This is a genomic window from Alphaproteobacteria bacterium LSUCC0396 (assembly GCA_041228345.1).
Taxonomy (GTDB): Bacteria; Pseudomonadota; Alphaproteobacteria; order Puniceispirillales; family Puniceispirillaceae; genus UBA3439.
Map to the genome: position 1 here is coordinate 920659 of CP166131.1, position 57671 is coordinate 978329.

56 protein-coding genes (2 of these 56 only partly in view) are annotated in these 57671 nt (G+C 51.2%); 23 read left to right on the forward strand and 33 right to left on the reverse strand.

Going from position 1 to position 57671, the window contains the following annotated elements; translation table 11 throughout:
• Both AB8881_04585 and AB8881_04590 read left to right on the forward strand, forming a co-directional pair.
• Positions 1-352: the 3' portion of a DMT family transporter gene (locus AB8881_04585; GenBank protein ID XDZ64164.1), read on the forward strand. It extends 599 nt beyond the left edge of the window; only the last 352 of its 951 coding nucleotides appear in the window; its start codon lies beyond the left edge, outside the window; the stop codon is at positions 350-352.
• Between the two features lie 61 nt (positions 353-413).
• Positions 414-1580 carry a M20 family metallopeptidase gene (locus tag AB8881_04590; protein XDZ64165.1) on the forward strand — a complete coding sequence of 389 codons (1167 nt, stop codon included), beginning with the start codon at positions 414-416 and terminating at the stop codon, positions 1578-1580.
• Positions 1581-1616: 36 nt separating this feature from the next.
• Here the strand turns inward: AB8881_04590 and AB8881_04595 are convergent, their stop codons facing one another.
• The gene (locus tag AB8881_04595; GenBank protein XDZ64166.1) at positions 1617-3230 is read right to left on the reverse strand and encodes a gamma-glutamyltransferase family protein; all 1614 of its coding nucleotides are present in this window, start codon (positions 3228-3230) and stop codon (positions 1617-1619) included.
• A gap of 195 nt (positions 3231-3425) precedes the next feature.
• Here AB8881_04595 and AB8881_04600 point away from each other — a divergent pair, with 195 nt between their 5' ends.
• The 3 genes from AB8881_04600 (at position 3426) to AB8881_04610 (ending at position 6788) form a co-directional block, all read left to right on the forward strand.
• Positions 3426-4565 carry a M20/M25/M40 family metallo-hydrolase gene (locus AB8881_04600; protein ID XDZ64167.1) on the forward strand — a complete coding sequence of 380 codons (1140 nt, stop codon included), beginning with the start codon at positions 3426-3428 and terminating at the stop codon, positions 4563-4565.
• Positions 4566-4594: 29 nt separating this feature from the next.
• Entirely contained in the window at positions 4595-5362 is a 768-nt protein-coding gene (locus tag AB8881_04605; GenBank protein XDZ64168.1) for a citryl-CoA lyase, read from the forward strand.
• A gap of 94 nt (positions 5363-5456) precedes the next feature.
• Positions 5457-6788, forward strand: a complete 1332-nt coding sequence (locus AB8881_04610; protein ID XDZ64169.1) for an aspartate aminotransferase family protein — start codon at positions 5457-5459, stop codon at positions 6786-6788.
• 15 nt (positions 6789-6803) lie between these two features.
• On the opposite strand, the gene AB8881_04615 is transcribed toward AB8881_04610, so the two are convergent.
• On the reverse strand, positions 6804-8420 hold the full coding sequence (locus AB8881_04615; GenBank protein XDZ64170.1) for an FAD-binding domain-containing protein: 1617 nt from the start codon (positions 8418-8420) through the stop codon (positions 6804-6806).
• A gap of 161 nt (positions 8421-8581) precedes the next feature.
• On the opposite strand from AB8881_04615, the gene AB8881_04620 reads away from it, so the two are divergent.
• The gene (locus AB8881_04620) at positions 8582-9841 is read left to right on the forward strand and encodes an aminotransferase class V-fold PLP-dependent enzyme (GenBank protein ID XDZ64171.1); all 1260 of its coding nucleotides are present in this window, start codon (positions 8582-8584) and stop codon (positions 9839-9841) included.
• A gap of 28 nt (positions 9842-9869) precedes the next feature.
• Here the strand turns inward: AB8881_04620 and AB8881_04625 are convergent, their stop codons facing one another.
• The 4 genes from AB8881_04625 to AB8881_04640 form a co-directional block, all read right to left on the reverse strand.
• Complete coding sequence (locus AB8881_04625; protein ID XDZ64172.1) at positions 9870-10403, reverse strand: cupin domain-containing protein; 534 nt, start codon at positions 10401-10403, stop codon at positions 9870-9872.
• Between the two features lie 162 nt (positions 10404-10565).
• On the reverse strand, positions 10566-11708 hold the full coding sequence (locus AB8881_04630; GenBank protein ID XDZ64173.1) for a glycine cleavage T C-terminal barrel domain-containing protein: 1143 nt from the start codon (positions 11706-11708) through the stop codon (positions 10566-10568).
• Between the two features lie 205 nt (positions 11709-11913).
• A complete protein-coding gene (locus AB8881_04635; protein ID XDZ64174.1) occupies positions 11914-12636 on the reverse strand; it encodes a formylglycine-generating enzyme family protein in 723 nt (240 codons plus the stop codon).
• Positions 12637-12820: 184 nt separating this feature from the next.
• On the reverse strand, positions 12821-13690 hold the full coding sequence (locus AB8881_04640) for a fumarylacetoacetate hydrolase family protein (protein ID XDZ64175.1): 870 nt from the start codon (positions 13688-13690) through the stop codon (positions 12821-12823).
• A gap of 114 nt (positions 13691-13804) precedes the next feature.
• On the opposite strand from AB8881_04640, the gene AB8881_04645 reads away from it, so the two are divergent.
• The 7 genes from AB8881_04645 (at position 13805) to AB8881_04675 (ending at position 21139) form a co-directional block, all read left to right on the forward strand.
• Positions 13805-14557, forward strand: coding sequence for an FCD domain-containing protein (locus AB8881_04645; GenBank protein ID XDZ64176.1), 753 nt, complete (start codon positions 13805-13807; stop codon positions 14555-14557).
• A 24-nt stretch (positions 14558-14581) separates the two neighbouring features.
• Complete coding sequence (locus AB8881_04650) at positions 14582-15553, forward strand: aldo/keto reductase (GenBank protein ID XDZ64177.1); 972 nt, start codon at positions 14582-14584, stop codon at positions 15551-15553.
• A 207-nt stretch (positions 15554-15760) separates the two neighbouring features.
• A complete protein-coding gene (locus tag AB8881_04655; GenBank protein XDZ64178.1) occupies positions 15761-16768 on the forward strand; it encodes a Bug family tripartite tricarboxylate transporter substrate binding protein in 1008 nt (335 codons plus the stop codon).
• 95 nt (positions 16769-16863) lie between these two features.
• Entirely contained in the window at positions 16864-17376 is a 513-nt protein-coding gene (locus tag AB8881_04660) for a hypothetical protein (GenBank protein XDZ64179.1), read from the forward strand.
• A gap of 2 nt (positions 17377-17378) precedes the next feature.
• On the forward strand, positions 17379-18887 hold the full coding sequence (locus AB8881_04665; GenBank protein XDZ64180.1) for a tripartite tricarboxylate transporter permease: 1509 nt from the start codon (positions 17379-17381) through the stop codon (positions 18885-18887).
• 9 nt (positions 18888-18896) lie between these two features.
• The gene (locus AB8881_04670) at positions 18897-20177 is read left to right on the forward strand and encodes an RNA polymerase subunit sigma-70 (protein XDZ64181.1); all 1281 of its coding nucleotides are present in this window, start codon (positions 18897-18899) and stop codon (positions 20175-20177) included.
• A 41-nt stretch (positions 20178-20218) separates the two neighbouring features.
• A complete protein-coding gene (locus AB8881_04675) occupies positions 20219-21139 on the forward strand; it encodes an alpha/beta hydrolase (protein XDZ64182.1) in 921 nt (306 codons plus the stop codon).
• A 117-nt stretch (positions 21140-21256) separates the two neighbouring features.
• On the opposite strand, the gene AB8881_04680 is transcribed toward AB8881_04675, so the two are convergent.
• Complete coding sequence (locus AB8881_04680; GenBank protein ID XDZ64183.1) at positions 21257-22198, reverse strand: histone deacetylase family protein; 942 nt, start codon at positions 22196-22198, stop codon at positions 21257-21259.
• Between the two features lie 229 nt (positions 22199-22427).
• Here AB8881_04680 and htpG point away from each other — a divergent pair, with 229 nt between their 5' ends.
• Entirely contained in the window at positions 22428-24290 is a 1863-nt protein-coding gene (htpG, locus tag AB8881_04685; GenBank protein XDZ64184.1) for a molecular chaperone HtpG, read from the forward strand.
• Between the two features lie 18 nt (positions 24291-24308).
• On the opposite strand, the gene AB8881_04690 is transcribed toward htpG, so the two are convergent.
• The 4 genes from AB8881_04690 to AB8881_04705 all read right to left on the reverse strand — a co-directional run bounded on the left by AB8881_04690 (position 24309) and on the right by AB8881_04705 (position 27483).
• A complete protein-coding gene (locus AB8881_04690) occupies positions 24309-25118 on the reverse strand; it encodes a DUF3108 domain-containing protein (GenBank protein ID XDZ64185.1) in 810 nt (269 codons plus the stop codon).
• Between the two features lie 162 nt (positions 25119-25280).
• The gene (locus AB8881_04695; GenBank protein ID XDZ64186.1) at positions 25281-26546 is read right to left on the reverse strand and encodes an FCSD flavin-binding domain-containing protein; all 1266 of its coding nucleotides are present in this window, start codon (positions 26544-26546) and stop codon (positions 25281-25283) included.
• Positions 26547-26726: 180 nt separating this feature from the next.
• Entirely contained in the window at positions 26727-27074 is a 348-nt protein-coding gene (locus tag AB8881_04700) for a cytochrome c (GenBank protein XDZ64187.1), read from the reverse strand.
• 175 nt (positions 27075-27249) lie between these two features.
• A complete protein-coding gene (locus AB8881_04705; protein ID XDZ64188.1) occupies positions 27250-27483 on the reverse strand; it encodes a hypothetical protein in 234 nt (77 codons plus the stop codon).
• A gap of 239 nt (positions 27484-27722) precedes the next feature.
• On the opposite strand from AB8881_04705, the gene AB8881_04710 reads away from it, so the two are divergent.
• Positions 27723-28754 (forward strand): 5-methyltetrahydropteroyltriglutamate--homocysteine methyltransferase, encoded by a 1032-nt coding sequence (locus AB8881_04710; protein XDZ64510.1) that lies wholly within the window; start codon positions 27723-27725, stop codon positions 28752-28754.
• 45 nt (positions 28755-28799) lie between these two features.
• On the opposite strand, the gene AB8881_04715 is transcribed toward AB8881_04710, so the two are convergent.
• Both AB8881_04715 and AB8881_04720 read right to left on the reverse strand, forming a co-directional pair.
• Entirely contained in the window at positions 28800-29504 is a 705-nt protein-coding gene (locus tag AB8881_04715) for an RraA family protein (protein XDZ64189.1), read from the reverse strand.
• Positions 29505-29705: 201 nt separating this feature from the next.
• Positions 29706-29888 carry a hypothetical protein gene (locus AB8881_04720; GenBank protein XDZ64190.1) on the reverse strand — a complete coding sequence of 61 codons (183 nt, stop codon included), beginning with the start codon at positions 29886-29888 and terminating at the stop codon, positions 29706-29708.
• A gap of 352 nt (positions 29889-30240) precedes the next feature.
• Here AB8881_04720 and AB8881_04725 point away from each other — a divergent pair, with 352 nt between their 5' ends.
• Together AB8881_04725 and AB8881_04730 are read left to right on the forward strand one after the other, a co-directional pair.
• Positions 30241-30477 carry a hypothetical protein gene (locus AB8881_04725; GenBank protein XDZ64191.1) on the forward strand — a complete coding sequence of 79 codons (237 nt, stop codon included), beginning with the start codon at positions 30241-30243 and terminating at the stop codon, positions 30475-30477.
• Between the two features lie 45 nt (positions 30478-30522).
• A complete protein-coding gene (locus AB8881_04730) occupies positions 30523-31065 on the forward strand; it encodes a TIGR02444 family protein (GenBank protein XDZ64192.1) in 543 nt (180 codons plus the stop codon).
• Here AB8881_04730 and AB8881_04735 read toward each other — a convergent pair.
• Complete coding sequence (locus tag AB8881_04735) at positions 31062-31634, reverse strand: UbiX family flavin prenyltransferase (GenBank protein ID XDZ64193.1); 573 nt, start codon at positions 31632-31634, stop codon at positions 31062-31064. The genes AB8881_04730 and AB8881_04735 overlap by 4 nt on opposite strands.
• Before the next feature lie 258 nt (positions 31635-31892).
• Here AB8881_04735 and AB8881_04740 point away from each other — a divergent pair, with 258 nt between their 5' ends.
• Positions 31893-32837, forward strand: a complete 945-nt coding sequence (locus AB8881_04740) for a DMT family transporter (protein XDZ64194.1) — start codon at positions 31893-31895, stop codon at positions 32835-32837.
• Between the two features lie 64 nt (positions 32838-32901).
• On the opposite strand, the gene AB8881_04745 is transcribed toward AB8881_04740, so the two are convergent.
• The 4 genes from AB8881_04745 to AB8881_04760 form a co-directional block, all read right to left on the reverse strand.
• A complete protein-coding gene (locus tag AB8881_04745; protein ID XDZ64511.1) occupies positions 32902-33621 on the reverse strand; it encodes an amino acid ABC transporter ATP-binding protein in 720 nt (239 codons plus the stop codon).
• An 85-nt stretch (positions 33622-33706) separates the two neighbouring features.
• Positions 33707-35158, reverse strand: a complete 1452-nt coding sequence (locus AB8881_04750) for an amino acid ABC transporter permease (GenBank protein XDZ64195.1) — start codon at positions 35156-35158, stop codon at positions 33707-33709.
• A 1-nt stretch (position 35159) separates the two neighbouring features.
• Positions 35160-36362, reverse strand: coding sequence for an amino acid ABC transporter permease (locus AB8881_04755; GenBank protein XDZ64196.1), 1203 nt, complete (start codon positions 36360-36362; stop codon positions 35160-35162).
• Between the two features lie 107 nt (positions 36363-36469).
• Complete coding sequence (locus AB8881_04760; protein ID XDZ64197.1) at positions 36470-37501, reverse strand: amino acid ABC transporter substrate-binding protein; 1032 nt, start codon at positions 37499-37501, stop codon at positions 36470-36472.
• 614 nt (positions 37502-38115) lie between these two features.
• Between AB8881_04760 and AB8881_04765 the strand changes: the two genes are divergently transcribed.
• Complete coding sequence (locus AB8881_04765; protein ID XDZ64198.1) at positions 38116-39024, forward strand: DMT family transporter; 909 nt, start codon at positions 38116-38118, stop codon at positions 39022-39024.
• 35 nt (positions 39025-39059) lie between these two features.
• Here the strand turns inward: AB8881_04765 and AB8881_04770 are convergent, their stop codons facing one another.
• The 12 genes from AB8881_04770 to AB8881_04825 all read right to left on the reverse strand — a co-directional run bounded on the left by AB8881_04770 (position 39060) and on the right by AB8881_04825 (position 52338).
• The gene (locus tag AB8881_04770) at positions 39060-39551 is read right to left on the reverse strand and encodes a heme-binding protein (protein ID XDZ64199.1); all 492 of its coding nucleotides are present in this window, start codon (positions 39549-39551) and stop codon (positions 39060-39062) included.
• 69 nt (positions 39552-39620) lie between these two features.
• Positions 39621-40232: a glutathione S-transferase family protein gene (locus AB8881_04775; protein ID XDZ64200.1), complete on the reverse strand. Its 612-nt coding sequence runs from the start codon at positions 40230-40232 to the stop codon at positions 39621-39623.
• 243 nt (positions 40233-40475) lie between these two features.
• Complete coding sequence (locus AB8881_04780) at positions 40476-41435, reverse strand: 2-hydroxyacid dehydrogenase (GenBank protein XDZ64201.1); 960 nt, start codon at positions 41433-41435, stop codon at positions 40476-40478.
• A 78-nt stretch (positions 41436-41513) separates the two neighbouring features.
• Entirely contained in the window at positions 41514-41717 is a 204-nt protein-coding gene (locus tag AB8881_04785) for a hypothetical protein (protein ID XDZ64202.1), read from the reverse strand.
• The gene (locus AB8881_04790) at positions 41714-43078 is read right to left on the reverse strand and encodes an amidase (protein XDZ64203.1); all 1365 of its coding nucleotides are present in this window, start codon (positions 43076-43078) and stop codon (positions 41714-41716) included. Before AB8881_04790 ends, AB8881_04785 begins: the two co-directional genes overlap by 4 nt.
• Before the next feature lie 41 nt (positions 43079-43119).
• Entirely contained in the window at positions 43120-44487 is a 1368-nt protein-coding gene (locus AB8881_04795; GenBank protein XDZ64204.1) for a TRAP transporter large permease subunit, read from the reverse strand.
• Positions 44488-44533: 46 nt separating this feature from the next.
• Positions 44534-45100, reverse strand: coding sequence for a TRAP transporter small permease subunit (locus AB8881_04800; protein XDZ64205.1), 567 nt, complete (start codon positions 45098-45100; stop codon positions 44534-44536).
• Positions 45101-45181: 81 nt separating this feature from the next.
• Positions 45182-46282 carry a TRAP transporter substrate-binding protein gene (locus AB8881_04805; protein ID XDZ64206.1) on the reverse strand — a complete coding sequence of 367 codons (1101 nt, stop codon included), beginning with the start codon at positions 46280-46282 and terminating at the stop codon, positions 45182-45184.
• Positions 46283-46649: 367 nt separating this feature from the next.
• Positions 46650-47921, reverse strand: a complete 1272-nt coding sequence (locus AB8881_04810) for an NAD(P)/FAD-dependent oxidoreductase (GenBank protein ID XDZ64207.1) — start codon at positions 47919-47921, stop codon at positions 46650-46652.
• Between the two features lie 61 nt (positions 47922-47982).
• On the reverse strand, positions 47983-49317 hold the full coding sequence (locus AB8881_04815) for a hypothetical protein (protein XDZ64208.1): 1335 nt from the start codon (positions 49315-49317) through the stop codon (positions 47983-47985).
• A 113-nt stretch (positions 49318-49430) separates the two neighbouring features.
• Positions 49431-51341 carry an ABC-F family ATP-binding cassette domain-containing protein gene (locus AB8881_04820; GenBank protein ID XDZ64209.1) on the reverse strand — a complete coding sequence of 637 codons (1911 nt, stop codon included), beginning with the start codon at positions 51339-51341 and terminating at the stop codon, positions 49431-49433.
• Between the two features lie 67 nt (positions 51342-51408).
• Positions 51409-52338, reverse strand: coding sequence for a LysR family transcriptional regulator (locus tag AB8881_04825; GenBank protein XDZ64210.1), 930 nt, complete (start codon positions 52336-52338; stop codon positions 51409-51411).
• Positions 52339-52517: 179 nt separating this feature from the next.
• Here AB8881_04825 and AB8881_04830 point away from each other — a divergent pair, with 179 nt between their 5' ends.
• The 3 genes from AB8881_04830 (at position 52518) to AB8881_04840 (ending at position 55063) form a co-directional block, all read left to right on the forward strand.
• The gene (locus AB8881_04830; protein ID XDZ64211.1) at positions 52518-53153 is read left to right on the forward strand and encodes an FMN-dependent NADH-azoreductase; all 636 of its coding nucleotides are present in this window, start codon (positions 52518-52520) and stop codon (positions 53151-53153) included.
• Between the two features lie 205 nt (positions 53154-53358).
• Positions 53359-54033, forward strand: coding sequence for a uracil-DNA glycosylase (gene ung, locus AB8881_04835; protein ID XDZ64212.1), 675 nt, complete (start codon positions 53359-53361; stop codon positions 54031-54033).
• Positions 54034-54223: 190 nt separating this feature from the next.
• Positions 54224-55063, forward strand: a complete 840-nt coding sequence (locus tag AB8881_04840; protein XDZ64213.1) for a DMT family transporter — start codon at positions 54224-54226, stop codon at positions 55061-55063.
• A gap of 45 nt (positions 55064-55108) precedes the next feature.
• On the opposite strand, the gene AB8881_04845 is transcribed toward AB8881_04840, so the two are convergent.
• Positions 55109-55621, reverse strand: a complete 513-nt coding sequence (locus AB8881_04845; GenBank protein ID XDZ64214.1) for a hypothetical protein — start codon at positions 55619-55621, stop codon at positions 55109-55111.
• Between the two features lie 85 nt (positions 55622-55706).
• Here AB8881_04845 and AB8881_04850 point away from each other — a divergent pair, with 85 nt between their 5' ends.
• Positions 55707-56474: an SDR family NAD(P)-dependent oxidoreductase gene (locus AB8881_04850; GenBank protein XDZ64215.1), complete on the forward strand. Its 768-nt coding sequence runs from the start codon at positions 55707-55709 to the stop codon at positions 56472-56474.
• A 7-nt stretch (positions 56475-56481) separates the two neighbouring features.
• On the opposite strand, the gene AB8881_04855 is transcribed toward AB8881_04850, so the two are convergent.
• Both AB8881_04855 and AB8881_04860 read right to left on the reverse strand, forming a co-directional pair.
• On the reverse strand, positions 56482-57054 hold the full coding sequence (locus AB8881_04855; protein ID XDZ64216.1) for an inner membrane-spanning protein YciB: 573 nt from the start codon (positions 57052-57054) through the stop codon (positions 56482-56484).
• A gap of 15 nt (positions 57055-57069) precedes the next feature.
• A protein-coding gene (locus AB8881_04860) for a DUF3833 domain-containing protein (GenBank protein XDZ64217.1) crosses the window boundary here: on the reverse strand, positions 57070-57671 show its 3' portion. The gene runs 46 nt beyond the window's last position; 602 of the gene's 648 nt are visible here — the last part of the coding sequence; its start codon lies beyond the right edge, outside the window; its stop codon occupies positions 57070-57072.

A 57671-nucleotide genomic window follows, 5' to 3' on the forward strand; every position in this document is an offset into this window, starting at 1 on the left:
TCATCTAATCATGATGCCGATGGCACTCATTCCGGCGATCATTGTTTGGGAATGGCCCAATCAAGAGGTGTGGTTAATCCTGATGGCAACTGGTCCCTTTGCCGTTATCGGACATTTTGCGTTAACCAAAGCCTATTCGCTTGCCGATGCGTCCTTTGTTGCCGGCGTTGATTACGCGCGATTACCCTTTGCGGTATTATTTGGCTGGTTGCTGTTTAACGAGCTGTCCGATTTATGGACATGGATCGGTGCCAGTATTATTTTTGCGTCGTCTTTTTATGTGATCCGGCGAGAAATGCGTGACAAGAAAAATGCCTTGCAAAAACAGGCTCTGCTAATTGAAAAAGCGTGATTAATTTGACCCGATTATACCCCCCTCGGATTACCCCCACAGATTAAATAAGGAGAAAGCGATGTCAAACCAAGTGATCGACTGGCTGGAGTCGCAGCAGGATAATATGCTGGATTTACTGGGCGAGCTGGTAAATATCGATAGCAACAGTTTCGACAAAGCCGGCGTTGACCGGGTGGCAAGCCGGCTTGCTGAATTTTTTGATGCCCAATCCATCCCGCACGAGACCATTCCGATCAGCACCCATGGGGATGCGATGCGCGCGGTTGTTGCCGGTGGCAACGGTAACCGGCCAATCCTGTTATGCGGCCATCGCGATACTGTCTTTCCCACCGGCGAAGTTGAAAAACGCCCGTTTCGCATTGAAAATGGGCTGGCTTATGGTCCGGGCGTTGCTGATATGAAACCCGGACTTGTAATCAACGCGTTTATTCTGGCCGCTTTTCAAAAATTTGGGGGGCACCCAAATCCGCTCGTTGGGCTGTTTACCGGTGATGAAGAAATCGGCTCGCCAACATCTCAAAATGTGATTATTGCCGAAGCAAAAAAGGCACGCCTTGCGTTTAACAGTGAACCCGGCAGACCGAACGGAAACATTGTGACAAAGCGCAAGGGCGGCATTTTTTGTCACTGCGAGATTCGCGGCGTTGCAGCGCATTCAGGCGGGTTTTTCGAAGATGGCCGCAGCGCAATCGAAGAGATGGCACGCAAAATACAGGCATTGCACGCACTGACCGATCTTGACCGCGGCATTACAATTAACGTTGGCCTGGTCGCGGGCGGCCAGTCGGTCAACACGGTTGCCGCCGAGGCCAGCTGCGGTATTGATATCCGCTACCGCGATAGTGATGACCGCGCCGAGATTTATGAGAAAGTGCGGGAAATTTGCACCATGACAAGCGTTGATGGCACCAGTTCGGACATGGTGATAAAAGGCGAATTTCACCCGCTGAACCCATCGCCGCAATCAGTCGAGCTATTCGATCTTTATGTAAAAACTGCTGCCAAAAATGGTGTCGTTGTTGCGGGAGAACATTCAGGCGGATGCGCGGATAGCGGGTTTATCGCCAATGCCGGTACGCCGGTAATCTGCGGGGTTGGACCAATTGGTGGAAACTATCACCGGCCAGATGAATGGATGCAGATTGACAGCTTGTCAGTGCGCGCAAAATTCATTGCCGAGACAATCCTAGCGCTGGCGACAACACCAACCAAAACCGGCCTTTAATGCGGTGCTAGCGCACCCCGCCCACAAACAAGCAAATTAGCACGCCGCCGCCATACCATCACCGGCTGGATCAGCCCCGCCATCAAGCTTGCCATCTTGCAGTCTGATCGCGTGCAAGATCGGGGTGATATAGCTGGCGGCATAGCGCCGTGTCACATATCCGTCTTGATGAAGATCACGCTCGACACCGCGCAAAATCCGATTGGTCAACTCAATCACATTGGACGTTGCGCAAAAACGCGGCGCAGACACCGCATCCTGAGCACTCATTCCAAAATCGACCGCGTTAAGGATCGTTTGCAAAACCCCCATAGTGATGGTTGTGCCGCCCGGTGCGCCCAACGCCAAAAACGGCTTTCCGTCCTTTGACAAGATTGTTGGGCACATCGCCGTAAAGCGGGCTTTACCCGGTGCAAGACTGCCGACATGGCCGGGCCGTGGATCAAACACCATCATGCAATTATTATACATAAAGCCAAGCCCGTCTGTGATCACTCCCGAGCTTGATCCAAGCGAATGCGTAACATTAACAACATTGCCGTCAGCATCAGCGACAACCAGATGCGTTGTGTCCTTACTTTCTGGCGCGCCTGAATTTAGCCGCACTATATTAGCCTTTTCACCAGCGCGAATCTTTGCCGCAATGTCGGCTGCTCTGGCTTTACTTGCCAGCAGATCTTGCGGCACATCAATGAAATTTGGATCCCCCATAAACTGGTCTTTATCGATGGTGGCATATTTCATCGCTTCGGCCACCGTTGCGATATATTGCGCCGAATTATGCCCCATAGCGGACAAATCAAACTGCTCTAGAATATTCAGCATTTCCAAGATCATCAAACCGCCACCCGGCAATTGATTGGTTGCCACCTCAAACCCGCGATAGCTGCCGATCAGCGGCGCAATTCTGGTTGGCGCACAATCAGCCAGATCATCTTTTGTCAACAGCCCGCCATTTGCCTTCATATCGGCGGCGATCAGGTCAGCAACATCACCATTATAAAAGATGCCAATGCCTTCATTCGCAATTCGTTGGTAAAGCCGGCCCATATCTGGGTTTTTCAGAATATCGCCAACATTCAACAGCGAACCATCATCGCTGAGGTATATCTTGCGGGCTGCATCCAGTTTATTCACCACGGCAACCCGTTCAATACGTCCTGCCTGTGCCGGTTGAAGCCAAAATCCCAGAACCCTTGGCCGAACCGCAAACCCATTCATACAATAGTCAATCGCTGGCTGCAAAACCTGATCCAGCGACATTGTGCCATGCGTTTGCAGCGCGGTATTAAACGCCTGCAACGTCATTGGCGATGTCATCGATTGATACCCGAATTCATTAACCTGCCCCTTGAGCACAAAGCCAAAACCATCATCGCATTCGCGTTCGATCAGATGTTCCCACATATCTGATTTGGTCGCTTTTGGTGCCTTGCCGTGAAAATCAATGAAACTGTGAATATCTTTTTCTGGCATGAAGATTTGCATCGAGCCAAAACCGGCAATACCGCACATTTGCGGATCCACAACTGTCTGGACAAAGGCGGCAGCAATAGCCGCATCCATGACATTACCGCCAGCTTTAAAAATATCCAGACCAGCCTCTACCGCTTCTGGCTGTGGTGCCGAAATCATACAACGCGTCATCATAACTTCCTTCACAAATTGACTATCTAGCCGATCACAAACTTAAACAGGTTTTTGAAATTCCTGCCAGTGCAGTCTTTGTCAGAGTGTCGTGATACGCCATTGCTAGCTAATGGCTTGTTTTTGTCATGACCGACACGCTAACGTTATCGGTGCGCTGCAAGATAAAGCAGGTAAATGGCAATATGGAGGGTAATCATGGATTTGGCGCAGCTAGGGTTTAATGATGAAGATATGCTTGCCGGATTAAAGCCATGGGTTTTGTGCGAAAGCCCCAGCTATGATCCGGCAGCAGTGAACCGGATGCAGGATATCGCCGCACATGATCTTGCAGTTATGGGGGCATCGATTGAACGCATTACGCCGCATTCCTCAATTGGTGATTGTATTCGCGCGCGTTTTCCCCATTCACAATCTGACGCACCCGGCATCTTGATTATTGGTCATATGGATACGGTTCACCCGCTAGGCACGCTGGCACAATTACCGTTTAAAACTGATGGCAACCGCTGCTATGGCCCCGGTATTTGCGATATGAAAGGTGGCAATTATCTTGCAATTGAGACAATCCGCCAGCTGCAAAGGGCCGGACTTGAAACGCCGCTTCCCATCACCGTTCTCTTTACCTCGGACGAAGAAATTGGGTCGCCACACACCCGCACCCTTATCGAAGCCGAAGCCGCGCGGGCAAAGGCGGTTCTGATACCCGAGCCAGCACGAAAAGGTAATGGCGTGACATCTGGCCGTTATGCCGTCGCCCGCTATGATGTCACCACCTATGGACGGCCAAGCCATGCCGGATTGCGGCTTTCTGAAGGACGGTCAGCAATCCGAAAAATGGCCGAAAAAATTATCGATATCGAAGCCATGACAAGCAAGGATTGCAGCTTTTCAGTGGGCGTTATGCACGCCGGGCAATGGGTGAATTGCGTTTCGTCAAAGGCCAGCGCCGAGGTCTTGTCAATGTCAAAACGCCAAGAGGATCTGGATAATGGCATTGCCAGAATGCTTGCCCATAATGACCCAGATGGCGAGGTCATTACTGAGGTCACACTTGGCCTGACAAGGCCTGTCTGGACGCCGACAAAAGCCGGCCTGAAACTTGTCGAGCTGGCCAAAAATCTTGCCACGCAGCTAGGCCAGCCATTTCGCCATGAAAGTTCGGGTGGTGGCAGCGACGGTAATTTCACTGGCGCGATGGGTGTTCCGACGCTTGACGGTCTGGGCGTTGCGGGCGACAAATATCATACTCTTGAAGAACACATCGAAATTGATAGTCTTGCAATGCGCGGCAGGATGATGGCCGGTCTATTGATGGGAATTGACGCGAATTTCTAGAATTTGCAAAAAAACAGGGAGCCTTTGCCATGGCCGAGACAAAACTATCGACGCATACGCTCGAAGCCTTATATCTGCGCGACAAAAACCTTGTTGATGATGTGATGGGCAAGATGAGTTTTACCGATGCGATGTTCTATCACATCATCGGTGTCGCCCCCTCGCCCGGCCAGCGCGCAGTCCTTGATACGGTGCTGGTCACATTGATGGAACATGGCTTTACCCCCAGCGCGATTGCCGCGCGCATGACCTACCTTTCTGCCCCTGAGGCAATGCAATCAGCGGTTGCGGCCGGATTGTTGAATGTCGCTAGCCAATTTATTGGCACGATGGAAAATGCAGCAAAAATTCTGGCCGAGATCGCCGAAGATCCAGATGGCCATGACGCAGCCTGCAACCGCATCGTGCAACGGCATCGGACGAACGCTATGCACATGCCCGGCTTTGGTCATCATTTGCATCGCCCTGATGATCCACGCACCTCGAAAATGTTCGAAATTGCCATGGCATATGACGACATCGACAAACGGCCGATCGAAATATTGAAAACGTTGGGGCATCATGTCGATCAGATTTATGGAAAGCATCTGACGATCAATGCAACCGGCGCAACGGCTGCAATATTAATGGGGGCAGGCATTCCGATTGGCATCATGCGTGGCTTTGCAGTGATTTCACGTGCCGCCGGACTGGTGGCGCATATCATGGAAGAACAGCAAAGCCCAACGGGTCGGGAAATTTGGGACCTTGTCGATAAGACCATTCCTTATACCGGTAACGCCATTATCAAAACATGAGCAAAGGAACAGCCAAATTGCGCATGTGACCACGTCTCTATTTAGACCAAGGCCGGCCTTATGCGGCGACCAGCATCTGTGCAAAGGATTTACCATGAAAAGCCAGTTTATCTTCCAGCGAAACAGTCAATCCGATCTGCCCATAGCGGCGGCAGGTGACGGATGCTTTATAAGGGATGCTGATGGCAAGGCCTATCTCGATGGGTCAGGCGGTGCCGCCGTATCATGCCTCGGCCATTCCGACAGCCATGTAAAAAACGCGATCTTGGCACAGATGGAAAGCGTGTCTTATGCGCACACATCCTTTTTCACCAGCGCGCCTGCCGAACAGCTAGCCGCACGCCTGGCCAGCTATGCACCGGGTGACATTAACCGGGTTTATCTGGTTTCGGGTGGATCGGAAGCGATCGAGGCCGCGCTTAAACTGGCCCGCCAGTATTTTACCGAAATTGGTCAGCCCGAACGCAAGCACATCATTGCCAGACGCCAGAGCTATCATGGCAATACCCTTGGCGCGCTAGCGGCAGGTGGCAACCAATGGCGGCGACAGAACTTTGCGCCTTTGCTGATTGAAACCAGCCTGATTTCACCCTGCTATGCATGGCGGGACAAGCGTGATGACGAAACCGAGGATGATTATGGTCTTCGGGTTGCAAATGAGCTTGAGACAGAAATTTTACGGCTTGGCCCGGATCAGGTGATGGCGTTTCTGGCCGAGCCTGTAGTTGGCGCAACGGCGGGCGCGCTGTGTCCGGTGCCAGGATATCTGGCACGTATTCGCCAGATTTGCGATAAATATGGCGTGCTGCTGATTTTCGATGAGGTGATGTGCGGAATGGGGCGCACCGGCGCGCTGTTTGCCTGCGATATCGATGGGGTAATGCCGGACATCATCACCATTGCCAAAGGGCTTGGTGCCGGTTACCAGCCGATTGGCGCGATGCTTTGCCGTGATTATATCCATGATGCAATCGAGCAAGGGTCGGGCTTTTTTCAACATGGTCATACCTATCTTGGTCACCCGATCGCGGCAGCGGCGGCAAATGCCGTCCTCGACAGGCTGGTTGACGATGGCCTGATTAAGACCGTGGCAGAAAAAGGCGCCTATCTTAGATCACAGTTGCAATCGGTATTGGGCCAGCATCCACACATCGGCGACATCAGAGGCAGGGGGCTGTTTATCGGCATCGAGCTGGTGGCATCGCGCACCGACAAAACCCCGTTTGACCCTGCATTGAACATTGCTGGCAAAATCAAGAAAAACGCGCTTGCGGCGGGGCTTGCCTGTTATCCATCGCAAGGTACGATTGACGGCAAATCCGGTGATCATATTTTGCTGGCGCCACCATTTATCATTTCCATTGACGAAATGGATATGCTGGTCGTGCGCTTGGACAGTGCGATAAAGACAAGCCTTCCCGCCTAGGTCATTTTACCAAAGTCAGATCAGGCGCGGTTGCGCATCGGCAGGTTTGGCACGGCGTTTTTTTGGTGGCGGTTTGCGGCTTCCCAGCTTTTGATAAACGGCACGCGCCATCATCTTGAACTGATCGCCCTTGCGCACCGCATAAATACGTTCACGCGCAGCGCGCATTGCGGCCGCATTCTCGACAATCGGTAAGGGGTAATCCTGCGCTCCCTTCCAGCCAAGCGCCGCCGCCTCGACCGGCGGTATATCATGCGGCTGATGAATCCATTTCGCCGGCAAATGCGCAAGCTCAGGAACCCAGCGCCGAATAAACTGGCCATCAGGATCATGATCAAGCGATTGCTTCACAGGATTATAAATTCTGATTGTGTTAATGCCTGTAACCCCGGATTGCATCTGAAACTGACTGTAATGGATGCCAGCCTCATAATCGGTAAAAAGTCGTGCCAGATAGGGCGCGGTTACCCGCCAATCAAGCCATAGGTGATAGCTGGCAAAACTGACCAGCATCGCCCGCATCCGAAAGGTAATCCAGCCATTATGGATCAGCGAGCGCATACAGGCATCAATCATCGGATAGCCGGTCTTGCCGGTCGCCCAAGCGGCAAGATAGACGGCTTTTTGCGCCTCATCACAATTATTTTGCTCAGCATCAGGCGCGCCAATTCCTGGCGTGCTGGGAATAACCGTATCGCGGATAGACTCGTAAAGCGGGTGCATCGCAGTCGTTTCGATCGCCGGCTGATCCTCGAGTTTCTGCATAAAATGGCAACGCCAAGCAAGTCGCGACATAACCGCCCGGCAGCCCCGCCGTTTGGCCGTGCTGATCACCCGTGACGGATCAGCCAGATAACTGCGGATGCTGGTTTCGACCTCGCGCGATGAAATTGTTCCCCACGCCAGATGCGGCGACAGGCGCATTGACGTATCGGGCCCGCGCGCCGGTGACGCCAGATTTTTGATATAGAACTGGCTGCGGTCGTTGAGGAAAGATATTAACAGCGCGATCGCTGCCTTGCGTCCACCGGTTTGGGTTTGGCTTTGCCCGTAATATTCCATGCCTAGTTGCGGCACCGGCGCGCCGAATAACGGATCATCCTTGGGCGGTAGTGATTCTGTTTGCACTGCCGCAGCACCAGCCAAGCGATCGGGGCGCGGAACGCGGGCCTCCTGCATACGCTGGTTTCGAATTGCGGCCCAGTCATTACGGTTTTGCAGACGGCGGACAACCCCATTGGCTGGTGATTGGCAAAGCGATATTCCGCCCCGCCGGCAATAGGCAATCACTTTTCGGTCGCGCGCATATGTCCAGGCGTCCCCGGTTTCCTCATGCGCATAGATTCCCGCAATATCAACCTCACGCGCCAGTTCATCCAGCACATCGGTTATCTCGCCAATGCGGATGATCAAACGCTGACCAAGTGCGGCAAGGCTGGCATCAAGCTCGCCCAAGCAATCATGCACAAAACACCATTGGCGACGTGATGATGTCGGCAATCGCCAATAGTCCGGCTCGACAACAAAAAGTGGTAACACCAATGCGCCGTCACGCGCCGCAATCGCCAACGGTGCATGGTCAAATACACGCAAATCGCGCTTGAACCAGACGATATTTACTCTCTGTCGCATGGCCAGAACATTAGCACTAGGTGATGGATAGTTTCAAACCTTCTGATCTGACCTGCAGCCTAGCCATTTTTCACCTCCGTGAATGGCGCATCAAAATCACTTTACCTTCCTGTCTGGTGTGGTTAAATCTTGTGAAGAACCCCTTTCGAAAGCATCTTTCCATGACCCAAATTTCTGCCGATCTACTTGATAATATTCGTGGGCAATTTGCCCAGATTGATAGCTGTCCAGTACAGGGGCCGCGCGTCTTTTTTGAAAATGCTGGCGGCGCGCTGACCTTGGATAGGGTTGTTGATACCTCTGCACGGTTTGCCGCGATCCCCGATAATCAGGGTCGTGATAACCCCGGCTCGCATGAACTGGTCCGCGTCATAGATAAGGCCAAGCATGATTTGCGCGCCTTTATGAATGCGCCAAATGGACAGTTTTTTGTCGGGGAAAGTGGCACCGAACTGATTTTCCGCCTCGTTATGAATGCCTGTCTTGGCACCAATAAAGCCGGCATTGTTCTTGGCTCGACGATAGAACATCCAGCAACCCGCAGCGCCTGCGCGCGCTGGGCGCCGATCAGTGGCAAACAGCATGTGTTGATCGAGCATGATCATGCACGGGGACTGGTCAGTGCCGAGGCCTATGCCAGCACCGTGACCAAAGACACGTTGGTTGCCACAATTTTACATACCTCACCAGTGACCGGCATGGGCATGGATATCGCAGCCATTGCCAAGGCGATTCGCGCTGTCAGCCCGGATTGTTTCATCATTGTCGATGGTATTCAACACGCGGCGCACGGTGAGATCAATATCGGCGCTTATGATATTGATGGCTATGTTATCTCACCATACAAAATGTTTTCGCGGCATGGCTATGGCCTTGCATGGATTTCGGATCGTATGACCCAGTTGCCGCATGACAGTCTTGTTGGCGGGCCAGCCGAAAATTGGGAACTTGGCACACGCGACACCGGTGCCTATGCCACCATGTCGGATGTTGTCGAATATCTTGAATGGCTTGGCGGCGAGGTTTCTGATAGCCGCGATCAGCGTGGCCGGTTTGAAGCAGCTGGCAAGGCCATTCATGAGCATGAAAAAACCCTTACCGATGCGATGATTCACGGTACCGGTAATTTGCCCGGCCTAGCCGAAATGGCGAATGTGCATATCATTGGCGGGATTGATAATCCGGCGCGTGAGGGGCTTGTCTCACTTTATGTTGACGGCATTGCCTCGAAGGACGTGGTCGCCCGCCTGAATAGCGAGGGCGTGCGGACCCATCTTCGAAAGGCCGATCATTATTCAGGCAATGTTCTTGATCCGCTTGGGCTTGATAGCTGTGTTCGTGTTTCCATGTGCCATTATAATAGCATCGCCGAGGTTGCGCAGTTCCTGGGCGTAATGAAAAACATCACCAGCGCAAACTGAGCTGGTGGTAAAAAGGACCGGGTGCCGCCTAGTCCTTTACGGCATCAGTTAGGATAAACGCAATCTGGCAAGGCTCGGTACCGCGGTTCGACCAAGCATGGTTCGTGCCTTGCTGGATGATGACATCTCCTGCTTTTACCAGATATTCGTCTTCATCCATCATCATGTAAATCTCGCCGGTTAGAACCACCGCATAATCCAGACTGTCGGTCCGGTGCATGAAAGGGTGGCGCGCACCTTCAACAATATTGGCGCCAGCTCCCATTTCCGCAAAGGCTGATTTACCGTCAAGCTTGGCCAGCTCTTCGGGATTTTCCGGATCAAATTGAACGATGCGAAACACCGAACCATTTTTGGGTGGGTGCAGGATCAACGGGCCGTTCACCGGATCATCATGGCGTTCCATTGTGGCTGGCGTCTTTGTACTTTGCCACAGGTTTGTCAAAGTCACGCCTGGCCGGTTTGGGCGTTGCAAAATACAATCGGCCTCGCCGTCCATAATCACTGTTGCAACACCATTTTCATCGTGGCCAGTAACAACACGCCTGATTTTTCTACCCATATTCCCCCCAAAAAACAAAATGGCTGCGGCAAATCATCGGTTACGGCCCGCGCCGGCAACGACATAGAAAACCGGGATATGGCTGACGAGCCTTATGCACCCGCTGATACTCGCATTGCCAGATATCAAATGCTGCAATCACCTTAATTATAAAAGCAGCATTTAGCTTTTGGCGATATTTTTCTTCGGGTCATAAAACGGCATTTCAACCTGACGTGCTTGACGTAAACCACCAATGGCATCGACCGTGACCTCAGCACCAATTTGATCGGCACCGCGCTCAACCATCGCGAGGGCGATGTTCTGTTCAAGACGTGGTGAATAGACGGCTGATGTGACCTTGCCGACCACCTTATCATTCATGCTTACCGGCCAGAATTTAGTATTAGGAGCCGTAAGAGGCGCACCGTCGATGATCAGGCCAACCTGTCGGCGGGCTGGTCCTTTCGCGCGGATAGCCTGCAACGCAGACTTGCCAATAAAATCATGCGCAGTATCCAGCGCAACCAGCCGGTCCAGTCCCAGCTCAAACGGGTTCGTGTTGATGTCCATATCGGCGTGATATGACAGCATACCTCCCTCAATCCGGCGGATAGTTGAGGTATGGCCAGGCTTTAGCCCAAAAGGCTCTCCTGCTGCCATAATCCTGTTCCATAAGCGGCTGCCTTGCGATCCATCTTGCAGATAAATCTCATAACCAAGCTCACTTGACCAACCGGTTCGAGACACTACCAGTTCGATGCCATCGAGCGTCAGATGGCGAAGCCAGTAATATTTTAATGTGGCAATATCTTCCCCGAACAGCGCCTTCATGACATCCATTGACCGCGGTCCTTGAAGCTGAAGCGGTGATGCATCCGGCTCACAAATATCAACATCAAACCCGCCATGCACAGCAACACCCTGCGCCCAGAGCAAAACATCACTATCGGCTAGTGAGATCCAGAATTTATCCTCAGCCAACCGCAGGATGATTGGGTCATTCAAAATGCCACCCTTGGCATTGGTGATCAGCGCATATTTACATTGTCCGACAGCCATCGTGCTGAGGTCACGCGGAGTTAGATGCTGGACAAATCTTGTCGCATCTGGGCCAGTGATCTGCACCTGCCGCTCGACCGCCACGTCGCACAAGATTGCCGTATTCACCAAATTCCAAAAATTGGCAACAGGATCGCCGAAGTCACGCGGTATATACATATGATTATACACTGAAAACGCTTTCGCGCCCCATTCTACGGTCGCATCAAAATAGGGGGATTTTCGGATTTGTGTTCCAAATCCAAAATCAACTAAATCACGCATAAAAACTCCTCTGGAACAGACATGGCGCGGTTAAAAATGGCGGCAATTCCGATAATAATTATCTGGATAAGGCGCACTCTAACGCGGTTTTATCGGCTGGCTGCGCAGTTAGCGGCCAATTCTGTTCAAATCTCACAAACTGCAGTGGGTTCGCGGCGGTTTTATTAACCAAGTAAGCCGGAAAGCTCGCCGGTTGAAACGCGGCTTATTTGGCGATGCAACGAAACCCAATATAGACCACCGCCATGTCACGCGGCTTGGTGGCGCCATAATCGGCCGTCATCTGTTGCGCCCCATACCACCATGAACCTCCCATCGTGGCCTGCGCCGAACTGGTGCCAAGCACTGCCCATTCCCAAACATTTGCGCCCATATCAAACAGCCCGTTAACGCCCTGCTTTGTCCGCCCGACCGGTGCGTGGCCAAACCCTCGATAAAGCTGGCGGCTGTAGTCACGCTTGCCAGAAACTGGCACTGCCTCAGTGCCGCAGTCGCCAAGGCAATTGGCACCATGCGGGCTGTCTCCGGTCGGGTAATCATATGTAACACCGCGTCGGAACGGTGAGGGTGGGGCGAGGCGTTGTTCGGTATAGGCGGCACTGATCCATTCGTCACGGCTCGGCAATCGCTGACCGCGCCATGCGCAATAGGCCGCAGCCTCATCAAAAGTCAGATGAACCGCAGGCTCATCTGGCGGGCTGACCGTGCCGTATGGCTGCCGCCAGTTCCAGCCCGGCTTGACCACCCATCCCGCTTCATAGACCATACCGCCATCCAGCTCGGCCTTGGTTTGAAACCCAGTAGCCGCGACAAATTCGGCAAAGGCTCTAATCGACACCTCAGTCTGGTCCATCCTGATCGCCATGTCAGCTTGCGCCGGGTTAAAAACGATCAGGCCAAATAGCACCCAAAATATACGCATTGACATCGCCACCTCTTTTTTGTGTGCACAGACCTCATAAACCTGCTGCCCTGCCAATAATAACGAGAACACCAGTGAAGATTAATAGACAAAATGTTTATTATAGCCAGCCCCTAACGCAAAACGGGGAACGCTAAGCGCTCCCCGTATGCCTCCCCCGAAACAGATTTTCTTCATCGGCCTTGTCTGACTATGCGATGGTATTTTCCAAACAACCAAGACCGCTAATCTCAAGTGACATATGATCGCCCTTTGCCAGATATTTTGGCGGCGTATAGCCTATCCCAACGCCGGCCGGTGTACCTGTTGCGATGATATCACCGGGCATCAATGTCATCGTTGCCGACATGGTTTCAATCAAGGTCGGAATATCAAAAATCAGATCAGCAACAACTGCCTCTTGCCGCACTTCGCCATTGATTCTGGTGACCAGTTTCATCGCATTCACATCGGCGATCTCATCACTGGTTACAAGCCATGGCCCCATTGGGCAAAAGGTGTCAAGGCTCTTACCGATAACCCATTGACCGTGCCGCTGCTGCAACTCACGCGAGGTCACATCATTAATAATGAGATAGCCAAAGACATGATCATAGGCGTCAGCTTTGCTGACCTGAAAGGCTTTTTTGCCGATAACAATGCCTAGTTCAATCTCGTAATCAACCGACTGGGTTGGATCAAGCGAGCCGTTCACCGGCTCCCCCGGCCCAACTACACTGGTCGGCGCCTTAGTAAAGATAACCGGAACCTTCGGCACGCTCTCCTTACTGGTCGAGTCGAACCCGCTAGAGTGAAATTCAGCGGCATGCGCATAGTAATTTTTTCCGACACACAGAATATCACGCTGCGGCTGCGGGATCGGCGACAGTAGTTCTGCACCATCTAATGCAATGCGATTCGTGCCATTGGCTACCCAGCGGTCAATTACCGCTTGCTCCTGCCCACAAAGTTTAAGCACAGCTGTTTTGGCATCATCACCCTGAGAACAGATAATAATTTCATCGCCATCAATAACGCCAGCAGCGATAGAGCCGGCATCGCGGAAAGTTACAAATTTCATTTTCTCGACAATCCTTATTTTTATCGGTAATATTTAAAAGCATATAGAGTTTTGTCTGTCAAACGCTCTTGTCTTTAATTGGGGCGCTAGCTGGCAACCACCAATGTGATGGGGATGAATTTGTTAGCACAGGCCGATATGATTGTAACGGCTGGTTCGAACGACATAAGCGTTTCGAAACATGAGTCGATGGCGCAGCGGGCCTATCGCATAATTCGTGCTGACATCATTTCAGGCGCGCGCGCCCCCGGCGAACGGCTCCGGATCGAGATGTTAAAAACCATCTATGATATTGGCCCGACACCGCTCCGTGAGGCTTTGCAAAAGCTCAGCACCGAGGGTCTTGTACTGGCTCTGGAGAAGCGCGGTTTTATGGTGTCACCACTTGATCTTGATGAATTCAGCGACCTAAACATCGCCCGCATCGAAGTCGAAAAGGTCGCACTTAGCAGATCCATTGCACTTGGTGACAGACAGTGGGAGTCACGTGTTGTTGCGGCAACCTATCTGATGAACAAGGAAGATACGGCACTGCTCGCCAGCGGCAACGGGGTTTCTGATGCGTGGGAGGCAGCCAATGCGGAATTTCACGCGACCATGATTGCTGCCTGTGGATCAAAATGGTTGTTGCAAATGCGCGATCATCTGCAAGATATGTGTGAGCGCTATCGCCGGTCATCAATAAGTCAAAGCATCAGAAAAACCGGAGATGGCAAACGTGACGTCGGCAAAGAACATGCCGCTATCAGCAACGCAGTGCTGGCACGCGATGCCGGACTGGCCTGCCAACTTACCGAGTCCCACTATATGAAAACACTAGACCGGCTAGAACGTGACCTAAGAATGCTCACCACGCCACAAATATAACGTCCTCATTTCCATGCGGAGCCAATGATGAAATACCGATTTCTTGGACATTGCACTGATCCATTATCTGCCATCGGCATTGGCGGCATGGCAATGACCAATATCTATGGTAGCGCGGATGCGGCGATTGTTGTGAATACGATCCATGCTGCCATGGATGCCGGCGTTAATTTTATCGACACGTCAGACGCCTATGCTGGCGGCAAAAACGAAGAAATGCTGGCAAAGGCACTGACAGGGCGCCGGCAGAACGCGTTCATTGCCACCAAATTTGGTAATCTGGGAGGTAGTGCCAATGGACGGCCGGAATATGTGATCGAAGCATGCGAGAGAAGCCTCAAGCGGTTGCAGACAGATGTGATTGACCTTTATTTTCAACATCGCGTTGATGCTGATGTGCCGATTGAAGATACTGTTGGCGCGATGTCGCGGCTGGTGGAACAGGGCAAGGTGCGTTGGCTTGGCCTGTCCGAGGCTGGACCGGAAACAATTCGCCGAGCCCACGGCACGCACCCCGTTGCCGCACTTCAAACTGAATATTCACTATGGACGAGATTTGTTGAGGACAGCTATCTGCCTCTTATCCGTGAACTCGGGATTGGCTTTATTGCATATTCGCCACTGGGCCGGGGAATGCTGACCGGCACTATCACGGGCGCCGACAGCCTTGCAGAAGGCGATCGTCGCCACGACCACCCAAGATTTCAGGCTGAAAACATCAATGCAAATGTTGCGCTGGTTGCACCGCTTCGAGATATTGCGGCGACAAAAAATGTAACTCCATCGCAGCTGGCCCTTGCATGGCTGTTAGCGCAAGGCGATGACATCCTGCCCATCCCGGGTACCAAAAATAAATCACATATGCTGGAAAACATCGCAGCCTCAATGATCAATTTAAGCGCCAGCGAAGTTGCGGAAATCGGCGCCGCGATCAATCCTGACCTGGTGTCAGGCACCCGTTATCCGGAAAAACAGCTTGGAGGGCTTGGTATCTAAATGAGGCTTATTGCATGAGCTGCATCGCTATCTAAGTTTTAAAATAGCTTATTCATATAAGAGCTTTACCATACAGAAGCATAGTCATAATGTTTTTAAATTAAATTTTACATTCGGCCAAAATGCGGCATGTCGATGGCCTGAATGGACCTACATATAGGTAAAAAGACATGCCCGATGAACCAAGTAACCAACTGGGAGGATAAAATGAATTTTGATGCAATGAAACGGCGCCAGTTTTTAAAGACCAGCGCAGCAACTGCTGGCACATTACTTGCTGGTGGCTTGATGTCGAGCCCAGCATGGGCAGCCTATCCTGACCGCAATATTGATGTGATCGTTCCAACCCGGGCTGGCGGCGGCGCAGATCGACTGCTGCGCGCAGTTAGTTCAGTTTGGAAAAACCACCTAAACACTAATTTCGAACCAGGCTTTTTCCCGGGCGCCTCTGGCCGGGTTGGCTATGAAGTCTATATGGGTAAATATCAGCCCGATGCCTATAGTCTGATCTTTGGCAATATGGGTCCAGAAGTTCTGAACTGGGCAGTAAAAGCGCCAAGTTTTGATATTAATGATTACTTCTATTTTGGCCGTGTTGACACTGATCCAGGCGTTGTTTTTGTCGGAGCTGAGAGCAAATTTCAGTCAATCGACGATATTATTGCCGAAGGCAAAAAGCGTAAATTGAATGTTGGCACCAGCCGCCTTGCGCACCCGGCGTCGATTGGCATCCTCGCACTTGGTGAGGAAGTGGGAGTAGAATTTAATCTTGTGCCTCTATCTGGCGGGAAGAAGACCGTTGCTGGTGCTGTGACACTTGAGATGGATTTCTGTGTTCTGACTTCAGGCTCGGTGATTGCGGCTGGCGATGCCTGCCGCACGTTGCTGGTCTTTGACAACAAAAATTTGGCGGGTGACAAGCTTAGCAACGCGCCAACAATGAATGATTATTTCGGCACCAAGCTGCCACCAATGTATTCAGCCAGAGCTTTTGGCATTCACAAGGCTGCCGCTGACAAATATCCTGACCGGATGGAGCTTTTGCAGAAGACTTTCAAAGATGCAATGAATGATCCTGCATACAAAGAGGCCTTTCTGAAATCAAAGGGCTTTTGGCCATATTCAAACTATGGCGGCGTTGCCGAATGTGAAGAATTCAAGAGCGCAATGCTTGAGCTTGGTGGACGGTATCGTTCGCTTTTGACTGGAAAATAGACGCGTTATTAATCAGGGGAGCACGCCATTGGCGTGTTCCCTTTACCATGTATTTTTCCCTTTAATCGCGCAATAAGCCGTTTTGGACAATCATCATGACCGAACAAGATCCATCAACACCATCGTCAAAAAAGAACATTGCTGGCGAATTGATAATACCAGTCGGTGCGCTGGCGTTTACCATCTATTATATCTTTACCGTGATCGAGTCGCCATGGACGGCTCAGGTCAACGCCTTCATGGTTGGCTCAATTCTGCTGGCGGTAATTGGTATTTTCCTGATCAGCCGGATCGTCATGCTCGTTCAAGGCAGCGCGCAATTTCATGTCACGTTTGACCGTCTTCCAGATGCTATCAAAAGCCGACAAAGCGGCTTTATCGGGCTGACAATTCTCTACCTTATCGTCATTGAGTCGATCGGGTTCACATTAACAACAGCTTTGTTTTTCTGGGGGTCAATGCTGCTGCTTGATTATGGCAAGGCGCCATTGGCCAAACTGGCGCTCGCCGTTTTTATGGCACTTGTCGCATATGGCATTTTTATTCTTGGCTTTGAAACGCGCCTTCCAAAGGGTGCTATTGAAACATTTTTGGCAGGGGCTTTCTGAGCATGGACGTTAATCTCGCATTTTTCATTGATCTGTTTTTCCATATAATGGGGATGTGGTGGGTTATCGTCCCCTCTATTCTGCTTGGTCTCATTGTTGGTGCAATTCCTGGGTTCAGCGCGGCCAACACAATCATCATCCTGCTGCCCTTTACCTTTATGATGGAGGTCGAGGTCGGGCTTGTCTTTATGATTGCGCTCTATTGCTCGTCACGGCTTGGCGCGGGTATTCCGGCTATTTTGGTCAATATTCCGGGGACAGCTGGCGCTGCGGCAACCCCGCTTGACGGCTATCCAATGGCAAAAAAGGGGCTTGGGCAACGCGCGCTGTCGATTTCCTTTGTGTCATCAATTATCGGCGGTGTTCTTACCACTGCGATTGCCCTTGTGACTATGCCTTGGCTGGCGCGTGTTGGCTTTTATATGCATAGCGTAGAAATGATTGTGGTGATGCTTTTTGGCATTTCACTGATTGCATCAGTTGCAGCAAAGGACATGATCAAGGGATTGATTGCTGGCTTTTTCGGACTGATGATCGGCTCGATCGGGGCCGACCATGTTTATGCTACCCCGCGTGGCACAATGGGCTTTCTTGAGCTTTATGATGGCGTGCCTTTGATCCCTGCTCTTGTTGGCCTGTTCGCGATTTCCGAGGCTTTTCTGGTTATCGAAAGCGGATCAATCTTGTCAAAAAGCAACGTCCAGAATGTGGATAATGCCAGCTGGAAAGAGACTATCAAGGGCGTTCGCATCACCTTGAAGCGCTGGTATCATGTCACATGGACAAGCATGATAGGGCTTATTATCGGCGTCATTCCAGGCGCTGGCGCTGCCATCGCATCCTTTGTTGCCTATCAGCAATCACGAACCTTTTCTAAAACACCAGACGCCTATGGTACAGGACATTACGAGGGGCTGATCGCTCCTGAGGCAGCAAATAATGGGGTAACTGCTGGAACGTTGATACCACTGATGGTGCTTGGCATTCCCGGCGGTGCCACAGCAGCCATAATGATGGTGGTAATGCAATATCAAGGCGTGCCTACCGGCCCGCGCCTGTTTGTCGAACGGCCAGAGCTGGGCTATGGCGTGTTTATGGCGATGTTGGTGACGTATCTTTTGATGGCCTTCACTATTTTGCCGATGTCACGCTATATGTCGCGGGTCACCATGGTGTCGACCACCTACATGTCACCAATCATTATCGCCTTTACGCTTGTCGGTTCATTTGTGCCGCGGGAATATATGTTTGATATGTATCTGGCTTTTGCCTTTGGCATCGTTGGATATATTGCTCGCAAAACCGGTTATCATGTTGCAGCAATTTTAATTGGTGTGATCCTCGGCCCGCTTCTCGAGCAGTATATGCTTCGTGCATTAAAAATGTCTGACGGTGATCCAATGGTGCTTTTCTCGTCATCACTCGGCAATATTTTGTGGGCGGCGCTCGTCATAACCTTAATCTTGCCGGCATTTTTCAAACGTCGGCGTCACTCCAAAACCGTTGAATAGGCAGATTTCATGCAAACAGAACCAGTCGCGTTAAATATCGAACAAATTGCCCGAGTGGACATCGCCGGTGGCGGGCAGGTTACGGTAGAGGATGGATATGCCTATATTGGTCACATGGATGCGCCAGATGGCACCACCATAATTGACGTCAAAGACCCATATAATCCCAAAATCGTAGCCGAAATTAAACTCGATGATCATCTATCCCACACGCATAAAGTAAGGGTTGCAGGTGATATCATGATTACCAATGTCGAGCAGGCGCAGCGACATCTTTTACGGCGAGGAGAGCGGCTACCGGCCCTTCGCGAACAGTTGCGCGATGAGTTGGGGCGTGAGGCCAGCGACGCCGAACTTGCTGAGGCGCTTGGTGTTCCGGTGGCAAAGATTGCTGATATTGATCATTTCCTTGCCAATGGCTATCACGATGGCGGTTTTCGCGTTTGGGATATCTCTGACCGCTCAAAGCCAAAGCTATTATCCTATGTTCGCACGCATGGCTTTGGCACCCACCGGTTTGATATGGATAAGAATTACGCCTATATCTCGACCGAAATGGAGGGCTATGTCGGCAATATTTTGGTTATCTATGATCTTGCCGATCCCAGCAATCCGGTTGAGGTTTCTCGCTGGCATATGCCGGGTCAGCACCTTGCCGCAGGCGAGACGCCGACATGGTCAGGCTATAAGAACCGGCTGCATCACGCATTGCGAGTTGGTGATGAAATGTGGGCTGCTGTCTGGTATGCGGGTTTTCAGGTGATCGACGTCAAGGACATTAAAAATCCCAAAACCCTTGCAGCGCATAATTATCACCCCCCTTTCCCTGAGCCAACCCACACCGTTTTGCCATGCGAGCAATTGATTGATGGTCGGCGGATTGCCGTTGTTGTTGATGAAGAACACGATCACACGCCCGGCCTGCTGCACGGCTTTTTGTGGATTTTTGACATCACCGACCTCGATAATATCCATGCATTATCGGCCTTTGATGTCAGCGAGATGGACTCGCCTTGGTCGCGTGCCAAGGGCCGCTTTGGCGCGCATCAATTCCGTGAAAAGATCGACACCACACTAGTTTATGCGACCTGGTTTTCAGGCGGATTGCGGGTGATTGATATCGCCGACCCGTTCAAGCCACGCGAGGTGGCGCATTATATTCCGCTTCCCCCCGCTGGGCATGAGAGCCCGCAAAGCAACGATGTCGACGTTGATGACAAAGGCTTTATTTATCTTCTCGACCGCAATGGCGGACTGGAAATCTTGCGCATGACGTTGCCTAACAACTGAGTGCCCATACCTCGGCAGACTTAACCAAAAAAGGAAAATCAATGATAAATGCCCATCTTGAAAGCGCTGTTGTCGGCGAAGAACATTGGACTGAAAAAGGTGATGTAAAGCTATTTATGTGGAACAAGTTTTTGCCTGACGCCACGGAAAAAAAGGGAACAATCCTGTTTGTGCACGGCTCGTCCATGGCATCACAGCCAACCTTTGATCTTCATGTCGATGGGCGCCCATTCAGCTCGGCAATGAATTATTTTTCAACATTGGGCTATGACACATGGTGCGTTGACATGGAGGGGTATGGCCGTTCATCAAAGCATCGCGACATCACCTGCGACATCGCCAATGGTGCCGATGATTTGGCAGCCGCCAGCGCCTATATCCAGAATTATCGGAATTGTGGCCCGATGCATGTATATGGCATTTCATCCGGCGCATTGCGCGCCGCAACATTTGCCGAGCGTCATCCAGAACGCGTTGCACGGCTGGCGCTTGACGCATTCGTCTGGACAGGTGAAGGCAGCCCGACGCTAGCCGACCGGACAAAAAAACTGCCGCAGTTTCTTGAGTCAAATCGGCGCCCGATTGATTATGCGTTTGTGCAATCAATCTTTAACCGTGATCATCCCGACTGCGTTGAGCCAAAGGTTGTTGATGCTTTTGCCGAGGCGATTTGCGCACTTGATGACTCGATGCCAAACGGCACCTATATCGATATGTGTTCGCGTTTACCGCTTGTGGACCCGGATAAGATAACCGTTCCAACAATTGTTTTACGGGGCCAGTATGACGGTATCGCTGGGGTTCCGGATTTGCTGAAGTTTTTTGAAAAATTGCCAAATCCTGACAAGCAATTCACCTTCATGGAAGGCATTTCTCATGCGAGTTTCCAGCAGAAAAACTATTTGATGGTCTATGATATTCTATCAGCATTTCTCGGCCGCACAGCACCAGTCTATCGGTAAGCAACAACCATCCACCATATTGAAAAAGGGCCAGCGGAACAGGTCCAGCTGGCCTTTTTTGTTATTTCAATCGTGGTTGCCGATCATTCGTGATAGCCGGCTGCCGCCCCCTAGCGGCTAGACACCTTCAAGTGCGGTCATATGCTGGCACACGCTCTCACCCAAAGCGGTTAGGTCATAGCCACCTTCGAGCAGGCTGACCAACCGCATCGCGCCACTCGTTTCAGCCACCTTTTTTGCCGCGTCAATAATATCATTGGTCAAAATGCCAAAATCTTCACTACTCATCTGCAACCCGCCAAGGGGATCGGCCTCATGCGCATCAAATCCGGCCGAAATTATGATCAATTCAGGCTTTGTCTCAATGATGGAAGGCAAAAGATTATCACGCCAGCCAGACCGGATACTGCTGCCTCCGGTGCCATAAGCAAGCGGCAGATTGAAAATATTCTGATAGGCTCCGGTTTCCTCATAAGCTCCGGTACCTGGGAAAAGCGGCATCTGATGGGACGAGGCATAAAACAGGCTGCCGTCATTCCAGAAACAGGCCTGCGTTCCGTTACCATGATGGACGTCAAAATCCAGCACCACAACACGGTTTACCCCCCATTTTTCCTGCGCATGACGCGCGGCAATCGCAGCACTGGAAAACAGACAAAAGCCCATGGCCTTATCCGGCTCGGCATGATGACCGGGTGGCCGCATCAAACTAAAGGCGGTGCTGGCCTGATTATCCATAACCATATCAACCGCAAGACAGGCCCCGCCAACAGCGCGGGAAGCACATTCATAACCGCGCTTGCTGGCCCATGTATCCGCATCAAACGGTGCCGGTTCATCAGCCTCGCCAGCTACGTCATACACCATGTCGAGATAGGCATCACCATGCACTAATTCCAGCTGGGAGCGTGACGCTATTGGCGCGGCAACTCGTTTCCATGACTGATAGCCATCACCAATATGTTCGAGAATTGCCGCATAGCGTTGCGGCCGTTCAGGATGACCTGCGGGCACATCATGGCGAGATGATATTTCATGCGTAATCAGGGCAGGTTTCATCGGTCATTTCTGTCAATCGGGATGGATAGTAATCCACCAAAGGGTTACCATATCTTTTAATTCAGCTTAGCATAGATTTGCCGGATCGTAAGGTCTCAAAACGCACTCATGGCAATCCTGCTTTCAGGGTAAATTCCATCTCAATTTTACCTTGAAATCTAACTGCCAAATTCTTAAATCGGTAGCGCATCGAGATAGCCGATATAGTTGAAATACCAAGGAGCAATCTATGACCACCCAAACATTCAATTTTGAAGCCGATACCGGAAAAATTCTGAACATCGTGATCAATTCACTTTATTCGCAAAAAGAAATCTTCCTGCGTGAGCTGATCTCGAACGCATCAGATGCCATCAACAAGCGGAAATTTGAGATCATCACTGCTGGCAGTGCCGCCGATACTTTCGATGGAAAAATCACCATCACCGTTCATAAAAAGGACAAGACCATTACCATAAGCGACAATGGCATTGGCCTGTCAGCCGAGGAAATGGTCGAGACGCTTGGCACAATTGCCAGCTCTGGAACCAAGGCCTTTATGGAAGCCGCCAAAACAACCAAAGATGCCGATAAAATGACCGACCAGCTGATCGGACAGTTTGGCGTTGGCTTTTATTCCGCCTTTATGGTGGCCGACAAGGTTGAAGTATTATCGAAGAAACATGACGCCAAATCTGCAAATCTATGGGCCAGTGACGGCCAGGGCGGTTTTAGCATTACTGATGCAGATCGTCATGAAACCGGCACCAGCGTTATTCTTTATATGCGCAATGACGCTAAGGAGTATCTTGAGCAGGAACGTATCGCGCATCTGGTTAAAAAATATTCCGATCACATTGCCCAACCTATTTTTTGGATTGGCAAGGATGACGCGGCTGACCAGCTAAATTCATCAGCTGCCCTGTGGACGCGGCCAGCCAAAGAAATTTCCGAGGATGAATATAAATCATTTTACCATGCTGTAGCTTCAGCTTATGACAAGCCCTTCATCACACTTCATAATAAGACCGAAGGCGCGGTTGAATTTACCAACTTGCTGTTCATCCCGTCATCTGCGCCGTTTGATCTCTATGATCCAGAACGCAAATCGAAACTGCAGCTTTATGTAAACCGTGTTTTCATTACGGATGATTATGAGGGGCTTGTGCCAAAATGGCTTCGGTTCCTGCGCGGTATTATCGACACGCCCGATGTTGATCTGAATGTTAGCCGCGAAATGTTACAGCAAAATCCCGCCGTCACAAAAATCAGCAAGGCGGTAGTCAAACGCACCATTAGCGAGATGAAAAAGGCGTTGGAAAAACGCCGTGATGATTATGCCAATTTCTGGGATGGGCTTGGCAAGGTTATCAAAGAGGGGCTTTATGAAGATTCGGCTAATAGTGAAAAGCTGCTGGAGATTTGTCTGTTCCGGTCAACCAAGACCGACAAGATGATTACGCTTCAGGAATATGTTGACGGGTTTGCGCAAAATCAGGAGGTGATCTATTACCTATCGGCTGATGATGCAGGACGCGCCCGGCTGAGCCCGCATCTTGAGTCATTTCAGGCAAAGGATATTGACGTCTTGCTCCTGACCGACCCGATCGATGATTTCTGGCTATCCAACATTCAGCAATTCGCTGGCAAGACTTTTCAGTCAATCACCAGAGGCGAGGTGAATCTATCGGATATTGGTGAAGCCAAGCAGAAAGATGACCAGCCAGATGAAACTCTGTCGGACATTTTTGTTGCGAAGATCAAAAACGTGCTTGAAGGCAGTGTCGCGAATGTACGTAGCTCGGCAAATATGGAAACCAGTCTGGCCCGACTTGTGGCCGACGAGAATGGCATGGATCAGCAAATGGAGCGGATGATGCGAATGCACAATCCCGACTTTAAGGGTATGCCGAAAATCCTTGAAGTAAACGCAAAACACCCATTGATCAAATCATTGAACGCCAAGCTGGAGACCGGCGAATTTGAAGGATCGGATGATTTTGCCAAATTAATTCTAGATACTGCATTGGTTGCCGAGGGCGAGGCGATTATTGACCCGCGCGACTTTACCAGACGCCTATCGGATGTGATGCAAAAGGCGCTTGCGGGTTAATCAGAAACGGCGGCCGGCCTAGCCTTTCTGGGCTGGTCTTTTCATCTCAATTTTACCCATATCCAGCCTGCCGATAATCTTGCCAATCCAGCTTTTGACTTCGATGCGGACCGGTACGAGTTGGCCTTGAGATGGTCGGCCAAAAAACATCTTAAAACGGTCATTGTCAGGCTTGTCATCTCCGCGCCATTTTGACTCGATCCGGTGTCCCCCTATCGGAATAAATTGCACACGGCAGGCCATTGCGCTGCCTTCGTATTCGTCCGGGCGTGCCTTGGTTAATTCAACCGCGCCGATGGTTTCAAAAGAGATCCGGCTACGCCTCCGACCATCATAGATCTCATAGCTTGCGGTGCAATTCCCGTCGGCCTCAATTTGATTGATCAACCGCAGAACCGCACTATAGGGATCGATTACACCGACGCGCATCTGATCGCTAAGCGGATAGACTTCGTCCAGATCCAGGTCGGGTATGCGGGTCTCGGAAATAACATTTGACGCAGAGTCCCAAATCACCCGGCTTTTCACGGTATCAACCCCAGAAAGGCGCTCCATCATCAGGGTTTTTGGTTGCCAGTTACCCCCTGCTAAAACCAGCTCAGCCTCGGCATTGCTTTTGAATTCGCTGAATATCACTGCCAGCCCTCTAGAGCCAGCACTTGCCAAAATACGCGCTTTATCTGGTCCGAAGCGGTAATCGAGCTTGCTCTTAGCGAGCAGGATATTTCCCCAGCTAACATCATAGACCAATGTCGTTGACTGATATGGTGCCGCTACTGCTGCGCCTGCCCAAAACCCGAATAGTGCCAGCACCAAAAGGCTACGCATTCTCTAATCCTCGCAAACAAACCAGGAATATACTACTACTGATCATGACAATCATCCAGGCTTCATCCACTTCATGCAAAAGAGGCACATTTTTAGGCCGTTTCATCTTTAAAAAAAAGCCGGTCAAGATGACCGGCTTTCTTCAAATTTCTAGCTGATATTCTATGAGAACATATCGGTGGTAATACCGCTGTACCAACCAATCGACTCCTCATAGGTTGTCTTACGCACCTCACTGCTCTCATTTCCTTGTGAGACAAACTTATCAACCACATCAATTTTTTCTGACCCAGCTTTGTAATTTGCCCCAACCTTAACCCCGTCATTGGTCGCGATGAGGCTCCAGCAAGTGTTGGCAAAGCGAGCGTCATAAACCCTACTTCCGGTTAATTCACCGCGAATTGCATTTGCCGCTACCTTTGCTTGACTATTCGCAGAAAAGCCGGATTTCGGCATCGCAGAAGCTACAGAAGCATCGCCGAGAACATATATATTAGGATCAGCCTTTGACGCCATGGTAGCCGGAATGATTGGCGCCCAATCACCATCGGTAACACCTGCGTTTTGAGCAATTACCCCGGCACGCATTGCTGGAATTACACACGCCGCATCAGCTTTAAACGTGTCAAGATCAGTGACGATTTCCATCGTCTCGTGATTAACTGATTTGATACCCCCGTGAGCTTCCGGGCCGATCCATTCAACCATTCCTGAATAGTGTTTTTCCCAACCCGCTGTGAACAGCCCCATCTTGGAGAATTTTGCCTTGGGGTCTAGCACAATAATTTTCGCGGTAGGGTTACGCTCTTTCAAAAGATGCGCAATCATCGATACGCGCTCATATGGTCCTGGTGGGCAGCGGTATGGATTTGGCGGTGCAACCATTACAAATGTCCCGCCTTTTTTCATCGTCATAACTTGATTGCGAATTTGCTGCGCTTGCGTTCCTGATGTCCAACCATGCGGCATACGCCCTTGAGCCTGCGGCGAATAGCCAGCGATGCTATCATATTTTAGCGCAATACCGGGCGACAATACTAGTTTGTCATAAGACAGCTTGCCGCCAGATGCCAACGTCACCGTTCTTGCAGCGCCGTCAACCGATGCAGCCCACTCATGCACAACATTGATACGGTTATTTACTGCGAGGCCATAATAGTTGTGTCCTATCGAGGCGTATTTACGGAAACCACCAATATAAAGATTCGAGAAAAAACACGTGTAGTAGCGCTTTGACGCCTCAACGAGCGTAACGTCAATCGCACCTTTTGAGTCCTTTGCGATATAGCGCGCAGCAGTTGCACCGCCAGCACCACCGCCTATTACAACAACCTTTGGAGTTGCACCAAAAGCCAGAGAAGGCATAGCAAGGCCAAGAGCTGATGCCCCAAACAGGCCGCCAAACCCGCGTCGTGATATTGTTGTCATACAAACCTCCCCATTTTTTATGATCAATTTTTGATAGAACTATGCCGTTTAACCTAGTATCCCAAGCCGGATAGAACTAGAAAATCATTTATTTTGTAAAAATACAAATAGAAAACGCTATATTTTGTTTTCTCTTTCCACACATCGGACGACATCAGCATTTAACATGGGCTTTGTTCACTATTCAGGCAAGGATGAAAAATAAGCGGCAAGGGAAATAATTTGCTCATCATCTAGCCGCCCCGCCACCATTTGCATGACGTTATTATTCAGTGCCTTGCTGCGATAGGCTTGCATAATAGTCACAAATGTTTCGGCTTCAATACCGTTGATCTTGGGAATGCCGGCGCCCTGGTTACGGTGGCAGGTAACGCATTCCCCTGCCAGATATTCGCCATACCCCACGTCGGCCTTGGCAATCTGTTCGGCAAGGCCGACGTCCGCCTTAGCGTGATAGACCAGGCCGAACGATAACAATAGAGCTAAACAAAATACTCCAAATTGAGAATTGGGGGCGCTTTTATTCATTAGCTAACCTTTTGGCATTAGAATTGTTATATGGATGAAACTATAAAAACTAGATCATGGCAAGGATGAGATTTCTGCTGCCATGAATTCAATAATTGAGAACATTGAGAAATTCGGCAAATTGCGCGATAGTGACAAATAATTGAATGCGTAAGAGGGTGAATCTTTGGCAAAATCAAAACCGGATGACAGCGAGTCCATCATCCGTAAATTTCAGAAAATCCATGGCAGCACCTTTGATTATTCGCGGGTTGATTACATTAATCACACCACCAAGGTCACGATCATTTGCCGCCGGCATGGCCCGTTTGAGCAGCAGCCACGCCTTCATCTTCGTGGCAGTACTGGTTGCCGCCCCTGCATAGCTGAACGCGGCAAATAAGGCGCGCTTTCGAATTTTATTGCCCACAACGCTATCATTAGTTGCATTCATCATTTGTCCAGTTAATAGTTTTCGCGGTTACATTCTTTCATGGTGCATTCCTTGGGGGCGTTTGTTCGCGGCAGCAATCATGATGCAAATGCTGATCATCCCCTTTTGGAAGGCGCTGTTTGTTGTAGCCACCCATTTTCCGGCCTGGTGCACACTCCCTTTAAACGCACACCATCAGCCATGACTTAATCGAGAATTATGCCAAGGATAACATGATGTTTGATAAATTGATCCCGACCACTCTCGTTGGTAGTTACCCGCAGCCATCATGGCTTGTTGATAAGGAAAAACTGCTAAGCGAAGGGCCGCCCCGGGTTCGAATGCGCGAGGTCTGGAAGATTAACGCTGATACGCTAGACGAGGCGCAGGATGACGCGACTCTGACTGCGATACATGATCAAGAGCGCGCCGGCATCGACATTCTGTCGGACGGGGAAATCCGCCGCGAGAGCTATTTCAACCGGTTCGCCAATGCGCTGTCGGGCATTGATCTTGACAATCCAGCATTGGTGCCAAATCGGCGCAATGTCATGATCCCTGTGCCGCGCGTTACTGGTGAGATCAAACGCAAACATCCGGTGCAGGTGCATGACGTTGCCTATCTGCGCGCGCATACCAACCGGCCAATCAAGATCACCATTCCGGGTGCGTTTACCATGGCAAAACTGGCCGAAGACGAATTTTACCATGATACAGAGGCTTTGATTAGCGCCTATGCCAAGGCGGTAAACGCCGAAATTCGCGACCTTAAAGCGGCTGGCGCAGATGTTATTCAGATTGACGAGCCCTATATGCAGGCCAATCCCGAAGAGGCCGATAAATATGGTGTTGATGCGATAAATCAGGTGCTAGACGGGGTTGACGGTCCAACCGTTGTTCATCTGTGCTTTGGCTATGCCTATGTGGTGAAGGAAAAACCTATTGGCTATACATTCTTGCCACAGCTTGACGCCTGCCGTGCGGATTATATTTCTGTCGAGGCGGCACAACCAAATCTCGACCCAGCAATTCTGGCCGAATTACCATCCAAGAAATTTTTGTATGGCGTGTTAAATCTGGGAACCAACGAAATCGAAACAGCCGCAATTGTGGCCGAACGATTACGTGGGGCATTGCGTTATGTTAGCCCTGACCGGCTTGTCGCCGCGCCTGATTGCGGGATGAAATATCTGCCGCGTGATGTCGCCTATGGTAAATTAAAGGCAATGGTCGACGGCGCAGCAATCGTGCGCGCCGAAGTGAAATAGCCGGTGACGGATATGGTGTGACGGTCTAGTCAGCCCGGTTGGGGACTAGTGGATATCTTTCATTTGCCCCATGGCTATTTTCAGTTTTTCAACGGTGAAATCAGGTGATTTTGCCGTTTCCAGAATAACTGCCTCGCGTCGGCTGATCAGGTCAACAGCAGCCGGTATTTGTGCGATTGAAGATGGTGGAATGAATACCGCACCATGCTGGTCAGCATGAATGATATCATTTGTTTTTGCGGTCAGCCCATGCACCGTCACCTGACAATCTATGTCAACAAGATGCACAAAGGCATGACTAGGCCCGACCTTACCGCCAATCAAATTAAAGCCGCGCGCGCTATCCGGCACATCGCGGAAAGATCCATTGGTCACCGCGCCAAGCACGCCAAGCCCTTTGTGGATATTGGTCTGCACCTCACCCCAGAATGCCCCAACCCCTGGCTGCGGATCAATGTCCTGGATGATAACAATGGTCGGCGTCGGTGCTGCCGCTACATATTCGTAATAGGCGGCGCGTTTGGCCGCCATTTTAGCAGCACTTTCGTCAGATGGTTCAGCCGCCCGAATGGTTGCGGTGCGCGCAAAACCACAAATTGGTGGTAGGCTAGGATCAAGGCTGAACAGATGCGTGGTGGTAAAGCCATATCCCCGCCGTTCAGGCATGATTTCCTCAAGCGCATTGCAGATTGTCGGCGTATCCCATTGCGTTAAAACAGCAAGGTCATCAGCGGTTATCGCGGCGCCCATTTACATCTCCCAATTCAGGTTCACTTGCATGATCTTAATCAAAGATTTCCAAAAAGGGATTGATTTTATTCACCTCGGCATAAAAAAACCGTACCGGCCAAGACAGGCGGGTACGGGTTTTTCATCGATACCATGAAACCGCAAAGAGAGCCTGGTCACATCACCATGTGGCGTGGATTGCCTTGCGTTTCAGCGGTATTATTAAAGCGTGTCGATAATCCGTTTTGCTTCATCGAAATCACCAGACATTGCGGCATTTGATGCTTTGGTTGCAACGCTGGCAACAGTGAAGAAATCGGCAACAAAAGCGAGGCTTGCCATAACCGCAGCTTCGATTGACTCACATGCGCGGCAGGTTGTTTGATATACAGTTGTAACTGACATTTTAATCTCCGGACAGGTCTTTGACGCGCACATAACAGTCTCGCGAAAAGGACACGCCTTTTAACGAGCATCATTGCTCCCAAAAACCAGTTATTGTTGAGTGTTTGTAATTTGAGTCTGGCTGGTACCAGCTCGTTGCGCAGTAGTTAGGCCTGAAACTGACAAATGTGAAGAGCCAATCACTGCGATGTTTTGGCGCACCCTTGCCGGCCGAATCAAAACACTGGCCCCAAATATACCCGCGCTAATATGATTCTAGGGATTGATGGTCAGCCATGTTATAACGGTATTTGTTTCTGCTGATAATTTGCGGCGGCATGTCTTGGCTTGGGTCACATTGAGGGTAGCGCCAATGATTGGCAAACTGATTATCTTCGCCATTCTGATCGTATCGCTATACGCGGTTTTCATCAGGCTAAAAACACGAATTACCGGCGCACCAGATCCAACACCCGCACAGCCACAGCTTGAAAAAAGCCGAAAAAAAGGCTGGCTTGGCGATGATTTTCGTATCAGCAAAATCCACATGATCATCACCTTTCTGGCGGCGCTCTATCTGATCTGGGCACTCATCACACTTTACCGCTAGGGTGATTGCCATGATGCACCAACAGCCGAGATTAAGATCAGGATCATGACGATAACAACGCTTTGGTCATTTGCCGTAACGGTTTATCAGCGTGATGGGGTTGCGGCGGCGTGTCTTGGCTTGCAAGAAGACGCCGATGTTGATGTGCCGTTGATGCTTTGCGTCGCCTATGCCTGTTTGCAGAATAAACGCATCGGGAATTTTGAATTACTTGATCTTCAAGCGCTGGCCCGCCCGTGGCAGACCGAAATTGTGCAATCACTTCGCCACATACGCAGCCACCTGAAAACCGGCCCGCACCCTGCCCCGAACGAAATCACTGATGAGCTGCGCAACAAGGTAAAGGCCGCCGAGCTTGCCGCCGAAAAAATTCAGCTTGAAATGATGCAGATCTGGGCAGATGCGCTTCCCGCCGCTAGCCCAAATAATTCACCTCTAAATTTGCAAACCCTAATCGATGCAATTGGGATTGTTGTGACCGCCAGCAGCCAGCAGCCAGTCACCCCAAACCAGACTAATCATATAAATATAATTGCGGCCGCCGCGCTGGGTAGTGCCAGCATCGGCACGCGCCAAAGTAAGCCTTAATCCACGCCCGAACCTGTCCAGCGTTTAACATTAGGCAGCTGTATATCCAGCAGGTCGAGTGCGCGCCCCACGCTCTGGTTGATCACATCATCGAGCGTTTCTGGCCGTGCATAAAATCCGGGAACTGGCGGCATGATAATAGCACCGCTTTGGGTCGCCTGATCCATCAACCTTATATGGCCGGCATGAAACGGTGTTTCGCGAAGCATCAGCACGACGCGGCGGCGTTCTTTCAGGCATACATCAGCCGCCCGCGCGGTCAGCTCTTCATTAAAACAATTGGCGATCGCGCTTAGGGTTTTAATCGAACAGGGCGCAACAAGCATACCATTTGTACGGAACGAGCCAGATGAAATGGCCGCACCAATATCTTTGTGATTATATAAATGATCGGCAAGCGCGCGAATCTGATCAGGCTCATAATCAACCTCGGCTAGGGCTGTACGAAACCCTGATGGCGTAATAATCACATGGGTTTCGACATCATCGACCGCCCTTAGCAACTCCAACGCCCTAATACCATAAATAACGCCAGATGCACCGGTAATGGCAACAATCACACGCCGCATTTCATAATACCTCACCTCGAAAAGACGCATCCTGGCAGCTCGCACCCGGTTACGCGATAATAGTGGCCATAGGATATATTGGCATCGCAATATTTCTAAATTACCACCACGATCAACGGGTTAAGAGTGCCAGCGATGATGCCAATCTGTCAATCGCCGGCGCGGTTCAATTAGCGTTGCAGGGTTTGCCTCAATTGCGTTACCAGTATGGTCTAATTCCCTTTGATTTTAGGCCGCGAGAGGACTAGCGTGGCGCATATGCAAATTCCTACCTCACCACCAGCGATGATTATCAATTGGATAATCCTGATCACTCTCGGCGCAATCTGGGGAGCCAGCTTCCTTGGCGTCGAGTTGGCCCTGACCGGATTTGGTCCGGTGACCGTCGCTGCTGGACGCGTCGCCTCCGCCGGCCTTATTCTTGTTTTTATTGCAATTGCCTACGGTGACGGGCTGCCGCGTTTTCGCACCGCGACCGATCGGCGTATCTGGTTACATTGTCTTGGCATGGCCCTCTTTACCAACGCCATTCCATTCTGCTTGCTATCATGGGGACAGCAAATTGTGACCTCTGGATTTGCCGGCATTAGCATGGCGGTTGTGCCATTATTCGTGCTGCCGTTAAGCCATTTCCTAGTTCCGGGCGAAGTGATGAGCCGCATCAAAACTGTCGGGTTTTTATTCGGTTTTATGGGCGTGGTACTGCTGATCGGTGGCGGCAAGATTCTGGCCAGCACGACACCATCACCGCTTATGTTTACCGCCCAGTTTGCCTGCATTACGGCAAGCGCCTGCTACGCAATTGGCAGCATCATCACCCGCCTATGCCCGCCTGTCAGCGCGCTGTCTTTTGCTGCGGCAGGATTGATGCTTGGCGGGATTATCCTCATTCCAGCGGCGCTAATCATCGACGGCGTTCCCACACCACCCGCTGGCATTGCCTTTGCCGGCCTTGCTTATCTGGCAATATTCCCAACCGCGATTGCAACTATTTTGCTGACGGTTCTTGTGCGGCGCGCCGGGCCACCATTTTTATCACTGGTAAATTATCAGGTGCCGGTATGGGCGGTAGTGATCGGTGCCATCGTTCTGGATGAGGCGCTGCCCGGACATTTCCTGATGGCGTTAGTGGTGATTTTGAGCGGATTATTCATCGCCCAGCTCGGCAGGCGCCGCCACGGAAAACAATCACAACAAGCCTAGTGACGGCATCAAGCAGAATCATGGCGCCCTAAAACATCCAACCCAAGATCAGGTCAGCCGGTTTTTAGTGACCTAAAATCTGGCTCAGGAATAATTTGGTACGGTCTGATTGCGGGTTATTAAAGAAGGCTTCAGGCTCGTTCTGTTCAACGATCTGCCCCTCATCCATGAAAATAACGCGGTTCGCAACCTTGCGGGCAAAGCCCATTTCATGGGTCACACAAATCATGGTCATACCGTCATCGGCAAGTTCAACCATCGTATCCAGAACCTCTTTGATCATTTCGGGATCAAGCGCCGAGGTCGGCTCGTCAAACAGCATTAATTGCGGCTGCATACATAAGGCGCGCGCAATCGCAACACGCTGTTGCTGGCCGCCTGACAACTGGCCGGGATATTTGCTGGCCTGTTCGGGGATCTTCACCCGTGTCAGAAAATGCATAGCGATTTCTTCGGCTTCGGCACGCGGCGTTTTCCGCACCCAGATCGGCGCCAGCATACAGTTTTCCAGAATTGAAAGATGGGGAAACAGGTTAAAATGCTGAAATACCATGCCAACTTCACGGCGAATTTCATCAATATTCTTCACGTCATTATTCAGTTCGATCCCGTGAACAGAAATGTCGCCATCCTGATGTTTTTCCAACCGGTTCAAACAGCGTATCAAGGTTGATTTGCCCGAACCTGACGGGCCGCAGACAACAATCCTCTCGCCCTTGGCGACCGTTAGATTGATATCGCGAAGCACGTGAAACTGCCCAAACCATTTATTTACATTGCGCATAGAAACGACTGTGTTCTGATCAACAGCCGGTGCGGGACTGTGCTGCGGTTGTGCCATATCTCTAACTCCCTTTGACGCTCAATGCCTAGCGGTTACGGCTGCGGCTGAGTTTCCGTTCCATAAACATTGAATAACGTGACATGCCGAAACAGAAAATGAAGAAAATAACTGCCACGACAAGATAGCCTGTAAGGCCTTGAACCGGTGTTGACCATGCCGCATCGGCAAGCGTTGATTGCGCCGCCCCAAGAAGGTCAAAAATACCAACAATGCTGACCAGCGCCGTGTCTTTGAACAGGCCAATAAATGTGTTCACAATACCGGGGATCACATGGGTCAGGGCCTGCGGCAGGATGATCAACCGCATTGACTGCCAATAGGATAGGCCAACCGCATCGGCGCCTTCATATTGACCCTTGTCGATCGCCTGCAGACCGCCGCGTACAACCTCGGCCATATAGGCAGCAGAAAATAATGTCACCCCGATCAATGCCCGCAACAGCATATCGAAATTCACCCCTTCGGGCATGAATAGCGGCAGCATCACAGATGCCATGAACAGCACCGTAATCAACGGCACGCCGCGCCAGAACTCGATAAAAACAGTCGACAGAAACCGTGCAACCGGCATGTCCGAACGCCGTCCAAGTGCCAGCAAAATACCCAATGGCAATGACGCAACAATACCAGTAATCGCGACCACTAGCGTGATCAGCAAGCCGCCCCAATCGCGGGTATCAATCGCTTCAAGACTGAAATCGACCGAGAATATCGCCAGCACCGCGGCAAGCAGAATAACCACCCAGCCGCAAACCCCAGTGACTGACGCAAGATCACCAAGCGCGCCGGAAACATAGCCAGCCTTGCCAAGCCGCCCCATGGTAATCAGCGCAAGGCCAAGAATTGTGTAAACGCCAATTGTGCCGGTCGAAATACCAAAGGCACCACCAGTTAACAGCACCGTCGCCAAAACCGGATAGGCTGTCAGCAGTAACGCACCAACAATTTTCCTGTAGGGCAGGCGCTCAATCATCACCCATGCCAGCATGACACCGCCAACCAGATAGGCAAGGTTCACCCGCCATAATTCATCCGACGGATAGGCACCATAAAAGATAAATTTAGCCTTGGCCTGAATGAACGGCCAACAGGCCGCGTGCCAACCCGCAGGTAAAGCACCACCCTGTTCAACAGTCCAGCAAGCTTCGCGCTCCAGTCCTTTAGGATCCGACCAAACAGCCGAGAAAATTGCAAAATCCAGTAAAGCCAAAGTTTGTGTTACTAGGAAGTATGACAAAATAAGTGTTACAAAGCCCATAAAAATCGATTTGGTGGCGCCACCAAAAGAGCCAAAATCCGACATGCTGGCAAAGATATTTTTATAGAGCCAGCCGGTAAAGCCACCCTCTGACGGCGGTGGCGGCAATAATGGCGCCGGTTCGGTGCGCACAAACCCAACCTGCGGATCAACAGCCCCTGATAATGTCTTTTTCACATTGGCTCTCTGCGACGCTGATTTGATTGGTTTCTTCGCCATTCTAGCGCTCCACTAACTTTACGCGGCTGTTAAACCAGTTCATGAAAGCTGCGGTCAAAAGCGAGAATGTTAGATAGACCATCATCATCATAAAGATCATCTCGATCTCTTTACCAACTTGGTTTAACGCTGTACCGGCAAAAACCGAGACAAGTTCGGGGTAGGCAATAGCCACCGCCAAGGAGGAGTTTTTAGTCAAGTTAAGATATTGTGAGGTCAGCGGCGGAATGATCACTCGCATCGCTTGTGGAATAATTACCAATCGTAAAGTGATGTTTGGTCTAATGCCCAAAGCAAAAGCAGCTTCTGTCTGGCCTCGATTGACAGCCAGAATACCAGCCCGCACAATTTCAGCAATAAAAGCCGCAGTATACAGTGCAAGTGCAAAAAGCACAGCCAACATTTCAGGAACCACAGCCATCCCAAAGCCATCCTGATACCCCCGCCTTAATTTCGGACCTGTATCCTTAAACTCTGGAAAACTCCAATCTAACGGTGAACCAGTTAAGTAAAACGCAATAGATGGAACAACTATCAAGATACCGAGCACCATCCAAAACACCGGTAATATCTGACCTGTGTCAGCTTGCCTTATAGATGCATATTTTTTTAAATAGAAACCCAACAAGATAGCCAGAAGCACGGCCATAATAGTGATGTAAAAATATTGGCCAACAACCGGAGCAGGCAGGTATAGACCGGTAATGTTCAATCCCGCCATGCCACCAAAAAGCTCTATCTTTTCTCTTTTGCCCGGCAAGAGACGAAGAACAGCAAAATACCAGAAAAACAGTTGTAAAAGCAGAGGAACATTTCTCACAACCTCAATATAGATGGTTGCAAAAGTTCTAAGGATTAGATTCTCTGAAAGCCTCATTATGCCAACAACAAATCCAATTACTGTTGCTGCAAGAATTCCCAGGAACGCAACAATCGTGGTATTGATAATACCTATAAAATAAACATCAAGATAGGTTGACCGCCCAACCTCATAGTCAAGTACCCAAGTTCCTAAAGTTGGAATGATTTGAAAACCAGAAGTGCGGCTCAGAAAATCAAACCCAAGTGTTTTCCCCTGGTTGGTAAGATTATCGACTGTATTGCTAAAAAGCCAATGACCTGCAAGCACCAGTGAAAGGCCCAAAAGCACTTGAAAAAACAAACCTCGGAACTTGGTATCATTTATCAGTTTTTCAAGGCGCACAGACTTCCCCGTCGTTTATTCCAAAAAATATCGTTCGATATACACACTAAAAAAACATGTCCAACACGAGTACGCGCGCTGGACATGTATCACTTCAGTTTTAATTATTAGCGAATTGGAGGCGCGTACATGATCCCGCCATTGTTCCAAAGTGCGTTTACGCCTCTTGCCAGCTTGAGTGGTGTGTTAAGACCAACGTGCTTTTCATAGCTTTCGCCGTAGTTGCCAACCTTAAGGATGATATTATAGGCCCAGTCGTTTGACAGTCCAAGCTCTTCACCAAACTTACCCTCTTTACCAATCAAGCGTGCAACTGCGGGGGCCAAATCTGCCTGGAACTTCTTCATATTTACATTCTTTGAAGAAATCCCCATCTCTTCCGCGTTAATCATCGCGTTCAAAGACCAACGCACAATGTTGAACCACTGATCATCACCCTGACGAACAACTGGACCAAGAGGCTCTTTGGAAATGATTTCAGGCAAAACTACATGACTGTCTGGCTGTGTTAGCTTGCCACGCTGAGCAGCAAGACCTGACCGGTCAGTAGTATAAACATCACAACGACCCGCATCATATGCCGCCACGACTTCGTCTGCTTTTTCAAAAGCCACTAGCTTAAAGCTCATACCGTTTGCACGGAAGTAATCTGTAATATTAAGCTCAGTGGTGGTTCCGGTGTTCGTGCAAATATTTGCACCATCGAGTTCTTTTGCAGACTTAACACCAAGTGATGTGGGAACCATCATCCCCTGACCATCATAGTAGTTTACGCCGGCAAAGTTTAGGCCAAGCTGCGTGTCACGGGTCATTGTCCATGTTGTATTACGTGACAAAATATCAATTTCGCCAGAGCTCAGCGCGGTAAAACGCTGTTTAGCTGATAGAGCCGAGTATTTAACTTTTTCTGGGTCACCAAACACTGCAGCTGCTACCGCCCGACAAAGGTCAACGTCTAGCCCGGTCCACTTGCCTGCATCATCAGCGTTTGAGAATCCAGGTAGGCCCTGTGATACTCCGCACTGGACAAATCCCTTGGCCTTTACAGCTTCAAGAGTGGTTGCTGCGTTGGCTGATGCGATCGCACCGAAACCCACTGCTGCGCCGCAAAGCGCAGATAAAAACGAAAGTTTCTTCATTGTGTCACCTCTAAAATAGTTTTCATTACTTAAAACGTAGATTGCCGCGCATATTACTGTTCAAACCGGAAGCTTAGCAATGAGAAAACCGTGGTTTGTCCCCCCAAAGCACGAATTCCGGCTTAATTAGTCGAATTTTGCATTAAACGGTCTCAAAAACCGCCTTTTTTACTATCGATTTCGTTTTTGTGTATACAATCTATGGCTGATTGTATGATATCAGGCAGAATCGCTGATTTGATTAATATTATAGACAATCTGATTCTCCAGCATCGCCGATCTCTATGGTGTTTGTGATTCACGTTTGTTAATGGAGACGCAAAGATTGGTCTTGGCCGCGTGAGTGGCTTGATTGCCAGTTGCACGCGCAAGGGCGGCAGAGGCGCGTCGCCCAGAGCTATTATATTTCCTGATTCTGGCCGTTAACTTTGACTGATGTTGGTCATCACATCGAGCGATGCCGATTGACACTGTTGATATCAGGCGGCAATGTCGCACCGGCTGGTTGCCAGCTCGTCGGGGCAACCCCCCAACATCAACAAGTCACGTCAACCAGTCACGTCAACAAATCTCATAAATCGCTCAACTAATTATTTGCGTTAGGGTCCATGTTCATGCCGCGTTACTTTGCCAGATTTCTTGCTGATAATCCGCACCGTTTTGGTACGATCCTGGCGCTAATCGGGGTCTTGGTGCTAACGCCCGATACACTGGTGATCCGCCTTTCCGGCCTCGAACGCTGGGCGCTAATGGGGTGGCGCGGGGTTTTAATGGGGGCGATGTCTTTGCTGTTATGGCGATTATTCCTTACCCGAAATCCGCGCGGCGAATGGCGCAGCCTTGCCAGCTGGCAAGGGCTGTTAGTGATCGCAGCCTTCAGCATGAATTCGGCCACCTTCACCCTTGGCATTGTCGAGACATCAGCGACGGTTGTGCTAACCGCGGTCGCGACCATGCCGATTTTTGCTGCAATCCTCTCGTTTTTCATGCTTGGCGAGCGTCAGGGATGGCTGGGTTGGCTGGCAATCACCGCAGCCATGTGCGGGGTTGTGATTGTTGTTATGGATGGCGGTAATGCAATTGGCAGCCCGGATGGGTCGGTGCTGCTTGGCGGGATTTTTGGCGTGCTGACGGCGGCAGGCCTTGCCCTTACCTTTACCATGGCCCGAAAATATAACGACCTCGGCATTTTGCCTGCGGCGGCGCTTGGCGCGATGATCAGTGGCTTTATCGGCCTGTTTTTAAGCGATATCAGCACCATCACCAATGTACCCATATGGACAGTCCTGACGATGGGGCTGATTATTCTGCCCATTTCGTTTACCTGCCTTAATCTGGCGCCGCGCTATACCAGTTCGGCCATTGTCAGCCTGCTTATGCTATTGGAAATGGTGATCGGCCCTTTCTGGGTCTGGCTTGGTGTTGGTGAACAGCCTACCCTTATCATGATTGCTGGCGCGGGTTTTGTTGCATTGGTGCTGACGCTGCATATTCTGCGCACCCAATGGTTTTCCGGCAGCTAAGCGTTAAATAAAGCTGGCATGACCTAAAAGTGGGGTTAATGCGCCGATGGGCCAGACAGTGATGAGCCGCGCCAATTTGCATCTGGGCTATTCGGCTCACAGTCTAATCCTGCCGCAAGAATTGCCGTAATTGCGCAATATTCATCTTTTTCCGATGTGTCGCCGCTGACCCCGACCGCACCAATGACCGTTCCATCATCAGCCAGCACCAGCACGCCGCCCGGTACCGGCACGAACGCACCATCTGCAACGGCCGCAAGTGCGGCCTGAAAACTTGGACGGGTTGCCAGCCGGTCACGGATCAGGCGGCTGGACATTCCCATACCAAGCGCCCCCCATGCCTTGCCGCGCGCAATGTCAAAACGCATCAGGCCAGACCCATCTTCAGACTGGCTAGCAATGGTCTTGCCAGCCGCATCAAGCACCACAATTGTCAGCGGCAACATAGTTTCCGCCCGCGCCGTGCCAATCGCACAATTTATAATGCCGAGAGCCGCCTCAAGCGGAAGAGTGACTTGCAATCGCATCGCGGATCCCTTTCTTGCCCAGCCGGACTTTTGCCCAGCCGGACTTTTTTACCAAGCTACATGGTGCATCTATTCTTTTGGCGGCAAGCTTTCATCATAGCCCGGTACAGCCGCAGCAAAATCAGCCAGCCACCCGGCAAGGTTGGGCGCATGGTCACGCCAATTAACCTGCTTGCGGAAATCCAGATAATCCAACACACAAGCAAGACCAATTTCCGCCACATCTGGCATGGTGCCGTTTTTATAGCTTGGGTTACTGGCGGCAACCAGTTCAAGGCCGCGGATGATTTTGCCGCGCTGACGCTCGACAACTGAATCGACATATTTGTCTTCAGGGCGCATCCGCCGCTCATAAATCACCAGAATCGCGGCATCTAAAATACCATCCATCAGCGCCGCACGGGTCAGCACATCATAGCGCGCCGCACCGGCCGCCGGAATAATCTTGCCACCACCGGCCTTGGCATCAAGATATTCCATGATGACACGGCTGTCATAATAGGTATAGCCGTCATCTTCGAGTGCCGGAATTTTGCCAAGCGGATTCACCGTGCAGATGCCATCATTCGGATCCATCGTATCGGTTAAAACGGGCGTAACCTGATCAGCAAAACCAAGGATATAAGTTGCCATTTTAACTTTACGGCCAAAGGGCGAAGACGGGCTTGAACGCAGCTGCATTGGGGTAACTCCTTACCTGAAGATAATGGTCAACACGGCCCAGTAGCCGCGCCTGCTTTAGGCCAGCCTTTTACCGGTGCTCATCACCATTGAAAAGCATGGTCATAAAAACAGATCAAAGCCTAAATCCAAGCCGCATGAAATGCCAGCCGAATTTATCATTTACAGATTATGGCTAAAGAACCGGACACCACCGCAAGATTATGCAAGGCTATCGCCCCTAACGGCGCGTCATCCACCAGCCTAAAGCAGATCGCGCGGGCGATTACCGGCAAAGAATGCGTCGAGATTATCCAACGCCCGAAATCCCATTGCATCACGCGTGGCACCGGTCGAACTGCCAATGTGGGGCAGCATAAACACATTATCATATTTCGACAGAGCCGGATTGCCGCCGGGTTCAGTCACAAAACAATCGAGCCCGGCGGCTGCCAGCTTGCCAGTGTCAAGCGCCGCCATTAAGGCCGTCTCATCAACCAATGCACCACGCGCCACATTCACAAACACCGCACCATCAGGTAACATCGCAAATTTCTCGGCCGTCATCATGCCCCGGGTTTGCGGTGTCGCCGGACAATGAAGCGACAGGAAATCAGATAGAGGTAACAACGATTCCAGACTGTCATGATAGGTTGCCCCCTGTGCCAAATCATCAGGCAAAGGGTTGCGATTATAGTAATGCACATCCATCTCTAGGCCGCGCGCATTGCGTGCCATCGCTTGCCCAACCCGGCCCATACCAACAATGCCGAGCCGTGCGCCAGTAACTTGCTTGCCAACCATAAAGGACGGCGACCAAAAATCCCAGTCTCCGTCTCGAACCATACGGTCGCCCTCAACGGCGCGCCGTGCAGCGCCAAGCATTAGCAATAGCGAAATCTCTGCGGTCGCGTCTGACAGCACATCTGGCGTATTCGTCACAACGATACCGCGTGCCGCAAAGGCAGCCAGATCGCAATGGTCAGTTCCAACCGAATAATTCGCTACGATCTTAAGTCGTGAATCGAGCGCGGCAACAATATCGGCGGTGAAATGCTCTGAATGGCAGGCAATCATCCCATCCACCTTGGCACTCATCGCGATAATATCGGCACGATCATAGGGGATGTCGTCATGATTAACGATGATGTCATAGTCGCGTTCGGCGCGCGCCAAAGTGGCATCAGACAAACGGCGGGCAATCCAGATTACGGGGCGTGTCATCAACAATCTTTCCGTGGTGATTAAAAAAAAACATGACTGCCAATAAGAGGTTACCGCATGGCCAGACGCATCAGCACGCTAGTCTTTTGTCTTACGAACAGTTTCGTCGTAAGCATCATAGACCGCCATCGCCATCACAATCAGGGCAATGATCCAGAACGGCAAGCCCCCCTTGAAACCGGCAAATCCGGCAGTGATGCTTTCCGCCAGACCTAGCACAAAAAGCAGCAAAAAGAAGGTGCCGATGGCAGCCGTGATTATCTTTGTTTTTCTATCAATCATGGATCTATTCCTAAGTTTTGCGCGGGTTCTTCCGGCTCATTTTGGTTTTTGTTCAACTCGGCAAGCAACCAGCTTCCAGTGCGCAACAGCCGATCATCCTCTTCGGCGCCACCAACCAGCTGGACACCAATTGGCATTTCATTTTTCGATATCAGAACCGGCACTGTCAAACAGGGCAGGCCGCATAGCGTCCAGACCGTTGAAAAAATCGGATTGCCGGTGACGCCATCGCTAAATAGCGGCGCTTCACCCGGGGCTGCCGGTGTGATGATCGCATCAAAATCGTTAAAAAACGACTGGAAATAGGAAATTGCACCATGCCGAAGCCCAACCGCTTCTTGATAAGCCTCGTCACTGATCGTCGCCCCATGTGCCAACAGCTTGGCAACCTGTGGGCTAAGCTTATCGTTATGCTGTTCACGGATCTCGGCAAGATTACGCGCGATTTCATAATATTGAATGATATTCTGTGCCTCAACGAGACCCGAGAAAGACCCCTCGGCGTCAAGCTTTTCGACCTGTCCGCCAAGCGCGTCAATGACCGCCATCATGCCCTCGCGGCTATCGTCTGATAGCTTGTCAAAATAGGGCATCTCGAACCAGACAAAATTTGGTTCGATCGGTGGTTCGCTGGAGACACCCTTCAACAGATTGGGCCGAGGGCGACAAAATGAGCTTGGATCGGCCGGATCAAATTCGGAAATTACATCGCCAACAAGCGCAACATCCTCGTAATACCGCGCAAAGACACCAACCTGATCAAGCGTCTCAGATGTCCTTAAAACACCCGTCCGCGGCACCATACCAGCCGAAGGTTTAAACCCATAAACACCGCAAAAAGAGGCTGGCCGGATAACTGACCCATTGGTCTGGGTGCCAATCGCAACCGGAATATGCCCTGCCGCAACCGCAGCAGCCGAACCGGCCGACGACCCGCCCGGGCTATACTCCAGATTATGCGGGTTACGCGTTGCCGCCGGATCCATGAATGCAAATGGCGTTGTTGCGGTTTTGCCTAAAATGACGGCCCCGGCAGCGCGCAGCCGTGATACCAAGATCGCATCATGTTCAGGCTTTCGCCCGGCCAGCGCCACACTGCCGCATTCGGTCGGCATATCGGCTGTGTCAATGATATCTTTCAGGCCAATCGGCACGCCATGCAGCGCCCCCATAGCCCGCCCTGACTGGCGTAATTGATCCATCGCTGCGGCCTGTGCAAGGGCGCCGTCACGGTCAACCCAAACCCATGCCTTTAATGATGCATCGGTCTCGGCAATGCGATCAAGCGCCGCAGTGACAAGCGCAACCGAAGTTGTCTCGCCATCACGGATCATCTGTACCATTTGCAAAGCTGATGTCATTCTATATTTCCTTACCCGTTGGGAGCATTAGCCCCTGATGGTTAGCGCGACATATCTGGACCGAATAGATAATCAGGCAACCAGAGCGCAATGCCCGGGAACTGATAAAGCAGAACCATGGCAAACAGCACAATCCCAAGATACGGCAACAATCCCTTGAAGATATCCATCAGCTCAATCTGATTTTTCAACACGCCTTTCAAATAATAGGCCGACATCGCCATTGGCGGGGTCAGGAAGGATGTTTGCAGATTCAGCGCAACAAGCATCGCGAAGAAATAGGGGTTCACGCCAAAATTGTCGAGCATCGGCAGGAAGATCGGCACAAAGATGATCAAAATTTCTGACCATTCAAGCGGCCAGCCAAGCACAAAGATGATCAGCTGAACCATCACTAGAAACTGCCATGGCTCTAGGTTCATCGCCAGAACCATATGTTCAATCACATCATGCCCGCCAAGATATGAGAAGACTGACGCAAAGGTCCATGATCCGACGAACAGCCAACAGACCATCGCCGTTGCCTTCGCTGTCAAAAACACCGATTCCTTCACCTTCGTCCAGGTCAGCGAGCGATATAATAACGCCAAAACCATACCGCCAAGCGCCCCCATCGCGGCTGCTTCGGCTGGCGTTGCCAGACCCCCAAGAATTGATCCCAGAACCGTTGCAATCAGCAACGTTAGCGGCACAAAAGAAACAATCAGATCAAAATAGATTTTGCTGACAGGTGGCACATCTTCGGCACGCGGTTTTGGGGCTAGTGACGGGTTAAAAAACACCCGTATAATCACATAAACAATGTAGAGACCCGCCAAAATAAGGCCGGGGAACATCGCCGCCGCATAAAGCCGTAACGGTGACAATTCAGCAATCGCTGCATAGACAATCAGCATAATCGACGGCGGGATCAAAATTCCCAGCGTGCCACCGGCACAAATCACCCCTGAGGCAAATTTTTTGTCATAACCGGCTGATGCCATTGCCGGAAAGGCCAGCAGACCCATCAGCGTTACAACCGCACCAACAATACCCGATGCTGTCGAGAACACCGCACAGGTCAGCAATGCCGCAATCGCCATTGATCCGGGCAGATTACGTGCCGCCATTTGCAGCGAATAGAACAGCCGGTTCACAATGTTCGCCCGTTCCACAACGTAACCCATAAACAGGAACAGCGGAATCGCCACCAACGTGTCATTTTCCATGACCGAATAGGTGTTCTGGTTCAGCAAATAAAAGATATTGTTGTTCAAAAGGTCAGCAAAGCTTGTCGCGCCTTCCGAATAATAGGCGTAATAGCCAAAACCTACGCCCATCGCGAGCAGGGTAAAGGCGATCGGAAATCCCAGCAGCACCAGCACAATGAACAGGCACAGCATTAAAATCGCAATTTCAGGATTGGTCATTTCTTGTCACTCTTTTCAACCATAAGGCCGGCATGAAGGCGAGCAATTACTTCTGCTCAACCTGTTGCGTCAGCATTTCTTCAGTTTCCTTGACGTCGTCAAGGCGATCCATCCAGACGCCAGTTTTCATCGCCCGCCAACAGCGGATTAATTCAGCCGTTCCTTGCAGGATCAACAGAAATCCTGCCAGTGGAATCAAGGATTTGAAGAAATAAATTTGAATACGTGCCGGAGAATTCCAGCTCACTTCCTTGTAGCGCCAGCTATCAGAGGCGATTTCCCAGCCAAACCAGAACAGTGCCAGCATGCCGGGAAAGAAGAAGATTAAATATAAGACAAAATCAACGCGGGCCTGCCATCGCACTGGAAACAGTCGATAGAGAACATCACCACGAACATGGGTGTCCTGCGCCAACGCATAAGGCCCCGCCATCAAGAAGAGCGCGCCATACATTTGTATCATCATGTCAAACGCCCAAACGGTCGGCGCGTTCAAAACATAACGAACGAAAACTTCGTAGGACACTGAAAATGTCAGAACGAGGATGCACCAGCCAAAGGCGCGGCCAAACCAGATACTAAGGCTTTCAATCGCATAAACAAATTGCGTCATACATGTCTCCAGAACATGAAAACAATAAATCCAGAAGGCCGCAAGCGGCCCTCTGGCTATAGCATTTCAGACGACTAAGGCTTAGCCGAAGTGATGGTTGTAAGCCAGCTTGTAATCAGGCTGGTTCAGGTTCAGATAGTTCATCACATCCTTGGCATATGCTTTTTGTGAAGCAATGACCTTGGCAAAGAACTCATCTTCAGCTGACAAACGATCAACAACAACATCCCACGCTTTCAGCTGAGCTGCCATCACTGAATCAGGGGTCCGGTGAACGCGAACGCCACTTTCCTTTTGCAGCTTGATCAGATCATCTGAGTAACGCTTTGTGTTGTTCCAGTAGAAGTTTGAGTTTTCGGCCTCAGATGCATATTTCAGGATCGCCTGAAGCTCTGCTGGAAGCGCGTCATACTTCTTTTTGTTGAAGGTCACTTCGAAGAATTCCTGTGACTGGTGGAATGACGCCAGGTGATAATCCTTCGACACATCCTGCATACCAAAGTCACGGTCAGACGTTGGGTTATTGAATTCGGCTGCATCAATCAAGCCAGACTTCATCGCAGGCTGGATTTCACCACCAGGCAACTGCACAACAGACATGCCCATTTCCATCAGAACGTCAGCAGCCAGACCAACGGTCCGGTACTTCAGGCCGTTCATCTGTGAAGCGTCTTTGATTTCTTCTTTAAACCAACCAAGTGGCTGGGCTGGCATCGGGCTGTTGAAGAATGAAACAACGTTCAGGCCAAGCTTGCCCATCAACTCGTTAAACAGCTCCATACCACCGCCATAATGGCACCATCCGAGAACTTCTTGTGATGACCAGCCAAAGCATGGTCCAGTCCCAAACAGTGACGCTGTCTTCGACTTTGAGTACCAATAAGCTGGGACATAATGCGCTGCGTCTAGAACACCGCGGTGAACAGCGTCCTGCATCTGGCTTGTTTTCACAACCGCGTTGACTGACAGCAGGTCGATCTTCAGATCCTTACCGGCCATTGCATGTACACGGTCAACATATGATTTTGCGTTTTCGAGGAAAATACCGCCGCCCCAGGCCGCTTGCATTTTCAGTGTCACAGGGGCTGCATTCGCAATGGCTGGCGCTGCAAGTGAGCCAACCGCAGCCGCACCGGCTACCGCTGATCCACGTAAAAACTTTCTTCTATTCAAATCGGACATTCGATTTCCTCCTAATTTTACAATTCAGCGATGGCCGCCGAACTTGTTTGGGGGCGTACCATAACTTGCACCCCTAGTTTATCAATTACTAATTTCGGTTTGCATAGAGGAATCTTCTTATTCCCACCGCTGTAAGAAAACCAGGGAGCGAATAAGTGAAAAAATTTCACTCAAATAAAAAGAATATTAACGAATTTTTTGTTAATATTGATGCAACAAAAGATAAAATTTTTATAAATCGTGAAAAAGGCTTTTGTGCAAAAATTGCAAATTGATAACCGATCAACTGGATGCACGTTGAAAATGTCATCGCATCAGACACAAATCGCACGGATTCGCCCCCACATTAATGATCCGACGGGATTCCTCACATCGCAAAACGGGACGCCCGAAACGGCGCTGGATCAAGTGGCGGCGGCGTGTCATTGATCAATGCGGATAGCAGCAAGGCTGAGCCGGGTGCCATTGAAAGTCCGATATGGTGATGACCAAAATTGAACCAAAGACCATGATGACGCGGCGCCATACCAATCATTGGCAGTGAGTCGACAAGGGTTGGTCGCCGCCCCATCCACGGTGTTTCCTCAATTTGCGCGCCAAGCGTGACCGCCTCGCCCGCCAGTGCCACTGATGTGGTGATTTGCTGAAAATTCGGTGGCGCATCACGGTCGGTCAATTCAACCCCGGACGTCACCCGAAGGTGATGGCGCATCGGTGCGACAACAAAGCCGCCCTCAACATCGAGAATAGGCCGTCCAAGCGGCGGCGTTGGCGAAGGGGTTCCATTTGGCGTTGGCGCTGGCGCAAAATGCAGATGATAACCACGTTCCCAAGCCATCGGAATATCATAGCCAAGCCACCCAGCAATCTCTGCCGACCATGCACCAGCCGCTAGCACAACATCATCGCCGCAGAAAACCTGCTCGGCGCTGCGCACCTGCCAGCCATCATCATCATGCGCCAAACCGGTAATGACAGCGCACTCGACAACACCGCCGGCCGCCTGAAACATTGCAAGATAGGCATCAGTTAAATCGGCCGGGCTGGATACGGCGCAGGTTTCATCCATCAACACGCCCTTGTGATAAATCGGTGCAAGGCCCGGTTCAATCTGCCGGATCTGTTCGCGCTCAATGACTGAAAACTTTACCCCAACTGCCCGCATCAAATCCATTTCGGCAGCATAGTTTTTAAAAGCTTTCGGGCTTCGAAACAATTTGAACCAGCCGCCGCCATGCCGCAGCAGATGATCAACACCGGCCGCCTTTATCCATTTTTTATGCTGATCAAGCGACAATTGCAGCAGGCCGCGCAATGCCAATGCAGCGTGCCGGCTATGTGCGGGGCGGCAATGCGCCAGAAACCGGATAAACCAGCCAAGCCGCCGCAGCACAAACCACGGGTTATAGCGAACCCCATTCGACCGGTTCAGCAGTAATTTTGGCAGGGCTTTGATCAGCCCCGGATTGTTCAGCACAACAACCGATGATTCCGACAAGACACCGGCATTCCCATATGAGGTTTCGCGGCCGGGCTGTCCGCGATCAATCAATCGCACCTTATGGCCGTCAAGCTGCAGTTTTAATGCGGCCGCAACCCCGACAATGCCCCCACCAATAACAATTATTGATTTCTTCATGCTGTCCTGCCCCATGCCCTAGCCCCCGGCGATTATATCCCGATCGTTCACAGCGTCGTTGCTAGATCATCATATTTACAACACATAAAGCCGCGCCGCCAACCACCGCATAGGCAAGTGCCGTCCAGAGATTTGCCCCAAGAACCAAATCGCGCGAGCGCACGCGAAATAAACTTGCGCCAGTAATCACCGACAGTGATGCAACCGAACTCATCGTTCCAGCGCCCCAGCCAATCAGATGTGCCTGCATTAAAAGTGCGGGGTGAACATCGGCGTGACCGCCACTAAACACCGCCAGAAAGGCCGTGCTGCTAATCACCGGATGCACACCAACAACCGACGCCAGCATCATGCCAAGCGGGGTCACAACAAGGGCAAACCATCCCGGAATAACACCATCATAAAGGCTGGTCACAAGTGCAGTAAACGCGCCAGTGCGGGTGGCAAAATAGCCAATCAGCATCGCCATGCTGATAATCAGAAGATCATCTGCAATATTCTTCATGCTGTTTGCGGTATCATGGATAATCGGGCTGATCTGCGCCGGATAGCGGATGAACTGCACCGCCACCAGCACCGGCATGACCACAACCACCGCCGACAGCGCGGTAAAATCAAACAACACCGCCGCCGTTAAAACCGCCCCAAGCACCAGCAATAGCCGCATCAAAACCGGCTTTAGACATACCAGCGCAATACGCAATTGGTTAGTCGAAAATGACCGGTTAAGGGCCGGCAATGAAATCGCTGCAAACAGGATAGCGGTAACACCGCCAATGCCAATCGCAATCCAAGAATTGCTTTTGCCAACAAAACTCTGGCCGATCGCAAACGCCACGAAAAATGGTGACCATGCCGCTGCTGTTACCATTCCACGCAACGCGGCTTCGGCGGCAAGCTGGCGGCGATGACGATCGGCATCTTTGGGAATCGCGGCCGACAAAATTGCCAGCGCACCGGTATTGATGATCCCACCGAATATATTGGCCGCCAGATGCAGGCCGCCCGACGACGCCGAGGCGGGCAATTTGGCCAATGCGTCTTGGGTACGATGCACCGATGGCATCAATGACGCGGTTGCCCGCACCAATGCCATCGTCGGCAATAGCGCGGTAAAAATCAGAATATAGCGCCCGCCAGTTGCCCATTCTTCCGTATCGGGAAAATGGTCTAGCAACGCCCAGCCAACAACCACAAGCAATAGCAGAATTAGCACCGAGTCACGCCGCAAGCGTGACAATGTTAAAACCGCAAAGGCAATGAAGGCAAACACCCCCAGATGGACAATGTCGATATTCCTGATGCCAGTCGTGATTTGCAAAAGTGCCGCCACCCATGCCACGCATAACAGGCCAAGGCGGATATGGCCCAAAATTGGCGTTAATTTTTTGCGCATATAAAACCGACTGCCCTATCCAGAACTATTATCAACCCAGCCACATCCCTAATACCCATTGTCTCGATTTGTCTTAACCTAGCTGATCTCAAATTAACATAAAAAAGCCGGCTCTAGTGATCGGCTTCGGCCACCGCGAGCGCTTCTTCGGCGTCAAGCCATGCCTGCTCCGCCGCGGCCAGCGCATCATCGATTGCGGCAAGCTGGCTGGACAAGCTGGCAATCGCCGCGGCATTGTCACTGTCGTAAAAGCCCGGACGCGCCATCTCACGCGCGATCATATCTTTATCCGCAGCAAGCGTGATCATGGCTTTTTCACATTGTTTCACCACCGCGCGAAGCTGGCTGGTATTTTGGCGGCGCACACGGCCGGGCGACTGAATTCTTCCGGCTGGTTTTCCGGCTGGTTTTTGATCCGGATTGCCGGCATCATCACTCGCCGCACGCGCCGTTCCACCCGCCCCGCGCCGCGCCAGCAATTGTCGCTGATAATCAGCCATATCACCATCAAAGGCTTGCACCATACCATCTTGAACAATCCATAATTGATCAGCAATCATTTCCACCAGATGCGAATCATGGCTGACAAGAATGACCGTTCCCTCATAGACATTCAAAGCCTGCACCAATGCCTCGCGGCTTTCGATATCAAGATGGTTTGTCGGCTCGTCGAGGATAAGAATATGCGGCGCATCAATTGCCGCCATCGCCATCAGCAAGCGCGCCTTTTGCCCCCCCGAGAGGCGCTCGACCGGGTTATCGACAATATCGGCGTCAAACCCTGCCCCGCCAAGGCGTGCCCGCAATTTAGTCGGTAATTCTTTTGGCCGAAGGCGTTGCATATGCTGATAAGGGCTCTCGCCAGCAACCAGTTCATCCAGCTGATGCTGGGCAAAAAACCCGATGCGCAATTTCCCTGATTTCTTGATCTGGCCCGACAGCGGTTGCAGCCTGCCAGCGAATAATTTTGACAAGGTCGATTTGCCCTCGCCATTCGCCCCAAGAAGTGCAATGCGGTCATCCGCATCAAGACGCAAATCCAGCTTGCGCAGAACCGGCTTTTGATCATACCCAACCGACACATCATCAAGCACCAGCAAGGGCGGCGGCAGCTCTTCAGGCGTTGGAAACCGGAACGGGGCTACAGCCTGTTCCGATAGCGCTAAAATCGGCTGCATTTTCTCTAGTTGCTTGAGACGTGACTGGGCCTGACGCGCCTTTGATGCCTTGTACCGAAACCGGTCGACAAATGACTGGATATGTTTGCGTTGGGCATCTTGTTTGCGCGCCATGGATTGCTGCTGTTCAAGCTTCATCCGGCGTTCGGTATCAAACTGGTTATAACTGCCGGTGTAGTAGGCAAGCTTGCGATCAGTTAAATGCAGGATGCCAGTGACCGACCGGTTCAGCAATTGCCGGTCGTGCGAAATCACCAGAACCGTATGGCGGTATTTCGCCAGAAACGCTTCAAGCCAGACCGCACCTTCAAGGTCAAGATAGTTCGTTGGCTCATCCAGCAACAAAAGATCGGGCTGGGAAAACAACACTGACGCCAGCGCGACACGCATTCGCCAACCACCCGAAAATTCATGGCAGGGGCGCGCCTGTGCTTCATTGTTAAATCCAAGACCGGACAATATTGACGCCGCGCGCGCTTCGGCCGAATAGGCATCAATATCTGCAAGGCGGGCGTAAATATCGGCAATCCGGTCAGGGTCAGTGGCGGTATCTGCCTCAGCTAGCAACTGGGCGCGCTCGCCATCAGCCGCCAGTACAGTGTCAAGAAGGCTGATATCACTTGCTGGTGCTTCTTGATCGACGCCACCGATGCTGAATTGCTGGGGATAGTCGATCTCGCCGGAATCTAGCGCCCATTCACCGCGGATCAACCTGAAAAGCGAGGTTTTCCCAGTGCCGTTCCTGCCGACGATCCCAACCTTATGACCGGTTGGGATGACCGCCGAAGCATTCTCAAAAAGCGGTTTTCCCTCAATGGAAAATGACAGGTTCTGAAGTTTTAGCATGGGTCAGACTGGTGCCTTGGAAGCGATCGTTTGTCAATGATATGCGTTACCATCGGACAAAGAAAGTTTATCCGGTGAGCCTTACCCCTTCAATCGCTTCCCAATACGGCGCCTTACCGTATAGCCCCGAGATAAAATCGACAAAAACGCGGGTTCGTTTTGGCAAGATCGTGGTTTTTGGATAAACCACGAATATATCAAACCCGCTCCAGCGATATTCAGGAAACAGCGGCTGCAGCAAACCTTTGTTGATTGCCTCATAATGCAGAAATGTGGGCAAGGACACCATGCCCAACCCAGCAATCGCAAGATCGCGCAAGACATCGCCATTATTGGCCGACATTCGCGGCGTTATATGCAGGCTGCCAGCCTTTCCATCCGGCCCGACATAGCCCCAATCATGCGGGCTGCGATCATTCGCATAAACCAGCGCCGGTATTTTCGCCAGATCGCCTGGATGGGTTAGCTGCGGCCATTGCGAAATCAGGCTAGGCGCAGCAGCAGGCAAAACGCTGACCGATGAGATTTTTTTGGCGATGAGGCTGGAGTCGGTCAGATTGCCAATGCGAATTGCCAAATCGAACCCTTCGGCGATCATATCCACCCGCTTGTCACTCAAATCCAGCTCGATATGGATGTCGGGATGCGCGTGCATGAATTGTGCAATGGCGGTCGACATATGCGCGATGCCAAAAGACAACGGCGCGCTAATTCGCAAGCCACCACTCAGCGCCCCACCCGCATTTTTTACCTCCTGCTCGGCATCTTCTAATGTTGCCAAGACGGATTTTGCCCGTTGATAAAACAGCTGGCCGGTCTCATTTAAGAAAAGCCGCCGCGTCGAGCGCTGGATCAGCGCTGCGCCAAGGCGCACCTCAAGATCACGCAATCGCCGGCTCACTGCTGAAACCGCAATACCCATGCGATCCGCGGCCTGCGTCAAGCTGCCCGTCTCCACAATCAAAATAAATGCGCGAAGTTCTTCGATCTGGCTCATGTTCTGAGTATAATTTATTTTTCTATTAATTAGAAATATATTTTTCGGTAAGGCCTCTTTATTTCTAAACTGGGAAAAAATATAAGGTAGGGGCCGTGGGAGACCTCCCCCCTCCCTCGGCGATCTTTCTACCCCCGATTTGCCTTTGCCATTAATAACCAAATGGGCGGTTCTATCAAATGAGCGCAGACAAAATAGCAATATTGAGAGTTGACTCGAGCATGCGCCAGCATGGCTCGGTTAGCCGTGAGCTGGCTGAATCTGTCGTTGCGCAATTGCGGGCTGATCTGCCGGATAGTGACATTGTGTGGCGCGATCTTAAATCGGGCGTCGGGCACGTTAACAGCGCATGGCGCGATGCCAGTCTCGGAGCGCCTGCATCACGATCCGGTGAAGACCGTGCATTGCTTGCCCAATCAGATGCGCTTATCGCCGAGGTTGAGCGCGCTGACATCATGGTGTTTGCGGTACCGATCTATAATTTTAGTATTCCGGCTGCCCTGAAAGCATGGGTCGATATGGTTTGCCGCGACAATGTCGATGGTGCAAACGCGACGTTTCCGGGCAATCGCAGACGGCAAAAGCAGGCGATTGTCATCATGACGTCAAACTATACACGCGCTGGCGCCGAAGACGAATTTGCCACGTCATTTCTGCAATTCATTCTGCGTTTCATCGGCTGCACCGACGTCAACATGATTGACGTGACCGGGCTGGCAAATGACAGAGCTAGCATCATTCGTGCCGCTCAGGAAAAGATCGAGGCCGTTTGCAAAGCGGTTGTATCCCGGAACATCTCAGCAGCCGCCGAATAGGGCACTTGTCGCTGCCGGTATGGGCGAATAGGCTTTTTTTTCATAATAAATCGTATTTGGCGCCACCGATGCTGTGGCTTATACTGCCGATCAGGCTGCGAATTACGTTGCCGATTTGCGTGACAACTTGCGTTGACGATTTGGCAAGATTGTCATTGCTGTGACTGAAATAGATCGGTGGGAACCGATCGGTTGAGGAAAAACCATGCGTCAGGTCAAAATCGAAGCCAGTTGGAAAGACCAGCTTGCGGCAGAGTTTGCCGCCGATTACATGGCCGAATTAAGCCAGTTTCTTCGCGATGAAAAGGCCGCTGGCAAGCGCATTTATCCTCCAAATAGCGAGATCTTTGCTGCCTTTGACATGACCCCGTTTGCCAAGGTCAAGGTGGTCATACTCGGTCAAGACCCCTATCACGGACCGGGTCAGGCACATGGCCTCAGCTTTTCAGTTCGCCCGCATATCGCGCCGCCACCATCCTTGGCGAACATCTATCGGGAAATGGCCAGTGATCTAGGCTTAGCAAGGCCAACGCATGGCAATCTCGAGGCATGGGCGCGGCAAGGTGTTTTGCTGTTGAACACCAGCCTAACAGTCGAAGATGGCAAGCCCGGCTCGCATAGCGGCAAGGGCTGGGAGAGGTTTACCGATTCGGCAATCGCGGCGCTGAACGGGGCACTCGACAATCTGGTGTTTATTCTTTGGGGGCGAAAAGCCCAGCAAAAAGGGGCGAAGATTGATCGACAGCGTCATCTGGTAATCGAGTCGGCGCATCCATCACCATTGGCGGCGCATAATGGCTTTTGGAATAGTCGTCCCTTTTCCCGCACGAATGATTATCTTTGCGCCCATGCAATCCCGCCAATCGACTGGACGCTCTAGCGCAATGATCTGCAGAACAGCCTGCGATTATTTTTTACGAGTCAAAGCGATCATAAATCTGTAAGCTAGGCGCCTTGACGCTGGGGCTTTGAAAACCAAACCCGGAAAATATATGCCGCAACTTGCCGTTGTCGGTTGCGAACAAGGACTGGTTCACCCCATGCAAGACAACCCGCGCCTAGGCACTATCATGATGATTGCCACGACGGTTGTCTTTTCGGTGCAAGACGGCATTTCAAGATATCTGGCTGAACATTACAACGTCATTACCGTTGTTACGATCCGCTATATGTTTTTCATGGCTTTTGTTCTGGCCTATAGTGCGCGGCAAGATGGCGGCATCCGGAAAATTGCCAGCAGCCCGCAATTACCCGTGCAGATCGGGCGCGGCCTTTTGCTTGCCGGCCAGATATGCGTTGCCATTTTGAGCTTTAGCACGGTTGGATTGGTAAATTTTCACGCGGTTTTTGCCAGCTATCCGCTGATGGTCATGGCACTGTCGGTGCCGGTTCTTGGCGAGGCGGTGGGCTGGCGACGCTGGTTGGCGGTTTGTATTGGTTTTTGCGGCGTGTTGTTAATTTTACGACCGGGCACGGAAATGTTTGGCAGTGCCAGCATCCTGCCCGTTCTGGCCGCCTTTATGATAGCGGTTTATGGAATCCTGACCCGCTATGCGGCGCGGCGGGATGCAGCACTTACCAGTTTTTTCTGGACAGCGATTGCGGGCGGCATCGCCATGCTGGCAATCGGGCCCTTTTTCTGGGTACCACCCGTTGGCACTGATTGGTACTGGATGGGATTATTATGCCTAACCGGCACTGGCGGGCACTATTTGCTGATCAAGGCGTTAGACGCCACCAAGGCATCAACCATCCAGCCTTTTGCCTATTTGCAATTGGTATTTGCCTCAAGCATCGGGATATTGGTGTTTGATGACAGCCTCGACCCGATGTTGATTGTCGGCAGCGCAATCATTGTTGGCTCGGGTCTGTTTGCCCTGCAACGCGAACGCCAGGCAGCACAAAGCTAAGGCAGATCCTACCCTGCCGCTTTAAACACACCCCGATAAAGTAATTTAGCCAGATTGGCCGGCCGGACGCGGCGCCGAGACACCAACGGTCATCCAGCAATCCTTGAACTGACCCGACGCGACCTTTTGTACAACCCACGAAAAATAGAGAATTTCGCCATTGTTGGTTTCCATCAGCACATCAAATTGGCGCCATGCTTCGCCATCACTTGTCAGGCCTGATGCCGTTCTGGAACCGGTTTGGATGCTGTGCGATTTATGGTTCAGCAGAGCCGCATAGCCGGGCCCCTTCAACATCATCCGAAATCGCGGGAACGGGCCGGTTATCTGGCGGTTTTGCGGATGCGCAAAGCTCCATGTCTGACGGATGCCAAAATCACGCTCAACAAGGTCATTATGCTTTAGCCCCATAAGCTGAATGGCCACCACCTCTTCTGGCGCAATTGAGGGGTCTGGGCGCACCAGATCAGTGGCAGATGCCGCCATCGACAGCAAACAGGCGATCATCCCAAAAACGCCGCTAAGAACATATCGATCAAGGCCATAATGATAACGCATCTTTTTTCCAATCCCATTGCTGTCGGTTGCGAATAGAAGGATGACAACTTATCTCTAATATTGCAAATGCGGTATCGCGCGGCCGGTGAGCGCGCTTTTAAACAAGGGTGAAACAGCAATGAATATCGTCATTCAGGGCGCGGGGCGTGGCATTGGCCTTGCGCTTGCACATCACGCGCTGGCGAGCGGTGCGACACATCTTTTTCTAACGGCGCAGAACCCTGAACAATCAGCCGGCTATCAGGAATTACCCCCATCAGCCACAATCAGCTGGGTTGCAATGGATTTTCTAAACCCGGACAGCATTGCCATTGCCGGTGATACGATCCTTGCCAGCCAGCCCAACCCTGACCGCATTATCACCACCGCTGGCGTTCTGCATGATGGCGATCTCCAGCCAGAAAAGCGCGTTGGCGCGCTATCTGCTGATGCCATGCTAAGGCTTTATCAGATCAATGCGATGGGGCCGGTGCTGTTTTTCAAATCCCTATGGCCTGCCCTGCGGCGCGCCCATCCGGTGGTTGCCGCCAGCATTTCTGCGCGGGTTGGGTCAATTTCAGATAATCGGCTTGGCGGCTGGTACAGCTATCGTGCTAGCAAGGCTGCTTTGAACCAGTATCTGCGCACGCTGTCGATAGAGCTTGCCCGCTATAATCCTGAGGCAACGGTTGTCACCCTGCATCCGGGCACTGTTGCCACCAATTTATCCGCGCCATTTCGTACCCAGCTTGCCAAAGGTCAATTGCAAAGCCCGGAAGAATGCGCGGCCCGCCTATGGTCGGTTCTTGATCAAGTCTCACCAAATGATAGCGGCAGTTTCTTTGCCTATGACGGCCAGCCAATCCCCTATTAAACCGGCGCTAATCAGCCTCGGGCGTATCGGCGGCAATCCGGCCACGAAGCGTTAATGGCAATTGCGCCATCATAAACAGAACGCTGGCAGGCGCCGCGACAAAGGTTTTAAACGCCACCCAGTCAGCATCACTGGCATTGCGCCAAACCATCTCGTTGGCAATCGCAAGACACAAAAAGAACAGCCCCCATCGCCGGCTAAGCAAAAACCATGTTGGCGTGGTCAGGTGAAATTGTGTGCCAAAAAACTCACGCATCATAGCGCGCCCAAGCAACAGACCGCCAAGCAGTACAGTAGCAAAAATGCCATTGAACAAGGTTGGCTGAATCTTGATAAAAATAGCTGCATTGAAATAAAGCGCCGCCAGCGTCATGCCGCCAGATAGCAACAGTGAAAACAGCGCAAAGCGGGCTAACCGCCGGGTCTGTATCCAGTTTAGCGCCATAACCAGCGCGCCAAGCACGACCGAAATGACCGCCGCCGCAAATAATCCGTAAAACTCATATCCCAGAAAAAATCCGGCAAGCGGTAAAATCTCCAGAAAGAAAGAAACAAGCCTCATTGGCGGATAAGATGCCATTGCCAGTGCCGCCCCTTATCGGGCAACCCATTGTTCAACGTCTAGCGGGCCAACCGCCGCCGCCGCTTTGCCACGCAAGAACACGATTGTCACTGATCCAACTTCAACGCCGAACTTGCTGACATAGGCACGGTTAATTGCGATATCCTCGCTTTGGCGATAAATCCAATCGTCAAAATGGACATCCATTTTACTGCCTGCCATTTCGAGGCTTACGTCATATTGCCAATTCAGCCCATTACCCGCGATGCGTCCCTTGGCACTGCCATCAACGTCATCGGCACGGCCCTCATAGCGGAATGTGCCATCTTCGGCGCGGCCAAGATTATCAATCGTCCAGATGCGTGATGCTTTTTCACCATCCTCATATAAAAAGGTTTCATCAAGAACCAGCCGGTTGCCGGTGATCGTACCTTTCAGATTTACCCTGAACTGTCGCCGCAGATTGCCAAACCGATCTTCGAAAATACCAAGAGCAATCGTGTCACCGGCAAAGAAATCTTCCAGCACCAGCGATGGCCGACGTTCCAAAAGGTGGGTGACGTCCTTTCGCGCACAGGCAGACAAACCGGCAAATACGCCAATTAATAATCCCGCCGTCACGATAAGGCGGAAAA

Coding starts and splice junctions, on each gene's coding strand:
- AB8881_04590 (XDZ64165.1), top strand. CDS start 414: ATGTCAAACCAAGTGATCGACTGGCTGGAGTCGCAGCAGGATAATATG.
- AB8881_04595 (XDZ64166.1), bottom strand. CDS start 3,230: ATGATGACGCGTTGTATGATTTCGGCACCACAGCCAGAAGCGGTAGAG.
- AB8881_04600 (XDZ64167.1), top strand. CDS start 3,426: ATGGATTTGGCGCAGCTAGGGTTTAATGATGAAGATATGCTTGCCGGA.
- AB8881_04605 (XDZ64168.1), top strand. CDS start 4,595: ATGGCCGAGACAAAACTATCGACGCATACGCTCGAAGCCTTATATCTG.
- AB8881_04610 (XDZ64169.1), top strand. CDS start 5,457: ATGAAAAGCCAGTTTATCTTCCAGCGAAACAGTCAATCCGATCTGCCC.
- AB8881_04615 (XDZ64170.1), bottom strand. CDS start 8,420: ATGCGACAGAGAGTAAATATCGTCTGGTTCAAGCGCGATTTGCGTGTA.
- AB8881_04620 (XDZ64171.1), top strand. CDS start 8,582: ATGACCCAAATTTCTGCCGATCTACTTGATAATATTCGTGGGCAATTT.
- AB8881_04625 (XDZ64172.1), bottom strand. CDS start 10,403: ATGGGTAGAAAAATCAGGCGTGTTGTTACTGGCCACGATGAAAATGGT.
- AB8881_04630 (XDZ64173.1), bottom strand. CDS start 11,708: ATGCGTGATTTAGTTGATTTTGGATTTGGAACACAAATCCGAAAATCC.
- AB8881_04635 (XDZ64174.1), bottom strand. CDS start 12,636: ATGTCAATGCGTATATTTTGGGTGCTATTTGGCCTGATCGTTTTTAAC.
- AB8881_04640 (XDZ64175.1), bottom strand. CDS start 13,690: ATGAAATTTGTAACTTTCCGCGATGCCGGCTCTATCGCTGCTGGCGTT.
- AB8881_04645 (XDZ64176.1), top strand. CDS start 13,805: ATGAATTTGTTAGCACAGGCCGATATGATTGTAACGGCTGGTTCGAAC.
- AB8881_04650 (XDZ64177.1), top strand. CDS start 14,582: ATGATGAAATACCGATTTCTTGGACATTGCACTGATCCATTATCTGCC.
- AB8881_04655 (XDZ64178.1), top strand. CDS start 15,761: ATGAATTTTGATGCAATGAAACGGCGCCAGTTTTTAAAGACCAGCGCA.
- AB8881_04660 (XDZ64179.1), top strand. CDS start 16,864: ATGACCGAACAAGATCCATCAACACCATCGTCAAAAAAGAACATTGCT.
- AB8881_04665 (XDZ64180.1), top strand. CDS start 17,379: ATGGACGTTAATCTCGCATTTTTCATTGATCTGTTTTTCCATATAATG.
- AB8881_04670 (XDZ64181.1), top strand. CDS start 18,897: ATGCAAACAGAACCAGTCGCGTTAAATATCGAACAAATTGCCCGAGTG.
- AB8881_04675 (XDZ64182.1), top strand. CDS start 20,219: ATGATAAATGCCCATCTTGAAAGCGCTGTTGTCGGCGAAGAACATTGG.
- AB8881_04680 (XDZ64183.1), bottom strand. CDS start 22,198: ATGAAACCTGCCCTGATTACGCATGAAATATCATCTCGCCATGATGTG.
- htpG (XDZ64184.1), top strand. CDS start 22,428: ATGACCACCCAAACATTCAATTTTGAAGCCGATACCGGAAAAATTCTG.
- AB8881_04690 (XDZ64185.1), bottom strand. CDS start 25,118: ATGCGTAGCCTTTTGGTGCTGGCACTATTCGGGTTTTGGGCAGGCGCA.
- AB8881_04695 (XDZ64186.1), bottom strand. CDS start 26,546: ATGACAACAATATCACGACGCGGGTTTGGCGGCCTGTTTGGGGCATCA.
- AB8881_04700 (XDZ64187.1), bottom strand. CDS start 27,074: ATGAATAAAAGCGCCCCCAATTCTCAATTTGGAGTATTTTGTTTAGCT.
- AB8881_04710 (XDZ64510.1), top strand. CDS start 27,723: ATGTTTGATAAATTGATCCCGACCACTCTCGTTGGTAGTTACCCGCAG.
- AB8881_04715 (XDZ64189.1), bottom strand. CDS start 29,504: ATGGGCGCCGCGATAACCGCTGATGACCTTGCTGTTTTAACGCAATGG.
- AB8881_04720 (XDZ64190.1), bottom strand. CDS start 29,888: ATGTCAGTTACAACTGTATATCAAACAACCTGCCGCGCATGTGAGTCA.
- AB8881_04725 (XDZ64191.1), top strand. CDS start 30,241: ATGATTGGCAAACTGATTATCTTCGCCATTCTGATCGTATCGCTATAC.
- AB8881_04730 (XDZ64192.1), top strand. CDS start 30,523: ATGACGATAACAACGCTTTGGTCATTTGCCGTAACGGTTTATCAGCGT.
- AB8881_04735 (XDZ64193.1), bottom strand. CDS start 31,634: ATGCGGCGTGTGATTGTTGCCATTACCGGTGCATCTGGCGTTATTTAT.
- AB8881_04740 (XDZ64194.1), top strand. CDS start 31,893: ATGCAAATTCCTACCTCACCACCAGCGATGATTATCAATTGGATAATC.
- AB8881_04745 (XDZ64511.1), bottom strand. CDS start 33,621: ATGCGCAATGTAAATAAATGGTTTGGGCAGTTTCACGTGCTTCGCGAT.
- AB8881_04750 (XDZ64195.1), bottom strand. CDS start 35,158: ATGGCGAAGAAACCAATCAAATCAGCGTCGCAGAGAGCCAATGTGAAA.
- AB8881_04760 (XDZ64197.1), bottom strand. CDS start 37,501: ATGAAGAAACTTTCGTTTTTATCTGCGCTTTGCGGCGCAGCAGTGGGT.
- AB8881_04765 (XDZ64198.1), top strand. CDS start 38,116: ATGCCGCGTTACTTTGCCAGATTTCTTGCTGATAATCCGCACCGTTTT.
- AB8881_04770 (XDZ64199.1), bottom strand. CDS start 39,551: ATGCGATTGCAAGTCACTCTTCCGCTTGAGGCGGCTCTCGGCATTATA.
- AB8881_04775 (XDZ64200.1), bottom strand. CDS start 40,232: ATGCAGCTGCGTTCAAGCCCGTCTTCGCCCTTTGGCCGTAAAGTTAAA.
- AB8881_04780 (XDZ64201.1), bottom strand. CDS start 41,435: ATGACACGCCCCGTAATCTGGATTGCCCGCCGTTTGTCTGATGCCACT.
- AB8881_04785 (XDZ64202.1), bottom strand. CDS start 41,717: ATGATTGATAGAAAAACAAAGATAATCACGGCTGCCATCGGCACCTTC.
- AB8881_04790 (XDZ64203.1), bottom strand. CDS start 43,078: ATGACATCAGCTTTGCAAATGGTACAGATGATCCGTGATGGCGAGACA.
- AB8881_04795 (XDZ64204.1), bottom strand. CDS start 44,487: ATGACCAATCCTGAAATTGCGATTTTAATGCTGTGCCTGTTCATTGTG.
- AB8881_04800 (XDZ64205.1), bottom strand. CDS start 45,100: ATGACGCAATTTGTTTATGCGATTGAAAGCCTTAGTATCTGGTTTGGC.
- AB8881_04805 (XDZ64206.1), bottom strand. CDS start 46,282: ATGTCCGATTTGAATAGAAGAAAGTTTTTACGTGGATCAGCGGTAGCC.
- AB8881_04810 (XDZ64207.1), bottom strand. CDS start 47,921: ATGAAGAAATCAATAATTGTTATTGGTGGGGGCATTGTCGGGGTTGCG.
- AB8881_04815 (XDZ64208.1), bottom strand. CDS start 49,317: ATGCGCAAAAAATTAACGCCAATTTTGGGCCATATCCGCCTTGGCCTG.
- AB8881_04820 (XDZ64209.1), bottom strand. CDS start 51,341: ATGCTAAAACTTCAGAACCTGTCATTTTCCATTGAGGGAAAACCGCTT.
- AB8881_04825 (XDZ64210.1), bottom strand. CDS start 52,338: ATGAGCCAGATCGAAGAACTTCGCGCATTTATTTTGATTGTGGAGACG.
- AB8881_04830 (XDZ64211.1), top strand. CDS start 52,518: ATGAGCGCAGACAAAATAGCAATATTGAGAGTTGACTCGAGCATGCGC.
- ung (XDZ64212.1), top strand. CDS start 53,359: ATGCGTCAGGTCAAAATCGAAGCCAGTTGGAAAGACCAGCTTGCGGCA.
- AB8881_04840 (XDZ64213.1), top strand. CDS start 54,224: ATGATGATTGCCACGACGGTTGTCTTTTCGGTGCAAGACGGCATTTCA.
- AB8881_04845 (XDZ64214.1), bottom strand. CDS start 55,621: ATGCGTTATCATTATGGCCTTGATCGATATGTTCTTAGCGGCGTTTTT.
- AB8881_04855 (XDZ64216.1), bottom strand. CDS start 57,054: ATGGCATCTTATCCGCCAATGAGGCTTGTTTCTTTCTTTCTGGAGATT.